Source organism: Microbispora sp. NPDC004025, assembly GCF_053604425.1.
Genome location: NZ_JBSGHN010000011.1, coordinates 227,058 through 277,227, shown reverse-complemented (window position 1 = coordinate 277,227; position 50,170 = coordinate 227,058). Strand labels below are relative to the sequence as shown.

46 protein-coding genes (1 of these 46 running past the window's edge) are annotated in these 50,170 nt (G+C 72.9%); 15 read left to right on the top strand and 31 right to left on the bottom strand.

The annotated features are described in order from the left end of the window. The 6 genes from ACWEQG_RS26270 to ACWEQG_RS26245 form a co-directional block, all read right to left on the bottom strand. Positions 1–2,448: glycoside hydrolase family 9 protein (locus ACWEQG_RS26270; protein WP_452288589.1), on the bottom strand; the 2,448-nt coding region annotated here is incomplete at its 3' end. Positions 2,449–2,461: 13 nt separating this feature from the next. Beyond that, entirely contained in the window at positions 2,462–5,188 is a 2,727-nt protein-coding gene (locus ACWEQG_RS26265) for a glycoside hydrolase family 9 protein (protein ID WP_452288587.1), read from the bottom strand. Positions 5,189–5,434: 246 nt separating this feature from the next. Further along, positions 5,435–5,878: a DoxX family protein gene (locus ACWEQG_RS26260; RefSeq protein ID WP_452288585.1), complete on the bottom strand. Its 444-nt coding sequence runs from the start codon at positions 5,876–5,878 to the stop codon at positions 5,435–5,437. Between the two features lie 583 nt (positions 5,879–6,461). Next, positions 6,462–7,358 carry a LysR family transcriptional regulator gene (locus tag ACWEQG_RS26255; protein ID WP_452288583.1) on the bottom strand — a complete coding sequence of 299 codons (897 nt, stop codon included), beginning with the start codon at positions 7,356–7,358 and terminating at the stop codon, positions 6,462–6,464. Positions 7,359–7,375: 17 nt separating this feature from the next. Next, positions 7,376–7,813, bottom strand: coding sequence for an ester cyclase (locus ACWEQG_RS26250; RefSeq protein ID WP_452288581.1), 438 nt, complete (start codon positions 7,811–7,813; stop codon positions 7,376–7,378). Between the two features lie 127 nt (positions 7,814–7,940). Next, the gene (locus ACWEQG_RS26245; protein WP_452288579.1) at positions 7,941–8,762 is read right to left on the bottom strand and encodes an SAM-dependent methyltransferase; all 822 of its coding nucleotides are present in this window, start codon (positions 8,760–8,762) and stop codon (positions 7,941–7,943) included. Between the two features lie 117 nt (positions 8,763–8,879). On the opposite strand from ACWEQG_RS26245, the gene ACWEQG_RS26240 reads away from it, so the two are divergent. Continuing rightward, complete coding sequence (locus ACWEQG_RS26240) at positions 8,880–9,788, top strand: helix-turn-helix domain-containing protein (RefSeq protein ID WP_452288577.1); 909 nt, start codon at positions 8,880–8,882, stop codon at positions 9,786–9,788. A 145-nt stretch (positions 9,789–9,933) separates the two neighbouring features. On the opposite strand, the gene ACWEQG_RS26235 is transcribed toward ACWEQG_RS26240, so the two are convergent. Then, a complete protein-coding gene (locus tag ACWEQG_RS26235; RefSeq protein ID WP_452288575.1) occupies positions 9,934–10,428 on the bottom strand; it encodes a MerR family transcriptional regulator in 495 nt (164 codons plus the stop codon). Between ACWEQG_RS26235 and ACWEQG_RS26230 the strand changes: the two genes are divergently transcribed. Further along, positions 10,427–11,167 carry a methyltransferase domain-containing protein gene (locus tag ACWEQG_RS26230; protein ID WP_452288573.1) on the top strand — a complete coding sequence of 247 codons (741 nt, stop codon included), beginning with the start codon at positions 10,427–10,429 and terminating at the stop codon, positions 11,165–11,167. The genes ACWEQG_RS26235 and ACWEQG_RS26230 overlap by 2 nt on opposite strands. Positions 11,168–11,194: 27 nt before the next feature. Here the strand turns inward: ACWEQG_RS26230 and ACWEQG_RS26225 are convergent, their stop codons facing one another. Then, positions 11,195–12,019 carry an SDR family NAD(P)-dependent oxidoreductase gene (locus ACWEQG_RS26225; protein ID WP_452288571.1) on the bottom strand — a complete coding sequence of 275 codons (825 nt, stop codon included), beginning with the start codon at positions 12,017–12,019 and terminating at the stop codon, positions 11,195–11,197. A 175-nt stretch (positions 12,020–12,194) separates the two neighbouring features. On the opposite strand from ACWEQG_RS26225, the gene ACWEQG_RS26220 reads away from it, so the two are divergent. Beyond that, the gene (locus ACWEQG_RS26220) at positions 12,195–12,536 is read left to right on the top strand and encodes an MmcQ/YjbR family DNA-binding protein (RefSeq protein ID WP_363471896.1); all 342 of its coding nucleotides are present in this window, start codon (positions 12,195–12,197) and stop codon (positions 12,534–12,536) included. 6 nt (positions 12,537–12,542) lie between these two features. Here ACWEQG_RS26220 and ACWEQG_RS26215 read toward each other — a convergent pair whose 3' ends face one another. Beyond that, on the bottom strand, positions 12,543–13,340 hold the full coding sequence (locus ACWEQG_RS26215; RefSeq protein ID WP_452288569.1) for an SDR family NAD(P)-dependent oxidoreductase: 798 nt from the start codon (positions 13,338–13,340) through the stop codon (positions 12,543–12,545). Positions 13,341–13,425: 85 nt separating this feature from the next. Between ACWEQG_RS26215 and ACWEQG_RS26210 the strand changes: the two genes are divergently transcribed. After that, positions 13,426–14,277 carry a helix-turn-helix transcriptional regulator gene (locus ACWEQG_RS26210; RefSeq protein ID WP_452288567.1) on the top strand — a complete coding sequence of 284 codons (852 nt, stop codon included), beginning with the start codon at positions 13,426–13,428 and terminating at the stop codon, positions 14,275–14,277. Positions 14,278–14,423: 146 nt separating this feature from the next. Further along, the gene (gene metE / locus ACWEQG_RS26205) at positions 14,424–16,667 is read left to right on the top strand and encodes a 5-methyltetrahydropteroyltriglutamate--homocysteine S-methyltransferase (protein WP_452288565.1); all 2,244 of its coding nucleotides are present in this window, start codon (positions 14,424–14,426) and stop codon (positions 16,665–16,667) included. A gap of 6 nt (positions 16,668–16,673) precedes the next feature. Here metE and ACWEQG_RS26200 read toward each other — a convergent pair whose 3' ends face one another. Next, the gene (locus ACWEQG_RS26200; protein WP_452288563.1) at positions 16,674–17,348 is read right to left on the bottom strand and encodes a response regulator; all 675 of its coding nucleotides are present in this window, start codon (positions 17,346–17,348) and stop codon (positions 16,674–16,676) included. Beyond that, positions 17,345–18,730 carry a sensor histidine kinase gene (locus tag ACWEQG_RS26195; RefSeq protein WP_452288561.1) on the bottom strand — a complete coding sequence of 462 codons (1,386 nt, stop codon included), beginning with the start codon at positions 18,728–18,730 and terminating at the stop codon, positions 17,345–17,347. The genes ACWEQG_RS26200 and ACWEQG_RS26195 overlap by 4 nt, the downstream gene beginning before the upstream one ends. Before the next feature lie 197 nt (positions 18,731–18,927). Between ACWEQG_RS26195 and ACWEQG_RS26190 the strand changes: the two genes are divergently transcribed. After that, complete coding sequence (locus ACWEQG_RS26190) at positions 18,928–19,980, top strand: carboxymuconolactone decarboxylase family protein (protein WP_452288559.1); 1,053 nt, start codon at positions 18,928–18,930, stop codon at positions 19,978–19,980. 13 nt (positions 19,981–19,993) lie between these two features. On the opposite strand, the gene ACWEQG_RS26185 is transcribed toward ACWEQG_RS26190, so the two are convergent. Beyond that, the gene (locus ACWEQG_RS26185) at positions 19,994–20,926 is read right to left on the bottom strand and encodes an AraC family transcriptional regulator (protein WP_452288557.1); all 933 of its coding nucleotides are present in this window, start codon (positions 20,924–20,926) and stop codon (positions 19,994–19,996) included. Between the two features lie 138 nt (positions 20,927–21,064). Here ACWEQG_RS26185 and ACWEQG_RS26180 point away from each other — a divergent pair, with 138 nt between their 5' ends. Further along, positions 21,065–21,622: an NADPH-dependent FMN reductase gene (locus ACWEQG_RS26180; protein ID WP_452288555.1), complete on the top strand. Its 558-nt coding sequence runs from the start codon at positions 21,065–21,067 to the stop codon at positions 21,620–21,622. A 12-nt stretch (positions 21,623–21,634) separates the two neighbouring features. On the opposite strand, the gene ACWEQG_RS26175 is transcribed toward ACWEQG_RS26180, so the two are convergent. From ACWEQG_RS26175 to ACWEQG_RS26165, 3 genes are all read right to left on the bottom strand, one after another. Then, entirely contained in the window at positions 21,635–22,417 is a 783-nt protein-coding gene (locus tag ACWEQG_RS26175; RefSeq protein WP_452288553.1) for a PhzF family phenazine biosynthesis protein, read from the bottom strand. 11 nt (positions 22,418–22,428) lie between these two features. Next, positions 22,429–23,544 carry an acetate/propionate family kinase gene (locus ACWEQG_RS26170; RefSeq protein ID WP_452288551.1) on the bottom strand — a complete coding sequence of 372 codons (1,116 nt, stop codon included), beginning with the start codon at positions 23,542–23,544 and terminating at the stop codon, positions 22,429–22,431. A gap of 70 nt (positions 23,545–23,614) precedes the next feature. After that, positions 23,615–24,379 (bottom strand): class I SAM-dependent methyltransferase, encoded by a 765-nt coding sequence (locus ACWEQG_RS26165; protein ID WP_452288549.1) that lies wholly within the window; start codon positions 24,377–24,379, stop codon positions 23,615–23,617. Between the two features lie 102 nt (positions 24,380–24,481). Here ACWEQG_RS26165 and ACWEQG_RS26160 point away from each other — a divergent pair, with 102 nt between their 5' ends. The 3 genes from ACWEQG_RS26160 (at position 24,482) to ligA (ending at position 28,110) form a co-directional block, all read left to right on the top strand. Further along, positions 24,482–25,021, top strand: a complete 540-nt coding sequence (locus ACWEQG_RS26160; protein WP_452288547.1) for a CGNR zinc finger domain-containing protein — start codon at positions 24,482–24,484, stop codon at positions 25,019–25,021. Positions 25,022–25,131: 110 nt separating this feature from the next. Next, entirely contained in the window at positions 25,132–25,881 is a 750-nt protein-coding gene (locus ACWEQG_RS26155; protein ID WP_452288545.1) for an SDR family NAD(P)-dependent oxidoreductase, read from the top strand. 144 nt (positions 25,882–26,025) lie between these two features. Further along, positions 26,026–28,110 carry an NAD-dependent DNA ligase LigA gene (gene ligA, locus ACWEQG_RS26150; protein WP_452288543.1) on the top strand — a complete coding sequence of 695 codons (2,085 nt, stop codon included), beginning with the start codon at positions 26,026–26,028 and terminating at the stop codon, positions 28,108–28,110. A gap of 122 nt (positions 28,111–28,232) precedes the next feature. On the opposite strand, the gene ACWEQG_RS26145 is transcribed toward ligA, so the two are convergent. After that, positions 28,233–29,132 (bottom strand): LysR family transcriptional regulator, encoded by a 900-nt coding sequence (locus ACWEQG_RS26145; RefSeq protein WP_452288541.1) that lies wholly within the window; start codon positions 29,130–29,132, stop codon positions 28,233–28,235. Between the two features lie 116 nt (positions 29,133–29,248). Between ACWEQG_RS26145 and ACWEQG_RS26140 the strand changes: the two genes are divergently transcribed. After that, positions 29,249–29,656: a hypothetical protein gene (locus tag ACWEQG_RS26140; protein WP_452288539.1), complete on the top strand. Its 408-nt coding sequence runs from the start codon at positions 29,249–29,251 to the stop codon at positions 29,654–29,656. Beyond that, positions 29,649–31,244 carry a multicopper oxidase family protein gene (locus tag ACWEQG_RS26135; protein WP_452288537.1) on the top strand — a complete coding sequence of 532 codons (1,596 nt, stop codon included), beginning with the start codon at positions 29,649–29,651 and terminating at the stop codon, positions 31,242–31,244. The genes ACWEQG_RS26140 and ACWEQG_RS26135 overlap by 8 nt, the downstream gene beginning before the upstream one ends. A gap of 239 nt (positions 31,245–31,483) precedes the next feature. On the opposite strand, the gene ACWEQG_RS26130 is transcribed toward ACWEQG_RS26135, so the two are convergent. After that, positions 31,484–32,218 carry a PP2C family protein-serine/threonine phosphatase gene (locus ACWEQG_RS26130; protein WP_452288535.1) on the bottom strand — a complete coding sequence of 245 codons (735 nt, stop codon included), beginning with the start codon at positions 32,216–32,218 and terminating at the stop codon, positions 31,484–31,486. A 57-nt stretch (positions 32,219–32,275) separates the two neighbouring features. Between ACWEQG_RS26130 and ACWEQG_RS26125 the strand changes: the two genes are divergently transcribed. Together ACWEQG_RS26125 and ACWEQG_RS26120 are read left to right on the top strand one after the other, a co-directional pair. Beyond that, positions 32,276–34,456 (top strand): N-6 DNA methylase, encoded by a 2,181-nt coding sequence (locus tag ACWEQG_RS26125; RefSeq protein WP_452288533.1) that lies wholly within the window; start codon positions 32,276–32,278, stop codon positions 34,454–34,456. Between the two features lie 74 nt (positions 34,457–34,530). Beyond that, positions 34,531–35,433 (top strand): serine/threonine-protein kinase, encoded by a 903-nt coding sequence (locus ACWEQG_RS26120; protein ID WP_452288531.1) that lies wholly within the window; start codon positions 34,531–34,533, stop codon positions 35,431–35,433. Between the two features lie 6 nt (positions 35,434–35,439). Here ACWEQG_RS26120 and ACWEQG_RS26115 read toward each other — a convergent pair whose 3' ends face one another. The 14 genes from ACWEQG_RS26115 to ACWEQG_RS26050 all read right to left on the bottom strand — a co-directional run bounded on the left by ACWEQG_RS26115 (position 35,440) and on the right by ACWEQG_RS26050 (position 49,893). After that, positions 35,440–36,483, bottom strand: a complete 1,044-nt coding sequence (locus ACWEQG_RS26115; protein ID WP_452288529.1) for a DUF2293 domain-containing protein — start codon at positions 36,481–36,483, stop codon at positions 35,440–35,442. Positions 36,484–36,498: 15 nt separating this feature from the next. Then, positions 36,499–37,665: a rod shape-determining protein RodA gene (gene rodA / locus ACWEQG_RS26110; protein ID WP_452288527.1), complete on the bottom strand. Its 1,167-nt coding sequence runs from the start codon at positions 37,663–37,665 to the stop codon at positions 36,499–36,501. Beyond that, a complete protein-coding gene (gene mrdA, locus ACWEQG_RS26105) occupies positions 37,662–39,647 on the bottom strand; it encodes a penicillin-binding protein 2 (RefSeq protein ID WP_452288525.1) in 1,986 nt (661 codons plus the stop codon). The genes rodA and mrdA overlap by 4 nt, the downstream gene beginning before the upstream one ends. Then, positions 39,640–40,221, bottom strand: a complete 582-nt coding sequence (locus ACWEQG_RS26100; RefSeq protein WP_452288523.1) for a hypothetical protein — start codon at positions 40,219–40,221, stop codon at positions 39,640–39,642. Before ACWEQG_RS26100 ends, mrdA begins: the two co-directional genes overlap by 8 nt. Beyond that, the gene (gene mreC / locus ACWEQG_RS26095; RefSeq protein WP_452288521.1) at positions 40,221–41,084 is read right to left on the bottom strand and encodes a rod shape-determining protein MreC; all 864 of its coding nucleotides are present in this window, start codon (positions 41,082–41,084) and stop codon (positions 40,221–40,223) included. Before mreC ends, ACWEQG_RS26100 begins: the two co-directional genes overlap by 1 nt. Then, positions 41,081–42,115 carry a rod shape-determining protein gene (gene mreB, locus ACWEQG_RS26090; RefSeq protein WP_363473778.1) on the bottom strand — a complete coding sequence of 345 codons (1,035 nt, stop codon included), beginning with the start codon at positions 42,113–42,115 and terminating at the stop codon, positions 41,081–41,083. Before mreB ends, mreC begins: the two co-directional genes overlap by 4 nt. 98 nt (positions 42,116–42,213) lie before the next feature. Continuing rightward, complete coding sequence (locus ACWEQG_RS26085; protein WP_452288519.1) at positions 42,214–43,239, bottom strand: hypothetical protein; 1,026 nt, start codon at positions 43,237–43,239, stop codon at positions 42,214–42,216. 72 nt (positions 43,240–43,311) lie between these two features. Further along, a complete protein-coding gene (gene speB, locus ACWEQG_RS26080) occupies positions 43,312–44,325 on the bottom strand; it encodes an agmatinase (RefSeq protein WP_452288517.1) in 1,014 nt (337 codons plus the stop codon). Positions 44,326–44,360: 35 nt separating this feature from the next. Then, the gene (locus tag ACWEQG_RS26075) at positions 44,361–46,007 is read right to left on the bottom strand and encodes a PH domain-containing protein (RefSeq protein WP_452288515.1); all 1,647 of its coding nucleotides are present in this window, start codon (positions 46,005–46,007) and stop codon (positions 44,361–44,363) included. Continuing rightward, on the bottom strand, positions 46,004–46,504 hold the full coding sequence (locus tag ACWEQG_RS26070) for a PH domain-containing protein (protein WP_452288513.1): 501 nt from the start codon (positions 46,502–46,504) through the stop codon (positions 46,004–46,006). The genes ACWEQG_RS26075 and ACWEQG_RS26070 overlap by 4 nt, the downstream gene beginning before the upstream one ends. A gap of 95 nt (positions 46,505–46,599) precedes the next feature. Further along, positions 46,600–47,439, bottom strand: a complete 840-nt coding sequence (locus ACWEQG_RS26065) for an LLM class flavin-dependent oxidoreductase (protein WP_452288511.1) — start codon at positions 47,437–47,439, stop codon at positions 46,600–46,602. 206 nt (positions 47,440–47,645) lie between these two features. Then, on the bottom strand, positions 47,646–47,771 hold the full coding sequence (locus ACWEQG_RS26060; RefSeq protein WP_259401520.1) for a hypothetical protein: 126 nt from the start codon (positions 47,769–47,771) through the stop codon (positions 47,646–47,648). Positions 47,772–47,905: 134 nt separating this feature from the next. After that, positions 47,906–49,345 carry an MFS transporter gene (locus tag ACWEQG_RS26055; RefSeq protein WP_452288509.1) on the bottom strand — a complete coding sequence of 480 codons (1,440 nt, stop codon included), beginning with the start codon at positions 49,343–49,345 and terminating at the stop codon, positions 47,906–47,908. 104 nt (positions 49,346–49,449) lie between these two features. After that, positions 49,450–49,893: an ATP-binding protein gene (locus ACWEQG_RS26050; RefSeq protein WP_452288507.1), complete on the bottom strand. Its 444-nt coding sequence runs from the start codon at positions 49,891–49,893 to the stop codon at positions 49,450–49,452. A 150-nt stretch (positions 49,894–50,043) separates the two neighbouring features. Between ACWEQG_RS26050 and ACWEQG_RS26045 the strand changes: the two genes are divergently transcribed. Further along, positions 50,044–50,170 carry the 5' portion of a helix-turn-helix domain-containing protein gene (locus tag ACWEQG_RS26045; protein ID WP_452288505.1) on the top strand. 725 nt of this gene lie beyond the right edge of the window, so 127 of the gene's 852 nt are visible here — the first part of the coding sequence; its start codon is at positions 50,044–50,046; the stop codon falls past the right edge of the window.

Here is a 50,170-nt window from a genome sequence, read left to right as displayed (position 1 = left end):
GGTCGCGGTGAACCCGCCGCCCCAGTCGTTGGCCGCGTACGTCACCGTGCACCCGGCGCCGGGCGAGGGGGACGGCGACGGCGACGGGCTGGGCGAGGGGGACGGGCTGGGCGAGGGGCTGGGAGAGGACAGGCCGGTCTGGGCGGTGGCGGTGAGCGTGGCCGAGGGCTGGCTGGTGTTTCCGGCCGCGTCCCTGGCCACCACGTAGAACGTGTAGCTCGTGCCGGCGACCAGCCTCTCCGCGACGTAGAGGGTCGTCGCCGATGAGCCGATCTTGGTGTAGCCGGTGCCCTGCCTCATGTACACGTCGTAACCCGCGACCCCGGTGTCGTCGGTCGAGGCGGTCCAGCACATCGGCACCGCGTTCGCGAAGTCCGCCCCGCAGACCCGCAGCCCGGTGGGCGCGCTCGGCGGCGTGGTGTCCACCGGAGAAGGCGAGGACGACGGCGACGGGCTGGGGGAGGGGGACGGCGAGGGGGAGGCGGTGCCGCCGGGCGGGGTGCCCCAGACCAGCGTGTCACCGTCGTACACCGGCACGTGGGAGGCCCCCGACGCCGACCAGTCGTTGGCCGGGTCCCAGGTCGCGCCGTTCGGCACAGAGATACGCAGCTGCGTGCCCCGCTTGTAGAGCTGGGCGTCGCCGGGGTAGATCGGCTTGCCGGTGCAGTCGACTTCGGCGTAGTAGGTGCGGTCCCCCGCGGGCGCCGGCCCGCTGACCGCGCAGCCGCTGCTGTCGCCGCCGGTCACCTTCACCTGCGAGATCGAGGTGGAGCCGTCGAGTGTGAAGTAGTAACGCGCCTTGCCCGACTGGAGGACGCGCGGTGGCCAGTTCGACGTGTTGGTGATGGTGACGGTCATGGACGTGCCGTCCACGCCGGTGTAGACGTTGCCGGTCTCGGCGCGGATCTCCGGGTACTTCTCCTCCGGCGCGGGGAAGTTCGCCACGGGCGTCCCGCCGTACTCCTTCGCGAATCGCGCGAGCACGTTGGTGATGCCGGAGTTGTAGTCGATCGCCACCTCGTTGCGGACGTAGTCCGTACGGCTGTCGGTGTAGGCGTCGGCCTGGTCGGGGCCGCCGGCGAGCGCGCCGTACAGGACGTGCAGGTTCGGGCCGGCGGTGTCGCTCATGTAGCCGAGGTACTGGCCGCTGGCCGCGCGATGGTGGACGTGCGTGGGCGGGTTGCTCCCGAAGCCGACCATGTAGCTGGAGCGGCGGGGATTGTCCCCGAGCGCGTAGTCGACCTGCCGTTTGGCGAAGTCGTGGTAGCGCGCGTAGAGCGGGTCCCCGGGCCCGAGGTGGTCGGCGTAGACCAGGGCCACCCAGGCGGTGTTCAGCGCCATGCGCAGCGAGGCCCAGTTGAAGATGTACGCCAGGCCGCCGGGGGTGACCGGCCCCTTCTTGCCCTTGTAGCCGGCCGTCCAGTAGTCGAGGTAACGCCGGACGTCGTCGGCGTACTTCTGCTCTCCGGTGAGCGTCGCCATCAGGGCGTAGACGCCGTACTCCTTGTCGTTCCATCCCAGCCCGAACGTGTAGGCGGGCACGGTCGTGCCGCCCGCGCCCTGGCCCACGTCGGGCTCGCTGCCCATCTTCGGGTAGAACTCGCGGGCCTTGTCCAGGTAGCTCCCGGTGCCGGTGGCCCGGTAGAGCCACACGGCCGCCCAGGCCAGCTCGTCCCAGTACATCTTCGTCGCGCCGGGGTGGTCGGCGCCGCCCTCCCAGGTCGAGTTGTAGTAGCCGGAGATGCCCGGCACGCAACTCGTGTACGCCGTGTCCTGGCCGTTCGTGCCCTTGGTCGTGTCGGCGAACGTGAACAGCTGCCTGGCGTGGGTCAGCAGCGTGTCCGCGTACGCCGGGTCGGTCTGGCGGAAGGCCATCGAGGAGGCGGCCATCGCGGCGGCCGTCTCGGCGACGACGTCGGTGCCCTTGCAGGTCGGCGTGATCTTGTAGACGGGCCGCGACATGCCCTTGATGTCGATCACCTCGGGCGGGCCCCAGTAGGCGTGGTCCACGCTGCCGTCGCCCACCTGGACGTACAACGTCTCCGGCTCGGGGTGGGCGGCGATCAGGTAGTCGGTGGCCCATTTCAGGTTGTTCAGCATGGGCGTGAGCTGCGTGCCGTACCCGGACCGGTTCTCGACCACCCCCCAGGCCAGCATCGTCGTGGTGAACGCCATCGGGAAGCCGAACTTGACGTGGTCGCCCGCGTCGTACCAGCCGCCGGACAGGTCCACCCCGGCCGCCTTGCCGTCGTTCAGCGTGCGGTCGCCGCGCCATTCGACGCGGCTCCAGCCGGGCTTCCTGCCCGACTGCTGCGCCTCGTAGAAGTAGATCGACTTCTGCAGGGCCTCGGTGTAGTCGTACGACCCCGCGGCCTGTGCGGGCGTGGACCCGGGCACGAGCAGGGCGGCCAGCAGGGCGGCCATCCCGCCCAGGGACAGCAGTCTCATCGGGGGCCTCGTCTCAGGAGCAGGTGGTGCCGTTGAGGGTGAAGGCGGCCGGCTTGGGGTTGGCGCCGGTGTAGGTGCCCTGGAAGCCGATCTGGGTGGACTGGCCGGGGTTGATGGCCTTGTTCCAGTCGAGGTTGACGGCGGTGACGCTGGTGCCGGTCTGGGTCCAGGTGGCCGACCAGCCGGGTGGGCTGATCTTCTGGGTGCCGGGGAAGGTGAACTTCAGGGTCCAGCCGTTGATCGCGGTGGTGCCGGTGTTGGCGATGGTGATGGTCGCGGTGAACCCGCCGCCCCAGTCGTTGGCCGCGTACGTCACCGTGCACCCGGCGCCGGGCGAGGGGGACGGCGACGGCGACGGGCTGGGCGACGGAGACGGGCTCGGTGAGGGTGACGGACTCGGCATGCCGCTCTGGGCGGTCGCGGTGAGCGTTGCCGAGGGCTGGCTGGTGTTGCCGGCCGCGTCCCTGGCCACCACGTAGAACGTGTACTGGTTCCCGGGCCGCAGGCCGCCCGCGTAGTAGATCGGTTTCGTGGTCGACCCGAACTTGACGAACTCGGTGCCCCGCTGCATGTAGACGTCGTATTCGACGTATCCGGAGTCGTCGGTCGAGGCGGTCCAGCACATGGGGACCGCGTCCTGGATGTGGAAATCGCACACGTGCAGGTTCGTGGGCTGGGTCGGCGGCGTGGTGTCCACCGGAGAAGGCGAGGACGACGGCGACGGGCTGGGGGAGGGGGACGGCGACGGGCTGGGCGAGGGCTCGGCGCCGGGCGCCGTGCCCCAGATGAGGCGGCCGTCGTTGCCGTACAGGGTCATGTGGTCGGCGCCCTTGGCCGACCAGTCGTTGGACGGGTCCCAGGCCGCGCCGTCGGCGACGCCGATGCGCAGCTGCACCTCGCGGCGGAACTCCGACTGGCCGCCCGGGAAGATTAGCGTCCCAGTGCAGTCGACCTCGGCGTAGTAGGTGCGCCCCTCCAGCGGGTGCGGCCCGGTGGGCTGCTTGCACTGCGTGTAGGACGTGCTCACCGTGACCTGGCTCGCCGTCGTCGAGCCGTCGAGCGTGAAGTAGTAGCGGAACTTCGCCTTGTCGAGCACGGTCGCCGGCCAGGCCGACTTGTTGATGACGTACGTCTTGGCCGCCGTCTCCCGGGTCGTATGGGTGATCGTCGGCTCCAGGTAGAACTCCGGGCCGTCGGGGGTCTCGCGCGGCAGCGTGGTCAGGGGAGAGCCGCCGTACTTGCCGTAGAGGACGGCGAGCGAGCTGGTGATGCCGGAGTTGAAGTCGAGCGCGACCTCGTTCTTCACGTAGTCGCCGCGGCTGTCGGTGTAGGCGTCGGCGCCGTCCGGGCCGCCCACGAGGGCGCCGTACAGGATGTGCCTGCTGACGGCGGGCTCGCCGTCGGGGCCGGCGTTGGTCCAGGCGCCGTGCGCGCCGCGGTGGTGCGGGTTGCGCGGCGGGTTGGTCCCGAAGCCGATCATGTAGCTGGAGCGGCGCGGGTTGTCGCCGAGCGCGTAGTCGACCTGGCGCTTGCCGAAGTCGTGGTAGCGCGCGTAGAGCGGGTCGCCGGAGCCGAGGAAGTCGGCGTACCTCATCGCGACGAAGGCCGTGTTGGCGGCCATGCGCAGCGAGGCCCAGTAGAAGATGTAGGCGAGGCCGCCCGGGGTGACCGTGCCCTTCTTGCCCTTGTAGCCGACCGTCCAGTAGTCGAGGTAGCGCTGGACGTCGTCCTTGTACTTCTGCTCGCCGGTCAGCTCGGCCATCTGCTCGTAGACGGCGTACTGCTTGTCGTTCCAGCCGAAGCCGAAGTTGAACACCGGCACCTGGGCGCCGTTGCTCCCCGGGTCCTCCTGCGTGCCCATCTTGGGGTAGAACTCGCGCGCCCGGGTGAGGTAGCTCGCGGTGCCGGTGGCCCGGTAGAGCCAGACGGAGGCCCAGGCCAGCTCGTCCCAGTACATCTTCGTGGCGCCCTCGACCTGGCCGCCCTCGCCCGTGGAGTTGTAGAAGCCCTGCGCGGCGCTGACGCAGTTCACGTACGCCGTGTCGCGGCCGTTCGTGCCCTTGGTCGTGTCGGCGAACGTGAACAGCTGCTTGGCGTGGGTGAGCAGCGTGTCGGCGTACGCCGGGTCGGTCGGCCGGAAGACGACCGACGAGGCGGCCATCGCGGCGGCGGTCTCGGCGGCGACGTCGGTGCCCGGGCACGACGCGGTGATCTTGTAGACCGGCCGCTTGTGGCCCTTGGCCTCGACGGTCTCCGGCGCACCCCAGTAGGAGTGGTCCTCGCCGCCGTCGCCGACCTGGACGTACAGGACGTTCGGCTCGGGATGGGCGTCGATGAAGTAGTCGTTCGACTGCCGGAGCGTGCGCAGCAGGTACGGCAACTGGCCCGAGCGCTCGTACGACGCCCGGTAGTCCGCGCCGCCCCAGGCCAGGGTGGTGGTCATGGACGCCATCGGGAAGCCGAACTTCACGTGGTCGCCGGCGTCGTAGAAGCCGCCGGACAGGTCCACCCCCGCGGACTTCCCGTCGTTGACGGTCGAGTCGGCCCGCCAGGTCACCCGGTTGCCGGACGGCAGGTGCCCCGATTCCTGTGCCTCGTAGAACAGGAACGACTTCTGCAGCGCCTCGCCGTAGTTGAAGGAGGCGGCCGAGACGGGGGTGGAGGTCGAGGTGACGGCCAGCAGGGCGCCGGCCAGTGCGGTCGCCGTGCTCGCGCTCAGCAGCCGTCGCGGTAGTCGCATCACGTGCCCCTCGGAAGGACGTCGGGCCGGCCCCGGGCGTGCGGGGCCGCCCCGGAACGGGCGGGACGATCTCGGGAGGGCTCCCGCCCGGATGGTGCGTACGCGAGGTGGCGCGATCCAAGCACGCTCCGGTCACGGACCCGTATGGCCAGGTCAGAGCGGCCGGGGGCACGTCGCGGAGCTGAAACTTTCAGCTCGCCGCCCCGCCGGCGGGGACGACAGCCGGCGGGACGGCGGCTCGCCCGGCTACGCCTGCACCGGGGCGGGTGAGTACGTCTCGACGTCGTGGTGCCGCATCCGGTGGATCAGCGTGTCCAGCGCCCAGGCGCCGGGCCCGAAGACGGCGATGAGGAAGAACGACCAGCAGAACATGGCCGCCGCCTCACCGCCGTTCTGCAGCGGGAACAGGTTCTGCGGCGCGTGGACCACGAAGTAGGCGTACGCCATCGAGCCCGAGCAGAGCAGCGCGCTGACACGGGTGAGCAGCCCGGCGAGGACGAGCGTCCCGAACACCAGCTGGATGGCCGCCGCCCACCAGCTCGGCCACGTGCCGAACGCCACGGCCTGGCCGGTTCCGCGGTTGCCGCCCAGCACGCCGAAGATCGTAGCCGCGCCGTGGCAGACGAACAGCAGCCCCGTCACGATGCGGAAGAGCGAGAGGACTGGTCCGCGGATCTGGTCCGATTTCATGTGATCACCTTCTTGTCGTGCCTGCCGGGTGGGCCGGCCGCGTACGCGTGGTCGCGATCGGGGCCGGCCCCATGGAAACGCGCCGGAAATCACCGGCGAAAGAGAAAGGGAAAACTCCGGCCGTCGCCTATCGAGAGTCAGAGAGCAGTAAACCGGCCGTCATTTCCGCCGTCCCGTGGCTCACATTGTCGGCGAATTGGACGTCCGGCGGCGAGAAGCCGCGCGGGACTGCGCCCAAAGAGGCGGATTCCCTGGTCAAAGCCTGGAACGAGCGGCATCGTCGTTGATGCTGCGGTGTTTCGCCCATGGACCACGGTGGCCGCGCCTCGCTTATTCAGCAGCGAATACGCGTCGGGCGGCGTAGTTCCAAGATTGCTTATAGGGGTGCCGCTAGTCAAGGCTTCAAGTAATTCTGCGTCAGCTTGTTGCCACGAGGTGTCGGCGAGTGCGCGACGGCACCCCGGTCACCTGCCGCTTCTTTGGACGGACGGTCCGCCGAATTCTGGGAGGCCACGTGAAACTTTCTCGCCGACCGCGGTCCGCCACGCGACGAGCACCTTCGGTCACCGCCTGGGCGCGCGGGCTACCTCGTCCACAGGCACTCCTGCGCCGTCCGCACGAGGGCCATCAACCCGGGCGACACACGTTCGCCCCGCCACGCGAGCGCGTAGGTCAGGCGGAGGTCGCCCGCGTCCAGGGGGACGAAGGCGACGTCGTCCCTGCGGACGGACGTGACCACCAGGAGCGGAGTGGGCAGCAGGCCGACGCCGGCCGCGACCAGGTCGAGCGCGGCGGCGAAGTCGTCGATCTCGTCGGCCACCACGTGCTGCCGGTGCGGTCCGACACGGGCGGCGAGCCGTGCCCACACCCCGCCGGGCGGGCGTTCGCGCGGCATCAGCACGCGGTGCCGCGCGAGCCGCTCGGGCTGCAGGCGGGGCAGGCCGGCGAGCGGGTCCCCGGCCGGTACGGCCAGGTGGCCGACGGGCACGTGGAAACGGGCGACCGTGGTCAGCTCCCGGGGGAAGGGCGCGGCGAGGATGGCCGCGGTCACCTCGCCGGCGGCGAGGGCCGCGACGGCGGCGGCGCGGCCGGCCGGGCGCAGTTCCACCTCGGCCGGCGGATCGCGGCGCGCCATCCGGCGGGCGATCCGCGCGGCGAGGCCGCCGGCGAGCGGGGGATAGGCCAGGCGGACACCGTCGCCCTCCGGCGCGGCGAGCCGTTTCGCCTCGGCCGTGAAGGCGGCCGCCGACTCCAGCAACGCCTCGGCGTACGGCAGCAGCGCCTTGCCGGCCGGTGACAGGTGGACCTCACGGCTCGTCCGGTCGAACAGGCGGACCCCGAGCGCGCGCTCGAGACGGCCGACGGCCTGGCTCGCGGCGGGCTGGGAGACGCCCAGTTCGGCGGCGGCACGGGAGAAGCTGAGATGCCGGGCGACGACGGCGAAGCAGCCGATGTCGCGCAGCGGCGGGCCGGAGTCCACGCTCCAGTATGGAGAGATCAGGCGGTCCGGCGCAGACGCAGGTCGCACCCCGTCTGGTGGTAGAACGCCAACTGGTCGTAGTAGACCCGCCCGCTGGCGAACACGCCGTCGTCGCCCATCGTGTAGGCGCCCGCCGCCGGGAAGACCACGGGGCGGCCGCTGCCCGTGATCTCCGTGCCGCCCGGCAGCAGCAGCACGCCGGTGTGGGTGCCCCTGAACGTCCACTCCACGACGACGGTGTCGTCGAGGACGGCCCGCGCGGTGGTGACGTTGTGCATGTCGGGAAACGCCGTGAAGAGCTGCCGGAAGTACCAGGCGATCTGCTCGTGGCCCTCCATCACCCCCGCGGGCGTGACGAAGACCGCTCCCGCGGCGAAGCAGCGGACCACTCGCTCCTCGTCGTGAGAGTTGATCGCGTCCGCGAGTGTTTCGAGCAGTGCGACGATCTCCGCCATCCGGTTCCCGTTCCCCTCGTCCTGGAACTCCTACCCATGGCGACGGGTGGCGACGCCGGGGCGAAGGCGGGGGCCCAGGATTCCCGGGGGTGCCGGGTTCGCCCGGGTGCGGGGTTCGCGTGGGGGTTCAGGGCTTGCGGGCGACGCCGCACAGCGCGTCGACCTCGGGCGCCTCACCGAACTGGCTGGGCTCGGGCCGCCATCGGGACACCGACACCACACCCGGCTCCAGCAGCGTGAGGCCGTCGAAGAAGCGCGCGAACTGCTCGGGCGTCCGCAGCCGGTAGGGGTCGCCGCCCTCGGCGCGGATGCGCTCGGCCTCGTCGGCCGCCTCGGGCGCGACGACCTTCGTGCCGTCCTCGAACACCAGATGGCTGCCGGACGGCAGGGCGTCCATGAGGTGACGCACGATCCCGTACGCCTCCTCGTCGTCGAGCACCTGGCCCATGATCCCCAGCAGCATGAGCGCCACCGGCTCGCCGAAGTCGAGCGTCTTCGACGCGCCCCGCAGGATCTTGTCCGGGTCGCGTACGTCGGCCTCGATGTAGTCGGTCACGCCGGGCGGACTGCTGGTCAGCAGGGCGTTGGCGTGCACCAGCACCAGGGGGTCGTTGTCGACGTAGACGATCCGCGACTCCGGCGCCACCCGCTGCGCCACCTGGTGCGTGTTGTCGGCGGTCGGCAGGCCGGTGCCGATGTCGAGGAACTGCCGGATGCCGGCCTCGCCCGCCAGGTGCCGTACGGCACGGCCGAGGAAGCCCCGCGACTGCCGGGCGATGTCCACGATGCCGGGGTACGCCTGCCGGATCTGCTCGCCGAGTTCGCGGTCCACGGTGAAGTGGTCCTTGCCGCCCAGGAAGTAGTTCCAGATGCGTGCCGAGTGGGGCACGCTCGTGTCGAGCTTGGGGCGGTGCTCCTCGCCGGGACCGTCCACCGGTACTTCGCCCACCTGGTCCTCCTGCCGTCAAGTGATCACCCCACACCTTAGATACTCGGGCGTCCGCCGCGAAAGCCGTACGGACCGGGGCTTGAGTCTCCAGCCGCTGGACGGTCCACACTCGGGGTCATGGACGACGACGAGGGGCTGTTCACCATCGGACGGCTCTCGCGCCGCACCGGGCTGCCGGTGCGCACGATCCGGTACTGGTCGGACGTCGGCGCGCTGCCGCCCGCCGGGCGGAGCGAGGGAGGCTACCGGCTCTACGACGCGGACGCCGTGGCCCGGCTGGAGCTCGTCAAGACGTTGCGCGAGCTCGGCCTCGGCCTCGGCGACGTACGCCGGGTGCTGGAGCGGAGGGTCACCCTGGCCGAGGTCGCCGCCGTCCACGTCAGCGCACTTGACGCGCAGATCCGCACCCTGCGGCTCCGGCGTGCGGTGCTCGCCACCGTCGCGAGGCGGCGGTCCGACACGGAGGAGATGAAACGGTTGAACGACCTGGCACGGCTGTCCGCCGAGGAACGGCGGCGAATCATCGAGGACTTCGTGGACGAGGTCTTCGGCGGCCTGGACGCCGATCCCGAGCTGCGGCGCAGACTGCGGCACACCGAGGTCGACCTGCCGGACGACCCCACGCCCGAGCAGGTGGACGCCTGGGTGGAGCTCGCCGGGCTCGTGCGCGACCCGGACTTCCGGCGGCGCATGCGCGAGGTGGTGGAGCAGAACACCCGCGGCCGGGCGGGACAGGAGCCGGGGGCCTTCATGTGGTTCGCCAAGAAGGTCGCCTGGGCCGCCGGGGAGGCGCGCGAGAAGGGCGTGCGCCCGCAATCGCCCGAGGCCGCCGAGGTCGTCGCCCGCCTGCTCGGCGACATGGACGCCGCCGGCCGGGCGGCCGTCAGGGAGCGTCTGGAGGCCGGCCTGTTCACCGAGGCCGAGCGCTACCGGCGTCTCATGGCCGTGATCAACGGCCGGGAGCCCAAGCCGTCCCACGCGGACGACTTCGCCTGGCTCCTGGAGGCCCTCCGCGCCCATCCCTGAGCGGGGAGCCGGTATCGGCCCACGCGGCAGGGGTCCGCCGTCCTCGGCGCCGTCGTGCGGGATCCCGCCGACGTCGAGAGGTTCACCTCGGGTCTGCGGTGGGCCGGCGCCCTGCCGGCCCTGCTGTGGATCGCCGCGATCGTCATCACTCTCCGTACGGTGCCGGGCCGTCGAGACCGGGACGCCGCCCCCGGGCGCCGAAGAGTCGCGCCGGCCGGCCGATCCGCTCGCGCACGGCCTGCCGGAAGTGCACGCAGCCGGCGACGTCGTCGTGGTCGCAGCCCAGCGCGCACTCGACGATGTCCAAGGCGGCCCGCGCCCGTTCGATGCGCCGTCGCAGCTCGGCCTGCCGGCGGCGGAGGATCTCACGCCGCTCGGACGGCTTGCGGGTGGCGAGCATCTCGCGGATCTCGTCGAGGCCGAGCCCGGCCTCCTTCGCCCGCAGGATGACGGCCACGCGGAAGAGGTCGTCGGGGCCGTAGCGACGCCGGTCGCCCGCGACGCGGGAGGGGGTCAGCAGTCCCACGGACTCCCAGTGCCGCAGGACGTGCGTCGCGAGACCGAACCGGGCGGCCGCCTCGCCGATGCCGATGGTCGCGCTTGACTTCATGCCGACATTAAGTCGGACGCTGTCCTTCATGTCGAACCAATCCCTTTTCGCCCTGCTCGACCGCGTGGACCGGCATCCGGACCAGGAGGCGCTGCGCGCGCGCTCCTACGAACTTCTCGCTCTCGCCGCCGGGAGCCGAGTGGTGGACGTCGGCTGCGGCCTCGGACTCGCCGTCGCCGAGATGGCCGCCCTGGGCGCGCGGCCGATCGGCCTGGATGTGGACGGGCACGCCGTGGCGGTCGCGCGGTCCCGGCATCCCGGCCTGGAGTTCCGCCAGGCGGACGCCTGCGACCTGCCGTTCGAGGACGGCGAACTGGCCGGTTATCGGGCCGACAAGGTCTACCACGGCCTGGCCGACCCGGCGCGTGCGGTGGCCGAGGCGTGGCGGGTGCTCGCTCCGGGCGGGCGGATCGTGCTGCTGGGGCAGGACTGGGACACGTTCGTCGTCGACTCGGACGACCCCGCGGCCACGCGGGTCATGGTGCGGGCACGGGCGGACGCCGTCCCCAGCCCGCACGCGGCCCGCCGCCATCGCACCCTCCTGCTGGACGCGGGCTTCGCGGACGTCACCGTCGAGGTCCGTACGGGGATCTTCACGGATGGTTCGTTCCTGCCGATGGTCACCGGCATCGCCGAGGGCGCGTACGCCGCGGGCGCGGTCACCCGAGGGCAGGCCGACGACTGGATCGCGGAGCAGACCGGCCGCGCGCGGCGGGACAGGCTCTTCCTCGCCGTCCCCATGTTCCTGGCCGCCGCCCGGCGCCCGTGAGCCGGCGTCCCATGAGCCCGTTCGCGGTCAGGACATGGAGATGACCTGCCCGGTGACGCGACGGGCCTGGTGCGAGGCCAGGAAGACGATCACCTCGGCCACCTCCTCCGGCGTGCCGATGTGCCCCAGCGGGCCGGCCGCGCGGACGGCCTCCTCGACCGCCGGGGTGACCCAGCCGGTGTCGGTGGCGGGCGGGCGGAGCATGTTCGCCGTGATGCCGTAGCGGCCGAGTTCGGCGGCGGCCGACATGGTGTAGTTCTCCTGCGCCGCCTTGGCCGCGCCGTAGGACACCTCCTCGGGGAATCCCGCGGGCCCGCCGGAGGTGAGCCCGATGATCCGCCCCCACGTGGCGCCGCGCCGCACATGGCGGCGGGCGAACTCCGCGATCAGCAGGGCCGGTGCGCGCACGTCCACGGCGAACTGCCGGTCGTGAGAGTCGGCGTCCACCGGACGCAGCGCCCGCCCGAAGCGGTCCCGGGCGTCGGGAAGGAAGGTGTCGGCCAGCCAGCCGCTGGCATTGTTGACCAGGATCTCCACCGGCCCGAAGGCCGCCTCCGCCCGGTCGAACAGGTCGCCGACCGCGTCGGCGCGCGCGAGGTCGGCCTCCACCTGTTCGGCCCGGCCGCCCTCCCACCGGATCCGGGTCACGACCTCCTGGGCGTCCCGCGCCCGCAGCCTGCCGTACGCCTCGGGGAAGGCCGGATCGCCGGCGTGCTCGGCGGGATCGAGGCGCTTGTAGGTGAGGAGGACCGCTGCTCCGCAGGCGGCGAGCGCGACTGCGGTTGCCGCGCCGATGCCCTGGTTGGCCCCGGTGACCAGTGCCACCCGGCCCGTCAGTCGAGGATCGATCACCGAGAGGAGTCTGGCACTCGCCGAGCTACCCGGGCCACGGATTTTCTCCGGGAGGTCGTCCGCGGCGGGACGCCGGCCGGAATGTCGGTGGCCGCGGCTACGGTTCGCCCGTGCCGATGTTCGCTCTCTCACGGCCGGCTACGGCGAAGGCCGTCCGCTTCGAGGAAGGCTTGTGATGGTCACGGTCGACGACGTACGGCGGGTCGCCCTGCCCCTGCCCCGCACCGAGGAGGCGCTGGTGCGCGACCACGTGAAGTTCCGGGTCAGAGGCATCGTCTACGCCTCCGTCTCGCCGGACGAGACCCTGATGGGCTTCGCGTTCCCCAAGGAGGAGCGGGCGGCCCTCGTGGCCTCCGAGCCGGAGAAGTTCCTCATGCCTCTGCCCTCGGACGAGCGCTACCAGTGGGTCCGGGTCAGGATGGCGGCGATCGACGAGGCCGAGATGCGGGAGCTCGTCGTCGACGCCTGGCGCATGGTCGTGCCCAAACGGGTCGCGGCCGCGTACGACGCGGGCTGACGCGGCTCAGGCGCGGGCTCCGCCGTCGACCCGCAGGACGGTGCCGGTCACGAAGGACGAGCGGTCGCTCAGCAGCCAGGCGGCGGCCTCGGCGATCTCGGCCGGGTCGGCCGCGCGGCGCAGCGGTGTCTGCGCCGTGAGCCGCTCCTGGAGGCCGGGGGATTCCTCCTCCCATTCGCGGATCATGTCGGTGAGCGTGTTGCCGGGGGCGATCGCGTTGACGCGGATGCCTTCGGGGCCGTAGGTGACGGCGGCCGACTCGGTGAGGCTGTTGACCGCCCGCTTCATCGCACCGTAGGCCGGCAGCTCGGGGTTGCCCCGCAGGCTGCCGACGGACGAGTTGTTGACGATGGCGCCCGTGCCGGCGGTGGCCCGGATCGCCTCCACCTCGGCGACCATGGCCTGCCAGACGCCCTTGAGGTTCACGGCGTAGATGTGGTCGAAGTCGGCCTCCGGCATCCGGTCCATCGGGCCGGGCCGCTGGATCGCCGCCCCGTTGTTGAAGGCGACGTCGAGCCGGCCGTACAGGTCCACGGCGCGGCTCACGGCGGCGCGCACGCTCGCCGCGTCGGCCAGGTCGCACACGACATGGTCCGCGGTGCCGCCGGCCGCCCGGATCTCCTCGGTCACCGCCTTCAGCTGGGCCCGCGTCCGGGCCGCGAGCAGCACCCGGGCGCCCTCCCGGGCGAACAGCCGCGCCGCCGCGGCTCCGATACCGCGTCCGGCGCCGCTGACGAAGGCGACCTTGCCGGCCAGCAGGCCAGCGGCGGGGGTGAGCGTCTCAGTGGTCGATGTGTTGTCCATGGCACTCAGCCTTCGCCGGTGGGCGTGACGCATCCAGGCACCGGCGGTACCTGGATCGCCGGCGCGTCCCGGTCACACTGGAGGTATGGATCGACGAGAACTGGCCGGATTCCTGCGCAGCAGGCGCGAGCGGATCACCCCCGCCGACGTGGGACTGCCAGCCGGGCCCCGGCGCCGGACTCCGGGGCTGCGCCGTGAGGAGGTGGCGCAGCTGGCGTTCATCTCGGCGGAGTACTACACCCGGCTGGAACAGGCCCGCGGCCCGCGCCCGTCACGCGAGGTGCTGGCCGGGCTGGCCCGGGCCCTGCGCCTGTCGGACGCCGAGCGCGCCCACCTCCACCACCTCGCCGGCGCCCCGCCCGCCCCGCCGCCGGGGCCCCCGCGCGAGGTGCGGCAGAGCATCCTGGACCTGCTGCGGAGGCTGCCGCAGACCGCCGCGTTCGTGACGTCCGCGACGCTCGAGGTGCTCGCCTGGAACGACCTGGCCGCCGCTCTCATGGAGGACTTCTCCGCCCTGCCGCCGCGCGACCGCAACCTGGTGCGCCGCGTGTTCCTCGGACCGCATCGCGACGGGCGGCGGTTGTACGGGGTCTCCGACGCCGAGGAGTTCGCCCGCCACGCGGCCCGGCGCCTGCGTGCCGCCGCCGCCCGCTACCCCGACTCGCCCGAGGTGACCGAGCTGGTGGACGAGCTCCTCGCGAAGAGCGCGGAGTTCGCGCGGTTGTGGGAGTCCCACGACGTGGGGAGCGGGCCCACGCTGTGCAAGACCTTCCGCCACCCGATGGTCGGCCCGGTCACCGTCAACTGCGACGTCCTCGACATCAGCGACCGCGACCAGCAGGTGGTGATCTACACGGCCGTCCCCGGTTCGCCGTCCGAGGAGGCGCTGCGGCTGCTGTCGGTCATCGGCACCCAGCGCATGGACGCCCCCCGCTGACCTCGCGGCCGTCCGCTGCTTATGGATGCCCGCGGCTTATCGAGGTGGCAGTGCGGTGATCCATAAGCACGGGCAATGGATCCGGCCCGGACGCCTCGGGCGCGGAGAGGATGCGGAGCGTCCTGTCTGACGAACGAGGAGTCGTGATGACGTCGTCTTTTCCCGCGTCCACCGTGCTGGGGTACCCGAGGATCGGCCCGGATCGGGAGTTGAAGCGGGCGCTGGAGTCGTACTGGGAGGGACGCACGAGCCGGGCGGATCTGGAAGGCACGGCGCGGCGTCTGCGGGAGGACACCTGGCGGCGGCTCGCCGCGCTGGGCCTGGAGGGACTGCCGTCGAACACGTTCTCCTACTACGACCAGGTCCTCGACACGGCGGTGCTGCTGGGCGCGGTGCCCGCGCGTCACCGGCAGGACGACGACCTGATGACCTATTTCGCGATGGCCCGTGGCGCCGAGGGAATACCCCCGCTGCGCATGACCAAGTGGTTCGACACCAACTACCACTACATCGTCCCGGAGATCGGCCCGGAGACGGTCTTCGCCCTCGACGCGGGCAAGCCGCTGGCCGAGGTGCGCGAGGCTCGCGCCCTGGGGCTGGAGACCCGGCCTGTGGTGGTCGGGCCGGTGACGTTCCTGCTGCTGGCGCAGGCCGCGCCGGGCAGCCCCGACGGGTTCGTCCCGCTCGACCGGCTGGACGACGTCGTCGAGGTGTACGCGCGGCTGCTCGCCGAGCTGGCCGCGGAGGGCGTCGCCTGGGTGCAGCTCGACGAACCCGCCCTGGTCGCCGACCGCACCCCCGCCGAGCTGGCCGCGGTCGAGGCGGCGTACGGGCGGCTGGGACGGCTGGAGAACCGGCCCGCGCTGCTGGTCGCCTCCTACTTCGGGGATCTCGGCGACGCGCTGCCGGTGCTGGCCGCGACGCCGGTCGAGGCCGTCGCCCTGGACCTCGTCCGCGGCACGGCCGACGGCGTGGACGCCCTGGCCGGCAAGACGGTCGTCGCCGGGGTGGTGTCGGGCCGCGACGTGTGGCGCACCGACCGGGACCGGGCGCTGGCCACGCTGCTGGCCGTGCGGGAGCGCGCCGGCCGGGTGGCGGTGGGCACGTCGTGCTCACTGCTGCACGTGCCGTACGACGTGGAGCGGGAGACCGGCCTCGATCCCGCGCTGCGGGAGCGGCTGGCGTTCGCCGAGCAGAAGGTCGCCGAGGTGGTCGAGCTGGCGGGCCTGCTCGCCGCCGCGCCCCGCCAGCATTCACCCCGCCATCACGCACCCGGCCGTCATGTGTCCGGACGGTCCGCGGTCCAGGACCGTGCACAGGCGTCCGGACACCGGACCGCGCAGGGCCGTGCCCCCTACCCCGTACGCGCGGCGGCGCAGGCCGAGCACCTCAAGCTGCCGCTTCTCCCGGTCACCACGATCGGCTCGTTCCCCCAGACGGGCGAACTGCGCCGGGCGCGGGCCGCGCTGGCGGCCGGGGAGATCGGCGAGGCGGCGTACGAGAGCGTGGTCCGCACGGAGATCGAGCGGGTGATCGCGCTGCAGGAGCGGCTCGGGCTGGACGTCCTCGTGCACGGCGAGCCCGAGCGCAACGACATGGTGCAGTATTTCGCCGAGCACCTCGACGGCTTCGCCGTCACCCGGCACGGCTGGGTCCAGTCGTACGGCTCACGCTGCACCCGCCCGCCCATCCTGCACGGCGACGTACGGCGGCCTGAGCCGATCACCGTCCGCTGGGCGCGGTATGCCCAGTCGCTGACGAGCAAGCCGGTCAAGGGCATGCTGACCGGCCCGGTGACGATCGTGGCGTGGTCGTTCGTCCGCGACGACCTGCCGCTGCGCGAGGTGGTGTTCCAGGTCGCCGACGCCGTACGTGAGGAGGTTGGCGACCTCGAGGAGGCGGGCATCAGCGTCATCCAGGTCGACGAGCCGGCCCTGCGGGAACTGGTGCCGCTGCGGCGTGCCGAGCAGGCCGCCTACCTGGAGTGGGCCGTCGCGGCCTACCGGTGGGCGACCTCGGGCGCGAGCGAACGCACGCAGATCCACACGCACCTGTGCTACTCGGACGCCGACCAGATCCTCGCCGCGATCGACGGCCTCGACGCCGACGTCACGAGCATCGAGTCGGCCCGCTCGCGGGGGCGGCTGCTCGGCGCGGTCGGCGACTTCTCCCGGGGGCTCGGACCTGGGGTGTACGACATCCACTCGCCGCGCGTCCCGGGCGCCGACGAGGTCGAGGGCCTGCTCACGGAGGCGCTGCGGGCGGTGCCGGCCGAGCGGCTCTGGGTGAACCCCGACTGCGGGCTGAAGACCCGCTCGTACGAGCAGGTCGAGGCCGCGCTCGCAGGCGTCGTCGAAGCGGCGGCCCGCCTGCGTGCGCGACACGCCTGAGCACGCTCAGCGTGGCCTGACGGAACCCCGGGCGACCACCAGGCCGGATTCGTAGGCGAACACGACGAGCTGGGCGCGGTCGCGCGCGCCCAGTTTCGTCATCGCCCTGCTGACGTGGGTCTTGGCGGTGAACGGACTGATCACCATGTGCGCGGCGATCTCCTCGTTGGTGAGGCCGCGCGCGACCAGGGCGACGACCTCCCGTTCGCGGTTCGTGAGTTCCTCCAGGGCGGCCGTGGGCACGGCGTCCGGCGGGCGGGAGACGTACTCGCTGATCAGCGTCCGGGTGACGGCCGGGGACAGCAGGGCGTCGCCGCGCGCCGCGACCCTGATGGCCTGGAGGAGCTCCACGGGTTCGGTGTCCTTGAGCAGGAACCCGCTCGCGCCCGCCCGCAGCGCGTCGAACACGTACCGGTCGAGCCCGTAGTTGGTCAACATCACCACCCGCGTCGCGGCCAGGCGGGGGTCGGCGGCGATGTGGCGGGTCGTCTCGATGCCGTCCATGACGGGCATCTGGATGTCCACGAGCGCGACGTCGGGCACGTGCCGCTCGGCCAGCGCCAGGCCCTGGGCGCCGTCGCCCGCCTCGCCGACCACCTCGATGCCCTCCTCGGCGTCGAGCAGCGCCCGGAACCCGGCCCGGATGAGCGCCTGGTCGTCCACGAGCAGCACCCTGATCACGCCGCACCCTCCTCGACGCGCGGCTCGCCGGTGACGCCGGTGAGGGGCAGCTCGGCGTGGACGGTGAACCCGCCGTCCGGGCCCGGCCCGGCCTGGAGCCGCCCGCCGAGCGCGGACACCCGCTCCCGCATGCCGGTGAGACCCACGCCCGCGCGCGCCGCACCGGACCGCTCCGCACCGGACCGCTCCGCACCGGGCTGCTCCGGGCGGGGCTGCTCCGGGCCGGGCCGCTCCGGGGCGGACGGTCCGCCGGGCAGGCCCCGGCCGTCGTCCTCGACGCGTACGACGAGGACGCCGGGCCGGTAGCCGACGTGCACCGACGCCGAGGCGGGGCCCGCGTGGCGCGCCACGTTGGTGAGCGCCTCCTGCACGATCCGGTAGGCGGCGAGGTCGACCTCGGGCGGCAGGGCGCGGGGCGTGCCGGTGACCGCCAGCGTCGCCGGCACGCCCGCCGACCGCGCCCGCTCGACCAGCTCGCCGATCCGGTCGGTTCTGGCCGTGCCGGGCGCGTCGTCGGCGCCGGGCTCGCGCAGCACCTCCAGCGTCGCGCGCAGCTCCCGCATGGCGTCCGCGCTCGCGTCCTGGATGGCCAGCAGCGCGGGTGGCACGTCCTCTCCCCGCTTGCGCGCCAGATGGGCGGCCACCCCGGCCTGCACCTTGATGATGGAGATGCTGTGGGTGAGCGAGTCGTGCAGTTCCCTGGCGATGCGCAGCCGCTCCTCGCCGGCCCGGCGCAGCGCGGCCTCCTCGCGGGTGCGCTCCGCCTCGATGGCGCGCTGCTCGGCCTGGCGCAGGTAGGCCCGGCGCTGCCGTGAGACGACCCCCGCCACGCTGGCGGCGACGAACCAGCCGAGCAGCAGGCCGACCCGGTCCACCACCTCGCGTGGGGTCCGCGTGCCGAGGTCCGACAACTCCACGAGCAGGACACCGGCGAGGTAGACCGCGCTCACCGACGCCGCCCACACGCGCCGGCCGGCGTTCGCGGCGGAGAAGACGGTGATCATCACGGGGACCGCGGTCGCGGTCTCGGGGGGCACCCGCAGGGCGTAGGCCAGCATGCAGGCGGCAGAGACGACGAGTGCGGTCACCGGCGCCGTCCGCCGTACGGCCAGGGCGGCCGACCCGCCCGTCAGGAGCAGGTAGCCCACCACCCCCACCCGAGCCGGGCCGCTCGGCGCGCCGGGCAGCAGGGTCGCGCCCGCGAGCAGCGCCGCCACGACGCCCGCGAGCGCGGCGTCCGCGGCGTAGGTCCGGGGGAGGCGCCTGGCACCCGTCCGGCTGTCCGGCGGAGCCGGTGCGACCACGTCGGTGTCAGGCGACGCCTTCTGATCCGGGAAGACGGGCGGGCCGGGGGAGGCCCGCCGTGCGCGATCGCCGTGCATGTGCGAAGCGTAAACCGCGACCGATTCGCACCGCCTCCTCCCGGCGGACCGATCCGGCACTACTCCCGCCGTAGTACGGCGGCCGCCTCCCGCCGTGCCGGGGAGCGGCGTGGAACGCCTTCCGCCGTACGACGACCGGGACGGCGGCGACCGGCAGGATCGGGCCGCATGAGAGCACGACCGATGGGGAGGCCAGCATGCCCACGCCGTACCGCTACGTGACCCCGGTGCCCAGGGAGGCGGCGACCGGCAGGGTGGCCGAGGTCTACGACCAGATCGCCCGGGATTTCGGCATGGCCCGCATGCCGCTGTTCATGACGCTGTCCCCGGCTCCGGACGTGCTGGCGCCCACCTGGGCCGTGCTGCGCGAGTCGCTGCTCGCCGGGCAGGCCCCGAGGGCGGCCAAGGAGGTCGTCGCCGCCGGGGTCTCGCTCGCCAACAAGTGCCCGTTCTGCGTGGACGCGCACACCATGCTCCTGCACGCGACCGGCGAGCACCGGCTCGCCGAGATCGTGGCGCGCGGGGAGACGCCGTCCGATCCGGAGCACGCGCGGCTGTTCGCCTGGGCCACCGGCACGGCGACGGCCGGACAGGCGCCGCCGTGCCCGCCCGATCAGGCGGCCGAGTACGTCGGCACAGCCCTCGCCTTCCACTTCATCAACCGGATGGTGTCGTCGCTGCTGACCGCCGATCTCCTGCCCGCCGGCCTGCAGCGGTCCCGGCTCGTCCGCAACCTGGGTGGCAGGGCCCTGTCCAGGACGGTACGCCGCAGGCTGCCGCAGGGCGAGGCGCTGCCCCTGCTGCGAGGGCTGCCGTCGGGCAGGGTCCCGGCATGGGGGGTGGGCACGCCGGCGGGAACGGCGTTCGCCGCGCTGCACGCCACGGCGGGGGAGGGGGCCGCCCTCCTGGGCGGCACGGCCGGGAGGGTGGTCGTGGAGGTCGTGGCCTCCTGGGACGGCGCGCACCCTGTCCTGTCCGGTGGGGCCCTGTCCGGTGGGGCCCTGTCCGGTGGGGCGCTGTCCGGCGGGCCGTCCGGTCCGCTGGCGGAGGTCGCGCCCGCGGAGCGACCGGCGGCCCGGCTCGCGTTGCTGGCCGCCCTCGCGCCGTACCGGGTGACCGACGCCGACGTCGCCGCCTGGCGGGAGGCCGGGGGCGGCCGGTCCGACGCCGACCTCGTTCGGCTGCTGGCGCTCGGGGCGATCATCGCCGTCTGGCGGATCGAGGCGGCACTCGCCGTGGCGACTCCCTGACGGGGAACGGCGCTCAGGAGGCGGGGGCGCAGACCACCCGGCGGTATCTGCCCGGGGAGATGCCGTGTTCGCGTTTGAAGGCGTTGCCGAACGCGAACTCCGAGCCGTACCCGACGCGCCTGGCCACCTCCGCCACCGAGACGTCGGTCTCCTGCAGGAGGCGGGCCGCGGTGGACAGCCGCCACCAGGTGAGATAGGTCAGGGGCGGCCTGCCGACGAGGTCGGTGAAGCGCCGGGAGAAGGCGGCGCGGGACAGGCCGGCCCGCTCCCCGAGCGACTGGACGGTCCAGGGATGGGCGGGGTCGCGGTGGATGGCGTCGAGGGCGGCGCCGACGGCGGGGTCGGCGAGGGCGGCGGCCCAGCCCCGCCCGGTGCAGTGCGCCCCCTCGGCCTCGAACCACGCGCGCAGGATGTAGAGCTGCAGGATGTCGAGCAGGGACGAGACCACGGTGTCGGCGCCCAGGCTGGGGGTCTCGATCTCCCGGGCGAGCAGGTCGACCGCGGCCCGCAGCTCGGGGTGACGGCCGAGCCGGGCGGGCAGGTGGATCACGTCCGGCAGCGACCGCAGGCTCGGATGGCTCCTGGCCGGGTCGAGCCGGTATCCGCAGCAGAGCGTGACCGTCTCCGCTCCGGCGCCGCCGAGGGTGGTGTTGATCACGCCCATGTCCCGGTAGGGGTCGCAGACGGGCTCGGCCAGGGGCGTCGTGGGGCTGTCGGCCAGGCCGTACCCGTCGCCCCGGGGGAGGAACACCACGTCTCCCACGCTCAGCGCGACGGGGTCGCCCTCCGGCGGGAGGAACCAGCAGGACCCCCGCATGACCACCTGGAAGGTGGCCGAGCCGGGCTCGGCCGGAAAACGCTGTCCCCAGGGCGCCCGCCACGACACGCGCGCGGAGCGCGGACGGCCCGTACGCATGATGGCGATGACGTCGCTCAGGACATCCATGCGGCGAGTCTAGTCGGCAAGACTCCCGCGTATAAATGCCATATCCAGACGCATTGGTCTTCTCCCGGCCGCTTCCTAGAGTTGTCGGCATCGGGCCCGGCGCCGAGCCCCCTCGCCCACGGGAAAGGGACCATTCGCATGATCAAAGTAGGTGTCATCATCGGCAGCACCCGCCCGGGCCGCAACGGGGAGGCGGTCGCGCGCTGGGTTCACGACCTGGCGGTCAAGCGCGGCGACGCCGACTACGCGCTGGTCGACCTCGAAACCTACGCGCTGCCGCACCTCGACGAGCCGCAGCCCGCCGGCACCGGCCATTACGAGCACGCCCACACCAGGAGGTGGTCGCAGGCGATCGCCGCGCTCGACGCGTTCGTCTTCGTGACCCCGGAGTACAACCGCTCGACGTCGGGCGTGCTCAAGACCGCGATCGACTTCCTGTACGCCGAGTGGGCGGACAAGGCCGCCGGGTTCGTGGGCTACGGCCTGAACGGCGGCACGCGCGCCATCGAGCACCTGCGCCAGATTCTCGCCACGCCCGGAGTGGCCGGCGTGGGTCCGCAGGTCGCTCTCTCCCTCCGGGACGACTTCGAGGACTTCTCCCGTTTCCGGCCCGGCGCCCATCAGGAGGACGCCGTGGGGCGCATGCTCGACAAGCTCGTGCCCTGGGCCCAGGCTCTGCGCACGGTCAGAGCGTGACCGGAAGCGAGGTCAGACCTCCAGCTCGCCGGACCAGATGGTCACCGCCCGCCCGCCGAGTTCGACCCGGTCGCCGCGCAGGGTCGTGCGCACGGTCCCGCCGCGCTGCGACAGCTGTTCCCCGACGAGCGTGTCACGGCCGAACCTGTCCGACCAGTACGGCGCGAGCACGCAGTGGGCCGAGCCGGTGACCGGGTCCTCCGGCACGCCCACGCGGGGCCCGAAGAACCGGGAGACGTAGTCGGCGGAGGTGCCCTCGCCGGACGCCGTGACGATGACGCCCCTGGCCTCGACCTCGGCCAGCCGCGTCATGTCGGGCTCGGCGGCCCGCACCTCGTCGGCCGACCCGACCTCGACCAGGACGTCGAACCGGCTGCGCCCGGTCCACAGCGGGGCGACGCCCAGGGCCTCGGCGAGGCCGTCCGGGGGCGGGCACGGCGCGGCCGCGTTCGCCGGGAAGTCCATCGTGATCAGGCCGTCGCCCGCCCGCTCGGTGGTGAGCACGCCGCTCTTCGTGGCGAACTCCAGCCGCCCGGACTCGCCCAGGGAGTAGAGGACGTGCGCGGTGGCCAGGGTGGCGTGCCCGCACAGCGCGACCTCGACCGCGGGGGTGAACCAGCGCAGCGAGCGCGGCCCGTCGTCCTGCGGCAGCACGAAGGCCGTCTCCGAATGGCGCATCTCGGCGGCCACCGCCTGCATCCACTCGTCCGGTACGGTCTCGTCGAGCAGGCAGACCGCGGCGGGATTGCCCCGGAACGGCCGGTCGGTGAAGGAGTCCACGGTGAAGATGCGCATGTCCGCGGATTCTACGGCCGTTCGGCTTCACCGGCACGGCCCAGCGCGGCGAGGGTCTCCCGGGCGACCTGGAGCTCCTCTCGGGGCCGTACGACGAGGACCGGCACGCGGGCGCCGGGCGGGCTGACGACGAGGTCCCGGTCGGCGTCGGTCACCGCGGGCGGCTCCACGCCGAGCAGCGACAGCCTGGCGCACACCGCCTCGCGCACCTCCGGCTGGTCCCAGCCGATCTCGCCGGTGAACACCACCGCGTCGAGCCGGTCGAGGGCGGCGGTCGCGGCGGCGATCTCCCGGCTGATCCGATAGGCGAACACGTCGAGCGCCAGCGCCGCGGCCTCGTCGGTCGAGGCGACCAGGTCGCGGGTGTCGCCGGACAGGCCGCCGGAGAGCCCGAGCAGGCCGGAGTCGTGCTCCAGCCCGTCGCGCAACTCCTCCAGTGTGAGACGTGAGCCGGACAGCAGCCACAGGAGCATGCCGGGATCGACGCTGCCCGAGCGCTTGCTCATCGGCACGCCCTCCAGCGGCGTGAATCCCATCGAGGTGTCCACGCTGCGGCCGTTCCGTACGGCGCAGACCGAGCAGCCGCCGCCGAGATGCGTGAGGACCAGATCGACCTCCTCGGCCGGCCGGCCGAGCAGTTCGGCCGCCCGCCGGGCCGCCCAGGCGTACGACAGTCCGTGGAAGCCGTAACGGCGCAGCCCCCATCGGCGCCGCCACTCGGCGGGCAGGGCGTAGGTCGCGGCGGCGGCGGGCAGCCCCGCGTGGAAGGCGGTGTCGGGACACAGCACGTGCGGCACGGACGGCAGCACCCGCCGGGCCGCGTCCACCAGCGCGAGCGCGGGCGGCACGTGCAGCGGCGCGAGGTCGGCGTATCCGCGCACGGCCTTCACCACGTCGTCGTCGGCGATCGCCGGCGCGCGGACGGCCTCGCCGCCGTGGACGAGCCGGTGGCCGACGGCGGTCACCTCGGCGTCCGCCCCGGACAGGAAGTCCGACAGCGTACGCTCCGCCGCGTCGGGGTCCGGGCCGTGCTCGCTGTGCTCGGTCCGCAGCACGCGGCCGTCCCGCACCAGGTGCAGCTGGAGGCTGCTGGAGCCGGCGTTGACGGTGAGCACGACCGGTTTCATGGCGTCCGTCTCCCCGGCGATCCGGCGGGCAAACCCGACGGCGGCCCGCCGGTCCGGGGTCCCTGCGGAATTACGGGCGCACGCCGCAGAGCAGGCGGTTGTGGCCGCGCTGCCACAGCGTCCCGATCTCGGCGAAACCCGCCGCGCGGAGAGCCTCGACGTGAGTGGACAGATGGAGCGACTCCGAGCCGTGGTGCGACGCGGTGGCCGGCCGGGGCGCCGCGACACCCGCGAGGTCGGGGTCGGCGGCGATCGCGTCCCACCACTGGCGCCAGTCTTCGGGACGGCCGCCGGCGAAGCGCCGCCGCTCCTCGCTCTCGTGCACGGCCTGCTCCAGGCGCGCCAGCGCGGGAGTGGTGTCCTCGGTGACCAGATGGTCGCCGTTGAGGAACAGCCCGCCCGGCCGCAGCACGGTCGCGAGCTCGGCGTACACGGCCCGCAGGTCGGGCTCGGCCAGCCAGTGCAGGGCGGTCGTGCTCACCGCCGCGTCCGCCGGCCGGTCGAGCCCGAGCGTCCGGCTCCACCCCGGTTCGCGCAGGTCCAGGTCGGCGAAGCGCAGGCCGTCGCGGTCGCCGTACGCCGCCCGGCCGAGCGACAGCAGCAGGGGGTCGGTGTCGACCGCGACGACCGTGGCCCGGGGCAGACGGTCCAGCAGCCGGGCCGAGAGCGAGCCGGGGCCGCAGCCGAGGTCGATCACCAGGGGGTCCGGGCGGCCCACACCCGCCTCGACCGCGTCGATCAGCGCGGTGAAGCGCTCCTCCCGATCGGGGAGGTAGCCCTCCTGCTGGCGGTCCCAGCGGTCGATCCACCGGGTGGCGACGTCCAGAGTGAGCATGCCGTCTCCTTGTAACTGGCGTGTATGCTTTCGGCAGTTACAAACGTAGAGCGCAAGGGCGTAACTGGTCAAGTGAATTTCAACAGTCACACTGATTCCGTTGTGTCGGTCGCCGTGGGCCTGGTCAACGCGCTGACCGCGGGTGAGGCGCGGGGCCGGCCGTACGAGCCGCCCACGGGCGAGGCGCGGGCCGCCGCGGTCGCCGACATCCTCGTGAGCGGCGACAGGCGGGCGCCCGAGGTCGCCGAGACGGAGGCGGACGCGCTCGCGGAGGTCGCGGGGCGGCTGCGCGGCGTGTTCGAGGCGGTGACGGGTGGCGACGTGGACGCGGCGGCGCTCGCCGTGAACGGCCTGCTGGCGGAGACGGACGCGCGCCCGCACCTGGACCGGCACGACGGGGAGCCCTGGCACCTGCACTTCCACGGCGCCGGCGGCACCCTGGCCGGCAACTACGCCGCCAGTTGCGCGACCGGCCTCGCCGTGGTGCTCGGCAGCGAGCTGCACGACCGGCTCGGCGTGTGCACCGCGCCGCACTGCGACCGCGTCTACGTGGACACCTCCCGCAACGGCACCCGGCGCTTCTGCTCCACGGCCTGCCAGAACCGGGTGAAGACGGCCGCCTTCCGGGCGCGCGGCGCCTGAGCGTCCGGCCCGCGAGCGCTCGGGTGAGCGGCGCCTGAGCGTCCGGCCCGCGAACGCGAGGTCCGATCGCCGCCGGACCTCCCGCCGCCGTCCCCGCCATGCTCGACACCATGAACGAGATCAACGACATGAACGGCAAGGCGGCGCTGGTCACCGGGGGTGGCCGGGGCATCGGCGCGGCCGTCGCGCTGAAGCTGGCCGAGCGCGGCGCGGACGTGGCGCTCACCTACGAGCGAGACGAGGACAGCGCGGCCGCCGTGGCCGGGAAGCTGAAGGGGATGGGCCGGCGGGCGCTGGTCATCCGGGCCGACAACGGCGACGCGGCGGCGGTGACCGGAGCAGTGGCCGAGGCCGCCGCGGCCTTCGGCCGCCTCGACGTCCTGGTCAACAACGCGGCGGTCTTCCACGTCGCGCCGATCGAGGACCTGGCGCCGGAGGACGTCGACCGTACGCTCGCGGCCAACGTGCGCGGGCCGTTCCTGGCCGCGCGGGCGGCGGCGGCTCACATGACCGAAGGCGGCCGGATCGTCACCATCGGGAGCAACATGGCCGAGCGGGCCGTCTTCCCGGGCTTCGCCCTGTATGCCATGAGCAAGACGGCCATGACCGGGATGACCAAGGGGCTCGCCCGCGAGCTCGGGCCGCGCGGTATCACGGTCAACCTGGTCAATCCCGGCCCGACCGACACCGCCTCGAACCCGGCGGACAGCCCGATGGCGGACGCGATCCGGGGGCTGACGGTCCTCGGCCGCTACGCCGAGCCGGAGGACATCGCCGAGACCGTCGCCCACCTGGCGGGTGACGGCGGGCGCTACGTCACCGGCGCGACGATCAACGTCGACGGCGGCTGGGCCGTCTGACGTCCGTCGGGGCGCACCAGGCAGCGTGGAGGGCTCGCCGGGCGGAGATCGCGTGGCATGGCAGGCGGCGGGCGTGGACCGGCTGCGGGATGCGAGGCGGAGACGCCGGACGTCTTTGTCGGTCCCGCCCGGCACGATGGCAGCATGACTGAAGCGCCCCCCATCGACGCGATCCTCGACGAGACGGCCTACGCCGAGGCGGTCCAGCTGGCGGCCGACGCGGCCGCGGCCTACTACGGTGACGGGACCTCCCCCCTGGACGACGACGCCTACGACAGGCTCGTCCGTGGCATCGCCGCCTACGAGAAGGTTCACCCCGGCCAGGTGCTGGAGGCCTCGCCGACGGGCAAGGTCGCCGGAGTCGTGGGCGACGTCCCGCACACCGTGCCCATGCTCAGCCTGGACAACGTGTTCGGGCCCGAGGGGCTGGCCGGCTGGGCCGCCTCGCTGGAACGCCGCCTCGGCCGGCCGGTGACCGCGTGGTCCGTGGAGCCGAAGCTGGACGGGCTGGCGATCGCCGCCCGCTACCGTGAGGGCCGCCTCGTCCAGTTGGTCACCCGCGGCGACGGGAGCGCGGGCGAGGACGTCTCACACGCGATCGGCACGATCGTCGGTCTTCCCGGGCGGCTGGCCGACCCCGTCACCGTGGAGCTGCGCGGCGAGGTGATGATGACGGCCCGGCAGTTCGAGGAGGCGTGCGCGAAACGGCAGGCGCATGACGGGACGACGTTCGCGAACCCGCGCAGTGCCGCCGCGGGCACGCTGAGGGCGCAGGATCGGCCGTACGTGTGCGAGCTGACGTTCTTCGGGTACGGCGCGCTGCCGCTGCCCGATGACTCCTCCGACCTCGCGACGCGGCTCCGGGAGTCGCCGCACAGCCAGGTGATGGACTGGGTCGCCGGACAGGGGGTGGGGACCACGGCCGGGACCGCGGTCGCCGGGATCGTCGCGGCAACGGTGGAGCAGGTGCGGCAGCGGATCGAGGAGATCGCCGCCGCGCGGCCGGAGCTGCCGTTCGGGATCGACGGCATCGTGGTCAAGGCGGACGACGCGGCGGATCAGGCACAGGCCGGGTTCAGCTCGCGGGCGCCGCGGTGGGCGATCGCCTACAAGCTGCCCGCCGTGCAGAAGATCACGAGGCTGCTCCAGGTGGAGTGGAACACCGGCCGCACCGGGGTGATCGCCCCGCGGGCGGTGCTGGAACCGGTGGAGCTGGACGGCTCCGTCGTGACCTATGCGACGCTGCACAACCCTGCCGACATCACGCGCCGCGGGCTGATGCTGAGGGACAGCGTCGTCGTCTACAAGGCCGGCGACGTGATCCCGCGGGTGGAGTCCCCGGTGGTGCACCTGCGCACCGGCGACGAGCAGCCCATCGTGTTCCCGCAGGTGTGCCCGTCCTGCGGCGACGAGATCGACACCTCGCAGGAGCGGTGGAGATGCGTGCGCGGCCGGAACTGCCGCGCGATCGCCTCGATCCGGTACGCGGTCGGCCGCGACCAGCTGGACGTGGAAGGGCTGGCGGACAACCGCGTCCAGCAGATGCTGGACGCCGGCTTGATCGCCGACTTCGGCGACCTGTTCTTCCTCACCCGCGAGCAGCTACTGGGCCTGGAACGGATGGGGGAGGTGTCCTCCGACAACCTCCTGGCCGCCCTGGACAGGGCCAGGACCAGACCGCTGAGCCGGGTGTTCTGCGCGCTCGGGGTCAGGGGGACGGGGCGCTCGATGAGCCGCCGCATCGCCCGGCACTTCGGCACCATGGAGGCCATCCGCGCGGCGGACGCGGAGGGGTTCCAGGCGGTGGACGGCATCGGCCCGGAGAAGGCGCCCGTGATCGTCGCCGAGCTGGCCGAGCTGGGCGACCTCATCGACAAGCTCGTCCGCGGCGGGGTGAACATGACCGAGCCCGGTGTGGCGGCGGCCGGTGACGAGGGCGGCACGAGCACCCCGGCGCCGGGCGGCGACGAGCCGGACGCTCTGCCGCTGACCGGGATGACGGTCGTGGTCACGGGTGCGATGAGCGGGCAGCTGGCGGCTTTGTCCCGCAACCAGATGAACGAGCTCATCGAACGGGCCGGGGGCCGGGCGTCGTCCAGCGTCTCCGCGAAGACCTCGCTGGTCGTCGCGGGAGAGAACGCGGGGTCCAAGCGGGCTAAGGCCGAATCCCTCGGCGTTCGGATCGCCTCCCCCGAGGAGTTCGCCGAGATGGTCGCGCAGCTGCTGTAGGCGACCCTGATCGTCGGCGTGCAGCCACGCCAGGTCGGTGACCGGGGTCATGCGGGTCCATCGCGCTCGACGCGATGACCCCGGCCGAGATGGTGGCGTCCAACGGGCGACATGTCGTGCCGTCATCGGCGGTCGTCTTGAAGATCACCGCTGATCCAGTCCCAGCTGGTGATCGTGGTGCGCATCAGCCGGGCGGCGGCCGGCAGGTGGCTGCCGGCCCCCCAGTACAGGATGACCGTGCGACGGCAGTCGGGGCTGTCGACGGTGATCCAGGCGACGGGGGCATCCGACGTGCCACGCCAAGCGAAGGCGGGGACCAGGCCGATGCCCAGTCCCGCGCCGATCAGCCCGGCGATGGTGCTGTGTTCGTCGCTCTCGCAGACGATTTTCGGCGTGAGGCCTCGTGCCGCGAAGAGCCGGTCGAGCAGCCGGCGTAGCCAGTGCCCCTTGCGGGCGGTGACGAAGGGCTGCCCGGCGAGGTCGTCGACGCTCACGGAGTCACGGCCCGCCAACGGGTGGTCGAGTGGGACGCACACCCCTACAGGCTCCTCGAACAGTCGCACCGACTCCAGGCCTTCGGCGTGGATCGGCTGTGAGGCGACACACAGGTCGACCTCCTGGGTCCGCAGACGGCGGGCCATGTCCTCCGCCAGGGACCAGGCAAGCTCGATCTCGACGGAGGGATGGGCTCGTTTGTAGGCCGCCAGCGGGCCGATGAGGGTGAGGAAGGTCTCCGACGCGATTCTCACGGTGCCCAGGCCCTCGCCGGCGGCCTCGGCGACCGCGCGTCGCCCCGCCTCGAGCTCACCCAGGGCGCGTTCGACGTGGTCGCGGAAGAGCCTGCCCGCGTCGTTGAGCCGGAGCCGGCCGCTGCGGTCGAACAGCGGGGTGCCCAGTTCGCTCTCCAGCCGGGCGATGGTGCGGCTCAGCGACGGCTGGGCGACGCGCAGCTCGTCGGCGGCCCGGCTGAGGTGTTCCAGCCGCGCCACCACCAGGAACTGCTTCAGCGCGTGCAGGTCCATGATGACTCCCCGGACATATCGCTATAGCAATATTGATCTTAGAAAGGATAGCCCCATGGCTATAGCGTTCACTGTGAGGCGCTCATGAAGCGAAAGCGCAGTGAGGAGGAATTTCCATGCTCACCGTGGCCCCGCCACGGACGGCACCCACGGGATGGATGCTGCGGGCCGTCGTCAGCGCGCACGCGCTGGCGATCGCCGGTCAGCCGGTGTTCGCGGGAGTGTATCTGAGCGGTGACTACGCGGGTTTGAGCTTGCACACGGCCGGCGCCGACACCGTCACCTCCATCGGTTGCCTACAGGTGATCGTCGCGATCGCGGTCTGGGTCCGGCTGCGCCGGGCCCTGCCGTTCCTGACCACGACGGCAGTGGTGGCTGCGGAGACCGTGCAGTACTTCGCCGGGCTGGACGGCACGTTGTGGCTGCATCTTCCGCTGGGGGTGACGACCGTCGTCGCCGTCGTGGTGCAGTTCATCGACGTATGGCGGCGGCCTCTCCTCCGCGAGGGGGCCGGCGATGACTGACAACCGTGGCGTGACCAGGCGGCGGGCGCTCGGCATCGGCGGTGCGCTCGGACTGATGACGGCCGCCGGGCTGTCGGGCGCGGCCGCGCTGGCCCGCCGGCCGTCCATCACCGGTGCCCAGCTGCGTAGCGCCGTACCGCTCCCGCCGCCGTTCCAGGTGCCGCTGCCGATTCCCGCAGTGCTGAAGCCGGTCGGCACCTCGGGCGGCGCCGACCGCTATGAGATCACCCAACGTGAAGCGAGCGCGGAGATCCTGCCGGGAGTGAAGACTCCGTTGTGGACGTACGACGGGACCTTTCCCGGGCCGACGGTCGAGTCGCGCCGCGGCCGGCCGGTCACCGTGTCGCACCGCAACGAGCTGCCCGTCCCGACGGTCGTGCACCTGCACGGCGGCCGGACTCCGGCGGCCTCCGACGGGTACCCGACCGACCTGCTCCTCCCCGAGGGCTGGCGTAAGCACTCCACGCACGTGGGACACGGCTTCGCTCATGGCATGCACGACCCGAGGGCCGTGGTGACAGAGCTGACGCGGGACTACATCTTCCCGCTGGACCAGCGGCCGGCGCTGCTGTGGTACCACGACCACCGGATGGACTTCACCGGCCCCGCGATCTGGCGGGGCCTGGCCGGGCTGCACATCGTGCGCGACGACGCCGAGGACGCCCTCGGCCTGCCCTCCGGGCCGCGCGAGCTGCCCCTCGTGATCGCCGATCGGGCGTTCGCCGCCGACGGCGGTCTCGCCTACCCCGCCCTCGACCCCACCCTGCGTGTACGGCCCGGCGTCCGTGAGCCGTATCTCGCCGGGGTCCTCGGCGACGTCATCCTGGTGAACGGTGCTCCGTGGCCCATGCACGAGGCCGACGCGGCCCGTTATCGGCTGCGCATCCTCAACGCCTCCAACGCCCGCCACTACGAACTCGAAGCGGTCACCGACGATGGGCGTCGCCTCGACCTCGTCCAGATCGGCGCCGATCAGGGACTCCTCACAGCCCCGGTCGTCCACAGACTGCTGCCGATAGCGCCCGCCGAACGCTACGACGTGGTCGTCGACTTCTCCGGTCTCCCGACGGGGAGTCTCGTCAGACTCGTCAACAGGCTCGGCGCCGGCCGAACCCGGGACGTGATGGCCTTCAGGGTCGCGCGCAAGGCCGCCGACGACAGCCGCATCCCGCGCACCCTGTCCGCCGACCTGCCGGCCTGGCGGCGCTCGGACGCCGTCAGGATGCGCGACTTCGCCTTGCGTACCGGGCAGACGCACGCGGGCCGCGGCTGGCTGATCGGCGGCCTGCCCTTCGACCCCGCCCGCACTGACGTCACCACCCGGCTTGGCGATGTCGAGGTCTGGCGGCTCATCGCCGACGTCCACCATCCCGTTCACCTGCACCTGGCCGCTTTCCGGATACTTTCCCGCAGCGGCAGGCCGCCGCTGGCTCACGACGTGGGGCTCAAGGACACCGTCTCGCTGCGGCCCGGCGAAGCCGTGGAGATCATCACCCGGTTCGAGGGCTATCGCGGCCGTTACCTCTTCCACTGCCATAACGCCGAACACGAGGACATGGGCATGATGGCCAACCTCGAGATCGTCTAGCAGGCTTCGTCGATGCTCTCGAAGTGTGGAGATGGTCCGCCGGCACGCGGTCCTTCGCCGTGGGGGCAGGCCGGAGACGGAGGGTCAAGCCCAGCCTTGCGTGTACCTGCTCCCGGTGACCTTCTTCGCGCGCTGGTTGTCCTGCCGGCACGGCGAAGCCTGCCGACCTGGGAGCCCTGGGAGCCGGTCAGCAGCTCCGGAGGGCCGCTCTCGCGGTGCGGGGGATGGTGTTCCCGGCCTCAGGCGTCGGCGGGTTGGACGTCGGCGACCACGCACGAGATGTTGTCGGGTCCGCCGCCCTCGTTGGCCAGCTCGATGAGCCGGAGGACCGCCTCCTGCGGATCGGTCACGGTGGTGAGCACGTGGTGCAGCGTCTCGGGTTCGAGCACCGAGGTCAGCCCGTCGGAGCACAGCAGATAGCGGTCGCCCGGGTACGCCTCGCGCAGCGACAGGTCGGGCTCGGCCAGGCCGCTCGTCTCCAGCGCCCGCAGCAGCAGGGAGCGGCGGGGATGACGGGCGGCCTGGTCGGGGCTCATCCGCCCGTCGTCCACCAGCGACTGCACCAGCGTGTGGTCGCGCGTGATCTGGTAGAGCGCGCCGTCACGCAGCATGTACGCCCGCGAGTCGCCCACGTGGGCCAGGGCGAACTTCCCCTGGCCGTCCCACAGCATCGCGGTGACCGTGGTGCCCATGCGTTCGAGCGCCGGATCCTGCGCGGCGAGGTCGCCCAGGCGCTGCCCCGCCTCCCGTACGGCGTCCGCGAGGGTGGCCACGGGGTCGGCGGGAGCCGGGCCGTCCTCCAGCTTGGCCAGGGTGGAGATGACGGCCGCGCTGGCGACCTCACCGTGTCCGTGCCCGCCCATCCCGTCGGCGATGGCGAGCAGGCGCTCGCCGGCGTGCACCGAATCCTCGTTGTTGGCACGCGAACGCCCGACGTCCGACCCAGCGGCGTACCGAATACGGTTGTGCGTCATGGTTTTGAGTAAACCATTGGTTGAGTCACTTCACAAGCATAGTCTAGGCTCGTGTTCATGAGCCACGACGCCCAGGCGGACAACACGGCGGACACGTCGGCGCGCCCGGCCGCCGCGAGCCCGCTCGAGGCCGCCGTCGAAGCGGCGGTCGAAGCGACCGTGAACGCGGGCGACATCGCCCGGCTCGCCGACGTCGGCAGGGCCGCGGTCAGCAACTGGCGCCGCCGCTACGAGGACTTCCCCCAACCGGTCGGAGGTACCGCCTCCAGCCCGCTTTTCTCGCTGCCCCAGGTGGAGGCGTGGCTGCGCAGAAACGGGAAGTCGTTCGAGGTGTCCCAGGGCGAGCGCGTCTGGCAACGGCTGCGCGCGTCGGCCGACGACCTGCGTCTGGGCGAGGTGCTGGGGGAGGTCGGCGCGTTCCTGCTCTACACGTTGCGCGATCCCGACGGCTGGAAGCGGCTGTCCGCCGCCGCCGACCTCGCCGCACGGCTCCCGCGCGCGGTGGCCAGGGCGACCGCCGACCTGCCCCGGCGCGGCGGGGACGCGACGCCGGTGGAGCCCGGCGTGCTCCGGCTGGTAGCCGGCATGGCCGAGCGGCACGGCGCGGCGGGCGCCTTCGAGTTCCTCTGCGAGCGGTACGCCGAGGCGCACAGCCGCAGGCTGGCGCTGACCCGGCCCGACGTGGCCGCCCTGATGACCCGGCTGGCATGCGCGGGCGCGCGTACGGTGCTCGACCCCGCGTGCGGCATGGGCACGCTCCTGCTGGACGCCGCCGCGGGCGCCGGCGGGGCGGCGGACGAGGTGCGGCTGCTCGGCCAGGACGCCAACGAGACCGTCGCGCTGCTGGCGGCGCTGCGGCTGTTGCTGCGCGGCCGGGACGCCCGGGTCGTCCCCGGGGACGCGCTCCGGCACGACGCCTTCCCGCCGGACCGGCCGACGGACCCGCTCGGCGACGCGCTCGTGGACGCCGTCGTGTGCGACCCGCCGTTCAACGAGCGGGCGTGGGGCCACGAGGACCTCGTCGGCGATCCCCGCTGGCAGTACGGCATGCCCCCGCGGGGTGAGCCGGAGCTGGCCTGGGTGCAGCACTGTCTCGCCCACGTGCGGCCCGGCGGCCTGGTGGCCATCCTGATGCCGGCCGCCGCCGCGAGCCGCCGTCCGGGCCGTCGCATCCGCGCCAACCTGCTGCGGGCGGGCGCGCTGCGGGCGGTCCTCACACTGGCGCCCGGGGGTCCCGATCTCTGGCTGCTGCGCCGCCCCGAGCCCGGGGAGCGGCGGCCCGGCGCGATCCTCGTGGCCGACGCGAGCGACGACCCGGCCTCCGTCGAGCCGGCCTGGCGGGCCCACCTCGCGGGGACCGAACCGCCGTCCGGCGGCCGGATGGTCCGGATCATCGACATCCTCGACGACGAGGTCGACGTGAGCCCGGCGCGGCACCTGTCGCCGCGGGCCGACACCCAGGGCTTCCCGGCGGCCAGGGAGCGCTTCAGGCAGGCGGCCGCGGCGCTGGCCGGCGGCGTGCCCGAGCTGGAGGTGCTCACCGGCGCCACGGCCGGCTGGGACGCGTCGTGGGCGACCGTGGCCGAGATGGCCAGATCGGGACTTGTCACCATCCGGCACTCGACGCTGCGGGCGTTGCCCGCCGATGCCCCCGACGGCGAGGCGCCCCAGGGAGGGATGTCCGAGGGCAGGGTGTCCGAGAGCAGGGTGCCCGGACATGGAGTGCCCGAGAGCAGGGTGCCCGGACATGGAGTGCCCGAGGGCGGCGTGCCCGTGCTGACGGCCGACGACGTCGCGGCCGGGACGGCGCCGTCGCGGCGGATGCCGCCCGCCCCCGGTCTGGTCGCCGTACGCCGGGGAGACGTCGTGGCGTCGGCCGTCACCGCCCGGGTCGTCACGGCGGACGGGGCGGTCCTCGGCCCGCATCTCAGCCTGTTCCGCGTCGATCCGGACAAGGTGGATCCCGAGTTCCTGGCGGGGTTCCTGCGCTACGCGGCGGGCGGCGGCCGGCCGCACCTGACCAGCAGCCGGGTGGAGGCCCGGCGGGCCCGCGTCCCCCAGCTGCCCCTGGACGTCCAGCGGACGTACGGCGCGGCCTTCCTGCGGCTGCTCGCGTTGGAGGACGGCCTGCGCGAGGCGGCCGCCGCCGGGGAGGCGCTCGCCCGGCTCGGGGTCGAGGGACTCGTCGACGGACGTCTGCGCCCCGCCGGTGACGCGCCGAAGGCTCCCCGTGGTTGAGACCCGGTTGCCGAGCCCGAACATCGCGGACGAATCCGGTAGCTTTTTCCCCGATAGGCCGACGGGAGGGGCGCATGGTCATCGGCGACCGGTATGAGCTGGACGACCTTCCCCTGGGCCAGGGCGGCATGGGCGCGGTGTACGGCGGGCACGACCGGCGGCTCGACCGCAAGGTGGCGGTGAAGTTCCTGCGGCTGCCCGACGGTCCGGACGAGGAGCTGCAGCGCCGGTTCCTCCGCGAGGCGCGGATCCTCGCCAAGCTCGACCATCCGGGCGCGCCCGTCCTGTACGACTTCGGCACCTACGAGCAGCGGCTCTTCCAGGTCATGCAGTTCATCGAGGGGGTGACGGTCGCCGATCTGCTGAGCGAGCACGGCCCGCTGCCGGTGCCGTGGGCCGCGGCCGTCGCCGCCCAGGCGTGCGCCGTGCTGACCGCCGCGCACGAGCTGTCGATCTGCCACCGGGACCTCAAGCCGACCAACCTCATGCTCTGCCCGGACGGCAGCGTGAAGGTGCTCGACTTCGGGCTCGCCATGCTGCGTGAGACGGATGTCGCGGGGGTGACGGCGCAGTTCACCCGGATCGGGCAGATCCTCGGCACCCCGGCGTACATGTCTCCCGAGCAGATCCAGCGTGGCGTCGCCGGGCCGAAGAGCGACCTGTACTCCCTCGGCTGCGTGCTGCACGAGATGCTGACCGGCAACCAGCTGTTCACCGGGCCGACGGAGTACGCCGTGTTCGACAAGCAGGTGAAGGAACGGCCGCCCCGGGTGCCCGGGGTCCCCGCCGAGCTGGACCGCCTGCTCGCCGAACTGCTGGAGAAGGAGCCGGACAACCGGCCGCCCGACGCGCACACGCTGTTCGAGCGGCTGCAGCCGTTCGCGGTCGACCTGCCCCCGCTGCCGGGTTTCCTCAACCCGTCGTCGGTGCCCAGCCCGGGGCGGATGTACGCCCAGATGGTCGGCCGCGTCCGCTGAGGACGCTCACGCGCGCCAGGCGGTCAGGACCTCCTCGACCCGGGACCGGATCCGCTCGCGGGCGGTCATCCGCGGCACCCCGGACATCAGCATCTCGTCGTAGTCGGTGTCCAGGTGGCGCACGCTCGCGACGACGGCGAGCGTGATGGCGCTCTCGTCCAGCACGCGGGCGGCGGCGGTGCGGCCGACCCGTCCGCTGCCGCGTACGGCGGCGTGCGCGGCGACGGCCTCGGCCCGCTCGGCCGGGCAGCGGGGGAACAGGCGGCGGATCTCCGCCGCCATCCTCTCCTGGAACTCGGCGTCCTCACCGGCCCTGCGCTCGCGGTCGCGTTCCCGGCGGCGCAGCCGCGCCTCCTCGTCGGCCAGGCACTGCTCCTCGGCCCGCGTCAGCGCCTCCTCCTCGACCAGCACGCCGAGCCGCTCGTACCTCTTGCGCCGCCGGTTGAAGCGGACCACCACCGCCGACAGTCCGCTCTCCTTCTTGGCGCGGCGGCTCAGCGCCGCGTTCCCCGCCGGGAGAAGGCACAGGTGGTCCATGTCGGCGCAGGTCAGGCAGTGCGGCCGGTCGTCCTCCATGATCAGATAGGGCCCGGTCTCCCCGCAGCCGGCGCAGGTCCACGGGTCCAGCGGCGCGACCACCACCAGGTCGGGGGCCTTGCTGTGCCGTTCGGCGATCTGCCGCCGCCGCGCCTCACTCAGCTGCGGCGAGAGCCAGTGGACGCGGAAGGCGCGCTCCAGGTCCTCGTCGCCCGCTGCCGTGAAGCGCAGCGGCCGCCGGTCGCGGGTGCCCGCCGTGTACGCCGCCTCGCTCTCCAGCAGATCGCGGGACAGGGCCCACGCGCGCAGGTGCGACAGCGCCTCCTCCATCCGGACGGCGTCCACCGCGGCCAGCCGCTCCAGGCTGTCGGCGCGGCCCTGCCGCCAGGTCTCCACGTGGCGGTCGTGCAGCCACCGCAGGCCGGTGAGGACGTCGATCGGGGTCACGTACTTGCGGGTGGCCAGGGCGATCTCCGCCGCCTGGGCCACCCGTCCGCCGAGCTTGCTGCGCATTCCTCCAAGACTGCCCTATGCCGGCGTGCGCGTACGCCGGTTCACGGCCGCCAGCAGCCCCACGGCCGCGAGGCTGGAGATCGTGGCCGACCCGCCGTACGACACGAACGGCAGCGGCAGCCCGGCGACCGGCAGCAGGCCCATGGTCATCCCCACGTTGACGAACGTCTGGAACGCGAGCCAGCACACCACCCCGCCGGCCACGGCCGTGCCGAACGGCGTGGGGCTCTTGGCCGCGATCCGCAGGCCGCGCCACAGCAGGGCGAGCATCAGCAGGATCACGCAGGCGGCGCCGACGAAGCCGAGCTCCTCGCCCGCGACCGTGAAGATGAAGTCGGTGTGCTGTTCGGGCACGAAATGTCCCGCCGTCTGCTCACCGTGGAACAGCCCCTTGCCCAGCAGGCCCCCGGAGCCGATCGCGATCCTGGCCTGGGTGGCGTTGTAGCCCACGCCCAGCGGGTCGGCGTCCGGGTCGGCCAGCACCATCAGGCGCTGGAGCTGGTAGGGCCGGATGAGGTCGAGCCGCCACACCAGGAGCAGCGCCGCGGCCCCGGCGGCGGCGAACGCCGCGAACCACCTCTTCGGCGCGCCGGACACCGCGATCATCCCGGCGGCCACCACCAGGAAGACGAGCGCGGTGCCGTAGTCGGGCTGCAGCGCGATCAGGCCGACCGGCAGCGCGACGAGGCCCAGGCCGAGCAGCACGGCCCCGGCGCCCGGCCTGCGCTCGCCGTCGCGCGGCTCGCCGAGCGCCGTCGCCAGCGCGAGCACCATGGCCGCCTTGGCGAACTCGGACGGCTGGAACTGCAGCCCGTGGCCGAGCACGATCCACGCGTGCGAGCCGTTGACCGTACGGCCCAGCGGGGTCAGCACGGCGACCAGCCCGGCCAGCCCGAGCAGGTACAGCACCGGGACGTAGGCCCGCAGCACGCGCAGGTCGATCCGCGAGACGGCCCACATGAGCACGAAACCGATGCCCACGCTGAGCGCCTGCCGCTGCGGCAGCGTCGAGCCGGGCTCGTTGCGGGTGGCCGACCACACGAGCAGCAGCCCGATGGCCGACAACGCGGCGGCGGGCAGCACCAGCCCCAACGCGGGGAGCAGGGCGAGGCGCGCCTGCGACCGGCGTCTCGTGGCGCGGCCCGCCGGCAGCCGTACGGACAGGGGACCGAGCGTCGTCATCGCGTTCCCCCGTCGTCCTTCTTGTGCTTCTTGCTCTTCTTGCCGTGGCCGAGGGCGGCGATGCCCTCCCAGATCTCCCGCGCGGCCGGGGCCGCCGTGGACCCGCCCGTACCGCCCTGGGAGACGACGACCACCACGACATACTTGGGCTTCTTCAGCGGGCCGAAGGAGGCGAACCACGAGGTGTCCCGCCTGCCGTACGCCTCGGCGGTGCCGGTCTTCCCGGCGATCGGCAGGCGCTTGAACGCGTACCCGTCGAACGCCCCCGCGGCCGTGCCGGTGCGCGGCACGCCGGCCAGCGAGTCGCGGATGAACCGCAGCGTCTTGCGCGACGCGTCGACCTTGCCCACGACGGGCGGGGTGATAGTGCGGACCACGGTGCCGTCGGGCCGCACGACCTGCTTGCCGATCCTGGGGCTGAAGACCGTGCCGCCGTTGGCGAGCGCGGCGTACCCCCGGGCGAGCTGGAGCGGCGTCACCAGCACGTCGCCCTGCCCGATCGAGAAGTTGGCCGCGTCACCGGCCCACCAGACGCCACCGGAGCGGCAGTTGTCGGAGGCGAGCGCCTTGAGGTAGGCCGCCCGCTTGCGGTCGGACATCTCCGGATAGCCGGTCTTGGCGCGGCGGCAGGAGTCGGCCTTGGTCCGCTCCCAGTTGGCCTTCTTCCAGGCGCGGCCGGGCACCCTGCCCGCCGCCTCGTGCGGCAGGTCGACGCCGGTGGCGGTGCCGAACCCGAACTCTTCGGCCATCGCCTGCATCGGGTCCTTGGGCCGTTTGACCGGCTTGAGCCCGCCGTCACGCTGCCACATCTTCTCCGCGAACCGGTAGAAGATCGTGTCGCACGACACCACCAGTGCGCGGCGCATGTCCATCCGGCCGAGTTCGGCGCTCTCGAAGTTGTGGAACACCCGGCCGCCGATCTTGTAGCCGCCGGGGCAGTCGTAGGAGGCACGCAGCGAGTAGCCCGCCTCCGCCGCCGCGGCGGTCGAGGTCACCTTCCACGTCGAGCCCGGCGGCCACTGCCCCTGCACGGCGGCGCTGACCAGCGGCAGGTCCTCGTAGTCGCGCTGCGAGATGCCCCCGGTCCACACGCCCGGGTCGTAAGTGGGATAGTCGGCGATCGCCGTCACCCGCCCGGTCTTCGCCTCCAGCACCACCGCCGCGCCGCTGTCGGCGGGCTCGCCCCGCTTGCGCGCGGCGGTCACCGCCCGGGTCAGCGCCCGCTCGGCCACCTCCTGGACGCGCGCGTCGATGCTGGTCACCAGGGTGTCCCCGGCCACGGCGGCCTCCTCGCGGACCAGGCCGGTGACCTTGCCCGTGCTGTCCACCGCCATCTGCCGGATGCCGGTCCGCCCGGCCAGCTCGCGGTCGTACTCCGCCTCCAGGCCGTCGCGGCCGATCAGCTCCGGGCCGCCCTCGGGGTCGTCGGGGGAGGGCGGCTGCAGGTAGCCGAGCACGTGCGCCGCGGCCGAGCCGAGCGGGTAGGTCCTGACCGGCCGCAACGCCGTGCTGACGCCGGGGAACTCGCTCTGCCGCTCGGCGATCCACAGCGCCGTGCGCACGCTCACGTCGTCCGCGACGACGATGGGCTGGTACGGCGAGCCGGGCCAGCACGGCCGGGGCATGTTCGCGGAGCACAGCCGCGCCCGGTCGGCGATCTCCTGGTATGGCCGGCCCAGCGCCCGGGCGAGCCGGGTCAGCACGTCCTTCCCGCCGTCGGGCTGGTGGATGAGGGCCATGTAGTCCACCGACACCTGCGGCTTGGTCTCGTTGGCCACCAGCGGCCGGCCGCGCACGTCGAGGATCCGCCCCCGCACCGGCGGCAGCACGACCGAGCGCACCCGCGCCTCCGTGGCCGCCCTGACGTACGTCGGGCCGGTGACGACCTGGAGGTACCACAGGCGGCCGAGCAGGGTCAGCATGAGCGCGGTCACCACGACGAGCACGAACGTGAGACGGGCGGGGTGGACGCTCCTACGCAAGCCGCCTCCCGGGCGCGTACGGATCGCGTGGTCTGTCCCGCGGTCTGCGCACCCGCCCGAACGACCGGCGGCGGGGCAGCAGGGCGAGCGCCGCGGTCACGAGCGCGGCCAGACCGGCGGTCCAGGCGAGGGCGCCGGGCGCGAGGGCCGTGCCCCAGGGCGTCCCGTCGAGCAGGGCCGCGAGCACGCCCCCGGCGAGCGCCGCGCCCAGGGCCACGGCGGTGGCGACGACGGCCCGCCGCCCGGCCGTCGCGCCCGAGGTGAGCCGCGTGCACGCCCACCCGGCCAGGCACAGAACCAGGGCGAGCCGCCCGATGGTGTGGTCGGCGGGCGGCGCGATGTCGGCGGCCAGGCCCGCGGCGAACCCGAGGAACGCCCCCGCCCCTCCTCCCGCGGCGCCCCGCTCCGGCAAACCCCTGGCCTCCGGCCTGGGCCGCAGCAGCGGCGCGAGCGCGACGACGCCGATCAGCACGACGTCGGGCCCGCCGCCGGGCAGCGCCGACCCGTTGACCACGGCGACCTGGAGCACCGGTGCGACGAGGACGACGAGCAAGGACAGGATGACCGCCTTCATCACGCCCCCTTCGCTTTCTCCGCGCTGCTCTTGTCCGCGCTGCTTTTCTCCGCGCTGCTTTTCTCCGCGCTGCTCTTGTCCGCGCTGCTCTGGCCTGGGCCGCTCTTCGCCGGGGCCGCGGCGTCCGGCAGCGGTCCGAGGACCACGGTGACGAGGTCGAGCGCGGTGAAGCGGGCGAAGGGCCGCACGAGCGCCGTCCTGGTCAGCGCGTCCGGCGCGGGCTCGACCGCGACCACGGCGCCGATCGGCACGTCCGGCACGTACGGCCGCATGTCGCGCGAGCCCAGCGTCACCACCCGGTCGCCCGGCTTCACCTCGGCGGTGGGGTTGAGCAGGCTCAGCCGCAGCAGCCCGCGTTCGGGGACGCCGGTCACCAGGCCGACCTCCCGCGAGCCCTCGAGCCGTGCGCCGATCGAGGCGCCGGAGGCGGTGGCGAGCTGGACCGTCGCCGTACCGGGTCCGGACCGCAGGACCCGGCCGACCAGCCCGTTCCCGTCGAACACGGTCATGTCGCGGGCGACGCCGCCCTCGGAACCGGCGTCGACGGTGACCGTGCCGTCCCGGCCGAAACCGACGACATGGGCGGGCACGGCCCGGTAGCCGTCGGCCGGGGCAGGGGAGGGGGTCACGCGACGGGCGGCGAGCAGCTCGGCGCGCAACCGGGCGTTCTCGGCTTCGAGCTCGGTCACGCGGAGCTGCCCCGGCGCCCAGCGGACGCCGGCGGACGCCGCGTTCTCCAGCCCGCCGAACACGGCCGACCCGAACGCCCGCAACGGGTCGAGCGGCGTCAGGGTGTCGGCGACGATCAGGGCGACGGAGACGAGCGCCAGCAGCACGGGCGTCCGGCGTCCGGCGGCCCTCATCGACGCGTTTCGGGAAGGAACACGTCCTGCATGTCGTCGAAGCGCTCGACGCACCGGCCCGCGCCCTGCACCACCGACTGGAGCGGCTGGTCGACGAGGTGGATCGGCATGCCGACGGCGTCTCCGAGCCGTTCTGCCAGCCCCTCGAGCAGCGCGCCGCCGCCGGTCAGCACGATGCCGTTGTCGATGAGGTCGCCCGCCAGCTCGGCCGGGCACTGGTCGAGCGTGGTCTGCACGGCGTCGACGATCGTCTGGACCTGGTCCTCGATCGCCTCCCTGACCTGCGCCCGGTTGATCGTGGCGGTCTTGGGCAGGCCGGTCACCAGGTCGCGACCCCGGATCGGCAGCGAGGTCTCGTCGTCGCCGCCCGGCAGCGCGCTCCCCATCTTGATCTTGATGTGCTCGGCTGTGCGCTCGCCGAGCATCAGGGAGTGTTCCTTCTTGACGTAGTTGACGATCGCCTCGTCGAGCTCGTCGCCGCCGACCCGCACGGACTTCGAGACGACCACCCCGCCGAGCGAGACGATCGCGACCTCCGTCGTGCCGCCGCCGATGTCCACGACCATGTTGCCGGTCGTGTCCCCCACGTTGAGCCCCGCGCCGATCGCCGCGGCCATCGGCTCCTCGATGATGTGGACGCGGCGAGCGCCCGCCTCGTACGCCGCCTCCCTGACCGCGCGCTGCTCGACGCTCGTGGTGCCGCTCGGCACGGCGACGACGACCCGGGGCTTGGCCAGGTAACGGTTCTTGTGCGCCACCTGGATGAAGTGCCGCAACATGCGCTCGGCCGCGTCGAGGTCGGCGATCACACCGTCCTTGAGCGGGCGCAGCGTGGCGATGTGGGGCGGGGTGCGCCCGATCATCTCCTTCGCCGCGGTCCCGACCGCCACGATCCTGTCCGTGTGCAGGTTGATCGCCACCACCGAGGGCTCGTCGAGGACGACGCCCTTCTTGCGCACGTACACGAGCGTGTTGGCTGTGCCGAGATCGACCGCCATGTCCCGGCCGAGCAATCCCCACGGGAAACCCATCGCCGACCAGCTTTCAGAGAGGAGGGAGAGCACGCGTGATCGCTGCCCGGCGGCCCTGCCTCTAAACAGAACGGCCCCTCCCGTACGAACCGGACACGCTAGGCGACGCTGAGATAGAGGTCTCTCGCCAGCTTCGTCACCCGCTCCGCCGACTTCGTGAAGGACGCCCCCGAGGGCTGCAGGGTGAGCACCACCATGATCAGCCGGTCGCCGATCACGCCAGTAGTGTGGAGCACGGGACGGCCGAAATCAACCGGGTTGCCGCCCATTGTGACCGCCCCGATACGGTGTGACGCCACCGTGGCGCGGGTGCATTTCACGGGAGGAACCGCCCCGTATCCCGACCATCCCTGCTTGATCGCCCAGGGCCGGGGGACGGCACGCGGAATCCCGAAATACTGGTCGAATCCGTCGCTCGCGCACTTCGACGCATCGCGCAGGTTGCCGAGGACGAAGTCGCGGACGCGAGGTTCGGCCCGCCGCAGCAGATACCGGTAGACGAGCGCGATGTCGGCCGCGCTGATGGCGGTGTAGCCCCAGAACCCGGGTTTGGCCGCGGGCGGCGGGGTGGTTTCGGTCAGGCCGATCCGTCGGGCCATGCGGCGGACGATCTCGCCCTGGCCACCGCGCCGCCACAGGGCCGTCGCCGCGTCGTCGTCGCTGCCGCGCAGCATGGGCGTCAGGAGCGCCTTGTCCCGGGCGGGAACGGCGCCCTTGTGCCGCTCCAGGTAGTCGGTGGCGATGAGGATCTTCACCACCGACGCCGACCGGAACCGGTGGTGCTGCTGCCGCTGGACGACCGTCTTGCCCGTGGTCACGTCGACCACGGCGTACCCGGCCGTCACCCCGGCGGGCACCCGTACGGGCTTCGAGGGGGACCGGAGCGGACGGGCGGCCTCGGCCGCCGTCTCCCCGGTCGCCGGCCCGCTCGCCCCTGCCGTCGCGCTGCGGTCGGTGCCGGAGGATGCCGGGTCGGAGGATGCCGCGTCGGTGGAGGGCGCTGTCGCCTGCGCCGCCGTCGTCCCTGCCGGGCCCGCGCCGCGGCCGTCCACCGCGCAGCCGGTCAGGAGCGCCGGGAGCACGGCGGCGACGGCCAGGACGGCGGCGGTTCTCGATCGCGTCATCCGACCATGCCTACCAGATCGGCTCCCGGCCATGGACGGAAATGTCCGGCACGCGCCGTTTTACGAGGCGGATCAGCGGCCGTCGAGGAGGGGCTGCTTCGGGTCCCATCGGGAGCCTTCCGCGGCGTCCCTGCGGCGGCGGGCGATCGCCGACAGCGCCTCCAGGACGACCCGGTTGCCGAGATACGCCGTGATGTCCGCGTGGTCGTACGGCGGAGCCACCTCGACGATCTCCAGGCCGACGACGGGCAGCTCGTAACAGGTGCGGCGGACGGCGTCGAGGAGCTGGCGGGCCGACAGGCCGCCCGGCTCGGGCGTGCCGGTGCCCGGCGCGTGGCCCGGGTCGCAGACGTCCACGTCCACCGACAGGTAGACCCCGTCGCAGTCGTCGAGCGCGATCGCGTACGCCTCGGTGAGGCACTCGTCGAGGCCCCTGGCGACGATCTCGGTCATCTCGTACGACCGCATGCGCTGCCCAACCATCCAGTCGAGGATGTCCGGCCCCGGCCAGTAGCCGCGCAGGCCGACCTGCAGGAAACGGTCGCCCCGGATGGCGCCCGACTCGATGAGCCGCCGCATCGGCTGCCCGTGGCCGTGCAGGTGGCCGAACTCGATGTCGCCCGTGTCGGCGTGCGCGTCGAAGTGGATCATCGAGACCCGGCCGAAGCCGTGGTGACGGGCCACGCCGGTCGCGTCGGGCAGGGCGATCGTGTGGTCGCCGCCGAGGACGACGGGGATCGCCCCGGAGGCCGCGATCGCGGCGACCGCGTCCTCGATCGCGCGCAGGCTGCCCTCGATGTCCCCGGCGTAGGTCTCCACGTCACCGGCGTCCAGCACCCGCAGGTCCTTGAGGGCGTCCACGCGGAGCGCGAGGCTCGGGCGGGAGCCGTCGTGGGGGAGATAGCAGGTCTGGCGGATGGCGTTCGGGCCGAAGCGCGCACCCGGGCGGTGGGAGGTGCCGCCGTCGAACGGCGCGCCCAGGATGACGACGTCGGCGTCCGCGTAGCCGGCGGGGTCGTCGAGGTCGCACCGCTCGACGCCGAGGAACGTGATGTCGGGGCCGAACATCTGGCCGTAGCGGGACAATCCAACTCCTGACGAACAACCGGTCTTATCGGGCATCACATGCTATTAGCTGACAAGGTGGACACGGTGCGGGCCTCGACGAGGAACGGGTCGAGCAGGCCCGGGGTGCCCGCGGCGGCGAGGCGCAGCGCCTCGGCGAGGTCCACGTCGCGCACCTGGTAGCCCTGCTTGCCCGCCGCGGTGGTCGCCGTCAGCGTCGCCAGGCGGGCCCGGCGCTGGAAGAACGACCGCTCGATGTTCCAGCCGATGACGCCGTCGCACTCCAGCACCACGCGGCGGCGCACGATCGAGCCCCAGCGGGTGACCAGGTAGCCGGACGCCAGCGCGTGGCCCAGCGAGCGGTAGCGGTCGGCGGCCAGCAGGGCCGTCAGCGGCAGCAGAGCGGCGACGGTGAGCCACGTCCACGAGGGCAGCCCGGCCCACCACCACAGCGCGAGCAGCGCGGCCAGCACCAGCGCGTGCACGCCGTACGCGCGGGTGAACCTGCGGCGCAGCGCGGCCGGGCCGTGCGCGGTCAGGTCCGCGGTGACCGGCGAGGCGGCGCCGCCGGCGCCTGAGGCATCGGGGGTATCCGTGGCATCCGGGGTGCTGGAGGAGACGCGGGGGAGCACGAGCCGGGCCACCGACACGGCCCGCTCGCGCGGCGCGGGCGGCAGCAGCATCGACCCGCCGCGCTGGGCGCCCTGTGCCGCGCGCAGGCCGGTGGTCACCGCCGCCAGGCGGGCCCCGCGTACGGCGCGCAGGAGCAGCGGTTCGCCGACCTCGACGCCGCGCAGCCGCCGTTCCTCGATGGTGGTGGCGCGCGTGGTCAGCAGTCCCCGGGTCACGTGCAGGGTGCCCTCGGCGTGCCGGGTCAGCCGGAAGTTGCCGAAGGCCAGCACGTAGCCGAGCGTGGAGGCGACGCTCACGAACACGACCAGCACGAGCACCACCGTCGCGATCTCCAGCGGGAGCGACAGCGCGCTGAACCACCGCCAGGTCTCCCGGACGGGCCCGACCCGGCCGAGGTCGACGTTGCCCTCCGAGACCAGGCGGGACACGAAGCCGGCGACGACGCCCACGGTGACGAGCCCGGACATCGTGAACGGGCCGAACCTCACCCACTCGGGACGCATCCGGGCGAGCTCGGTCTCCGCCGCCGGCGTGCTCCCGGCGGGAGGCGTCACGGCGACCGCCGTGGGGGACGCCGTGGACACGGTGGAGGAGGCGCTGGAGGAGGTGGCGGGGGAGCGGTGCAGCAGTTCCACGCGCAGGCGGGCGGCCTCGGCGGCGGTCAGCGCGTCGAGCTTGAGCCGACCCTCGTGCCTGCGCTCCGACGTGCCCGTCCCCACCTCCACCCGGGCCAGGCCGAGCACGCGGTGCAGCACGTGGGAGGTGACGTCCACCGTGCGGACCCGGTCGCGGGGCACGGTCAGCACCTTCCGGGTCAGCAGGCCGCGGCGGACCTGCACGTGCTCCGGGGTGACCCGGTAGGTCGTGGTGAACCAGCGCAGCATGCCGAGCACGACCATGAGGCCGACGCCGGCGACGCTCCACAAATGACCCTTCCCACCGCTGCTCGTCCCCGCGACCAGCAGGCCGAGCAGCGCCGGGGCGGCCCGTACGACCTCCTGGAAGGGATGGACCACCAGCATGCGCGGGCTCAGCCGGCGCCAGACCTTCTCGACCACGGGGTCGATCATGTGGCGTCACCCGCCGTGGCCTGCGCGGCGGCCGTGAGGTCGGCGACCAGGCGCTGGGCGGTGTCCCGGTCGAGGCCGCCGACCTTGATCGGGCCTGCGGCGGAGGCGGTCGTGACGGTGACGTTGGCCAGGCGGAAGAACTGCTCCAGCGGGCCGCGCTCGCTGTCCACGGTCTGGATGCGGGAGACGGGGGCGATGCGCCACTCCTGCTTGAACCAGCCCGACTGCGTGAAGACGGCCGCGGATGTGGCCTCCCAGCGGTGCACCCGGTAGCGCCACTGCGGCATGACCGTGACGTGCGCCGCCGCGACGACGGCGGTGACGACGAGAACGGCCACGTGCGTGGTGACGGACAGGGCGTTCTCGTCGTCCATCACGAGCCAGAAGACCTGGGCCGCGATGACGACGAGCCAGCCGAGGGCGGCCCGGGCGGCCCAGTACCAGACGGCGGTGCGGCTCACACGATGCTGCGGGGATCGGAGGGTCGGGGTGTCCACGCCCCAACTCTGCCCGATCGCCCGCGTTGCGGCGTAGTGGAGTCGATCCTGTCCTTTCCAGGACGAATGTCATGCCCCCGATGCCGTACGGCGGGTCAGAGGGCGGACAGGAGCTTGTGGACGTGGGAGAGCGGGTCGGCGCCCACCGGGCGGACCGCGACCGTGGTGACGCCCGCCTCCCACAGCGCCCTGACGTGCGCGGACGCCTCCTCCGGCGAGCCCGTCGCCATGGCGACCTCCTCCGGCGGCACCCGCAGGAACGCCGCCTGCTCCTCCGCCGCGGGCCGCATGGCCTCGCGTGCGTCGTCGCCGACGTAGAGGTGGACGAACGTCACCACTTCGTGGTCGCCGGTCGCGCCGATCCGTTCGATACGCGACCGCACCCCCTCCGGGCCGAGTCCCTCGGGGAGGATCGTGCCCTGGGCCACGCGCCCCGACAGGGCCAGCGAGCGCGGGCTCACCACTCCGGCGAGGACGGGCGGCGGCTCGGCCGGCGGGTGGACGAGGCGGACGCCGTCCAGGCGCACCTCGCGTCCGTCCAGGGTGACGGCCTCGCCGCGCAGCAGCGCCCGTACGGACGTGATCGTCTCCTCCAGCAGCGACAGCGGAGACGAGGCGGCGGCGCCCACCTGGCGCATCCACGCCTGCACGCCGTGCCCGATGCCGGCGGCGAGCCGCCCGGGGTGCAGGCGGGCCAGGTTGGCCAGCTCCATCGCCAGCAGCATCGGATTGCGCAGGGGCGCCGGGGTGATGCCGATGCCCACGCGCAGGCGGGAGGTCGCGGCCAGCGCCGTGGCGGCCGAGGAGATCCCGCCCGTCCAGCCGAGGTCCTCCACCACCCACAGGTCGGAGACCGCCGTGCCGTCGAGTTCCCCGGCGAACGCCGGGAGCGACTCCGGTGGCAGGTCGCGGTCGAAGACGACTCCAAGCCTCACGGGCGGCCCTCCAGCTCAGGCGAGATCGGCTCTGCGGCCTTCCGAGTATCCAGGACCCGGGAGCGCGCCGCACACGGGGGTCGTCCGGGCATGCCGCGGCGAAGGACGAGGGTGGTGAGGGGGAAGGGCCGGGGCCCTGTCCGGGCCCCGTTCGGGCCCGGTCGGACAGGGCCCGGCCGGATCACGGCGTCACCGCGGACAGCGGATCACTCGCCCTCGGCGGGGCGGTTGGCCTTCTTCGCCTGCTTCGCCGAGCGGGCTTCCTTGATGGCCGTCCTCTTCGCCTTGCCGGTGGACTTCACCGGCTTCTTCTTCTGAGCGTCGTCAGCCATGATTCCCCCGGATGTACGAGGATGCGCCCTATGTGCGCATCTGTGGGGGTTGATACCCAGGAGGGCGATGTGGCACCCGAGTAAGAACGGCCCGCACCACCGGGGTGATGCGGGCCGTGCCGGAGGGCGAGAGGTCAGACCATCTGGTGCTGCTCGGAGCTGAGCGGGGCGGCGATGTCCTCCAGCGAGCGACGGGCCGCCTCCACGCCCATGAACCACTGCACCAGTCCGGCCGCCATCATCAGGATCGCGCCGATGATGTAGCCGACCACGACGTTGCCGACGACCCCGCTCTCCACCAGGCGGCCGAACAGCACGGGCCCGATGATGCCGCCGAGCCCGGTGCCGACCGCGTAGAACAGCGCGATCGCCAGGGCCCTGGTCTCCATCGGGAAGATCTCCGAGACCGTCAGGTAGGCGCTGCTCGCTCCCGCCGAGGCGAAGAAGAACACCACCATCCAGCAGGCCGTGAGGGTCACCGGGGTCAGCACGTGCGCGTTGAACAGCGCGGCGGTGCCCAGCAGGAGCAGACCGGACAGCACGTAGGTGCCCGCGATCATCGTCCGGCGGCCGATCGTGTCGAAGAACCGGCCGAGCAGGACCGGGCCGAGGAAGTTCCCGATGGCGATCGGGATGAGATACCACGGCGTGGTGCCGTCGGGCACCTTGAAGAACGTCGACAGCACCAGCGCGTACGTGAAGAAGATCGAGTTGTAGAGGAACGCCTGGCCGACGAACAGCGACAGGCCGACGGTCGTGCGCTTGGGGTAGCGGCGCAGCAGCGTCGCCGCCACCTCCGTCAGCGGGGTGCGCTCCCGCTGGGTGATCCTGATCTCCCCGCGAGCCGGTTCGAGCGTCTTGCCGCTCTCCTCACGGACATGCCTCTCGATCTCCGAGACGATCTCCTCGGCCTCGCGTTCGCGGCCGTGGATGAACAGCCAGCGTGGGCTCTCCGGCACCGTACGGCGGACCAGCAGGATCCCCACGCCGAGGACGGCGCCCATACCGAACAGCAGACGCCAGCCGAGATCGGCCGGCAGCAGGCCGGTGTCGAGGGCCGGGATCGCGATGAGCGCGCCGAGCGCGGTGCCCAGCCAGAAGGAGCCGTTCACCACCAGGTCGACCGTGCCGCGTACGCGGGCCGGGATGAGCTCGTCGATCGCCGAGTTGATCGCGGCGTACTCGCCCCCGATGCCGGCGCCGGTGAAGAACCGGCACAGGTAGAAGTACCAGGCGTCGTGCGAGAAGGCCGTGGCCACGGTGGCGGCCAGGTAGAGGGCGAGGGTCAACAGGAAGAGCTTCTTGCGCCCGAACCGGTCCGTCAGGTGGCCGAAGAAGAGAGCGCCGAGGCAGGCTCCCGCGACGTACACGCCGGCGGCGATCCCGACCTCGCTGTCGGTGAGTCCCAGCCCGCTGTCCGGGTCCGTGATCCGGGGCCCGATGACCCCGACGATGGTCACTTCGAGCCCGTCGAGGATCCAGACGGTGCCAAGCCCGATGAGCACGAGCCAGTGCCAGCGAGCCCAGGGGAGCCGATCCAGCCGCGCGGGAATGTCGGTGCTTATTTGCGCCATATCGTCCCCTTCTTCGGAAGATATGGCGCCCGTCTACCCCGTATCGGGCCAGAAATTCGTTCTGCTTCTCACGGGTCCCGGCGATGGGCGGTGCGGACCGGAGTTCAGGCCGTCCTCGTGCCCTCGCTCTCCACGCCCCTGGGGGGCGGCACGGCGGCGTCGTTCCCGAGCTCGAACCACACGCAGACCCCGGTGCGGCTGGCCGACACGCCCCAGCGCCGGGTGAACAGGTCCACGAGATGGACGCCCCGGCCCGGCGTCAGCTCGGGGGACGTCCAGCACCCGCAGCCCTGGGTGGACAACGTGACGCGGGCCGCGGCGGGCGCGACCAGGACAGACACGCCGTACCCCGGAGGGCGCCCGCAGGAGACGGCGTGCCGCAGGGACTCGGCGACCAGCTCGCCGATCAGTTGCACGGCGTCGTCACGGCAGGGGTGGCCGTCACCGAGACGGCTCGCCACGAACCGCCGGGCGGCCCGCACCTGGGAGGGGTCTCCCGAGAAGGGACGTGAGATCGCGATTCTCCCCGAGAGGTTGAGAATTGTCATCCCGTGATAACTCCCTGTGCACCCGTCTGCGGATGGCGATTCGAGTCCGTGCAAGACTTCGTTCATCCTGCACTTTGCAAAACGGCTACGCAATATGGCGAATGCACGATTGCATAGTTTCCTTTTGCGGCGAAAGGGAGAGTTCGGCTCATGAGGGGAGTAGGCGGCCCTACGGTCCGGCTCCGCCGGCTTTCCGGCGAGCTGGCGCGTCTGCGGCGTGAATCCGGGTTCGTCCGCGAGGAGGTCGCGCGGCGGCTCGGCGTGGCGGTCTCCACCG

Excerpts from the sequence above, each read along its gene's own strand:
- ACWEQG_RS26120 (WP_452288531.1), top strand. The coding sequence starts at position 34,531 with ATGGTCATCGGCGACCGGTATGAGCTGGACGACCTTCCCCTGGGCCAG.
- metE (WP_452288565.1), top strand. The coding sequence starts at position 14,424 with ATGACGTCGTCTTTTCCCGCGTCCACCGTGCTGGGGTACCCGAGGATC.
- ACWEQG_RS26170 (WP_452288551.1), bottom strand. The coding sequence starts at position 23,544 with ATGAAACCGGTCGTGCTCACCGTCAACGCCGGCTCCAGCAGCCTCCAG.
- ACWEQG_RS26075 (WP_452288515.1), bottom strand. The coding sequence starts at position 46,007 with ATGATCGACCCCGTGGTCGAGAAGGTCTGGCGCCGGCTGAGCCCGCGC.
- ACWEQG_RS26165 (WP_452288549.1), bottom strand. The coding sequence starts at position 24,379 with ATGCTCACTCTGGACGTCGCCACCCGGTGGATCGACCGCTGGGACCGC.
- ACWEQG_RS26180 (WP_452288555.1), top strand. The coding sequence starts at position 21,065 with ATGATCAAAGTAGGTGTCATCATCGGCAGCACCCGCCCGGGCCGCAAC.
- ACWEQG_RS26050 (WP_452288507.1), bottom strand. The coding sequence starts at position 49,893 with ATGACAATTCTCAACCTCTCGGGGAGAATCGCGATCTCACGTCCCTTC.
- ACWEQG_RS26235 (WP_452288575.1), bottom strand. The coding sequence starts at position 10,428 with ATGAAGGACAGCGTCCGACTTAATGTCGGCATGAAGTCAAGCGCGACC.
- ACWEQG_RS26260 (WP_452288585.1), bottom strand. The coding sequence starts at position 5,878 with ATGAAATCGGACCAGATCCGCGGACCAGTCCTCTCGCTCTTCCGCATC.
- ACWEQG_RS26215 (WP_452288569.1), bottom strand. The coding sequence starts at position 13,340 with ATGGACAACACATCGACCACTGAGACGCTCACCCCCGCCGCTGGCCTG.
- ACWEQG_RS26185 (WP_452288557.1), bottom strand. The coding sequence starts at position 20,926 with ATGGATGTCCTGAGCGACGTCATCGCCATCATGCGTACGGGCCGTCCG.
- ACWEQG_RS26100 (WP_452288523.1), bottom strand. The coding sequence starts at position 40,221 with ATGAAGGCGGTCATCCTGTCCTTGCTCGTCGTCCTCGTCGCACCGGTG.
- mreB (WP_363473778.1), bottom strand. The coding sequence starts at position 42,115 with ATGGGTTTCCCGTGGGGATTGCTCGGCCGGGACATGGCGGTCGATCTC.
- ACWEQG_RS26250 (WP_452288581.1), bottom strand. The coding sequence starts at position 7,813 with ATGGCGGAGATCGTCGCACTGCTCGAAACACTCGCGGACGCGATCAAC.
- ACWEQG_RS26115 (WP_452288529.1), bottom strand. The coding sequence starts at position 36,483 with ATGCGCAGCAAGCTCGGCGGACGGGTGGCCCAGGCGGCGGAGATCGCC.
- ACWEQG_RS26230 (WP_452288573.1), top strand. The coding sequence starts at position 10,427 with ATGTCGAACCAATCCCTTTTCGCCCTGCTCGACCGCGTGGACCGGCAT.
- ACWEQG_RS26190 (WP_452288559.1), top strand. The coding sequence starts at position 18,928 with ATGCCCACGCCGTACCGCTACGTGACCCCGGTGCCCAGGGAGGCGGCG.
- ACWEQG_RS26085 (WP_452288519.1), bottom strand. The coding sequence starts at position 43,239 with ATGACGCGATCGAGAACCGCCGCCGTCCTGGCCGTCGCCGCCGTGCTC.
- ACWEQG_RS26175 (WP_452288553.1), bottom strand. The coding sequence starts at position 22,417 with ATGCGCATCTTCACCGTGGACTCCTTCACCGACCGGCCGTTCCGGGGC.
- ACWEQG_RS26155 (WP_452288545.1), top strand. The coding sequence starts at position 25,132 with ATGAACGAGATCAACGACATGAACGGCAAGGCGGCGCTGGTCACCGGG.
- ACWEQG_RS26210 (WP_452288567.1), top strand. The coding sequence starts at position 13,426 with ATGGATCGACGAGAACTGGCCGGATTCCTGCGCAGCAGGCGCGAGCGG.
- ACWEQG_RS26125 (WP_452288533.1), top strand. The coding sequence starts at position 32,276 with ATGAGCCACGACGCCCAGGCGGACAACACGGCGGACACGTCGGCGCGC.
- ACWEQG_RS26130 (WP_452288535.1), bottom strand. The coding sequence starts at position 32,218 with ATGACGCACAACCGTATTCGGTACGCCGCTGGGTCGGACGTCGGGCGT.
- ACWEQG_RS26135 (WP_452288537.1), top strand. The coding sequence starts at position 29,649 with ATGACTGACAACCGTGGCGTGACCAGGCGGCGGGCGCTCGGCATCGGC.
- ACWEQG_RS26220 (WP_363471896.1), top strand. The coding sequence starts at position 12,195 with ATGGTCACGGTCGACGACGTACGGCGGGTCGCCCTGCCCCTGCCCCGC.
- ACWEQG_RS26195 (WP_452288561.1), bottom strand. The coding sequence starts at position 18,730 with ATGCACGGCGATCGCGCACGGCGGGCCTCCCCCGGCCCGCCCGTCTTC.
- ligA (WP_452288543.1), top strand. The coding sequence starts at position 26,026 with ATGACTGAAGCGCCCCCCATCGACGCGATCCTCGACGAGACGGCCTAC.
- mreC (WP_452288521.1), bottom strand. The coding sequence starts at position 41,084 with ATGAGGGCCGCCGGACGCCGGACGCCCGTGCTGCTGGCGCTCGTCTCC.
- ACWEQG_RS26265 (WP_452288587.1), bottom strand. The coding sequence starts at position 5,188 with ATGCGACTACCGCGACGGCTGCTGAGCGCGAGCACGGCGACCGCACTG.
- ACWEQG_RS26060 (WP_259401520.1), bottom strand. The coding sequence starts at position 47,771 with ATGGCTGACGACGCTCAGAAGAAGAAGCCGGTGAAGTCCACCGGCAAG.
- ACWEQG_RS26240 (WP_452288577.1), top strand. The coding sequence starts at position 8,880 with ATGGACGACGACGAGGGGCTGTTCACCATCGGACGGCTCTCGCGCCGC.
- rodA (WP_452288527.1), bottom strand. The coding sequence starts at position 37,665 with ATGACGACGCTCGGTCCCCTGTCCGTACGGCTGCCGGCGGGCCGCGCC.
- ACWEQG_RS26145 (WP_452288541.1), bottom strand. The coding sequence starts at position 29,132 with ATGGACCTGCACGCGCTGAAGCAGTTCCTGGTGGTGGCGCGGCTGGAA.
- ACWEQG_RS26055 (WP_452288509.1), bottom strand. The coding sequence starts at position 49,345 with ATGGCGCAAATAAGCACCGACATTCCCGCGCGGCTGGATCGGCTCCCC.
- ACWEQG_RS26140 (WP_452288539.1), top strand. The coding sequence starts at position 29,249 with ATGCTCACCGTGGCCCCGCCACGGACGGCACCCACGGGATGGATGCTG.